This is a genomic window from Rhodococcus sp. NCIMB 12038, from assembly GCF_002165735.1.
In the GTDB taxonomy this organism is placed as follows: Bacteria; Actinomycetota; Actinomycetes; order Mycobacteriales; family Mycobacteriaceae; genus Rhodococcus_F.
Genome location: NZ_NHML01000046.1, coordinates 1 through 47333, shown reverse-complemented (window position 1 = coordinate 47333; position 47333 = coordinate 1). Strand labels below are relative to the sequence as shown.

General features: G+C 65.8%; 38 protein-coding genes and 4 pseudogenes. 25 read left to right on the top strand and 17 right to left on the bottom strand.

Going from position 1 to position 47333, the window contains the following annotated elements; genetic code table 11:
- Nucleotides 1–240 (top strand): annotated as a pseudogene (locus tag CA951_RS39280) (alpha/beta hydrolase); the annotation flags it as partial.
- A 180-nt stretch (nt 241–420) separates the two neighbouring features.
- Nucleotides 421–705: a DUF1905 domain-containing protein gene (locus CA951_RS39275; protein WP_087562003.1), complete on the top strand. Its 285-nt coding sequence runs from the start codon at nt 421–423 to the stop codon at nt 703–705.
- 12 nt (nt 706–717) lie between these two features.
- Here the strand turns inward: CA951_RS39275 and CA951_RS39270 are convergent, their stop codons facing one another.
- From CA951_RS39270 to CA951_RS39250, 5 genes are all read right to left on the bottom strand, one after another.
- Nucleotides 718–978, bottom strand: coding sequence for a hypothetical protein (locus CA951_RS39270; protein ID WP_179220493.1), 261 nt, complete (start codon nt 976–978; stop codon nt 718–720).
- Between the two features lie 170 nt (nt 979–1148).
- Entirely contained in the window at nt 1149–1439 is a 291-nt protein-coding gene (locus tag CA951_RS39265; protein WP_087562000.1) for a BMC domain-containing protein, read from the bottom strand.
- Nucleotides 1440–1530: 91 nt separating this feature from the next.
- A complete protein-coding gene (surE, locus tag CA951_RS39260; protein WP_179220492.1) occupies nt 1531–2334 on the bottom strand; it encodes a 5'/3'-nucleotidase SurE in 804 nt (267 codons plus the stop codon).
- Nucleotides 2331–3290 carry an HAD family hydrolase gene (locus tag CA951_RS39255; protein ID WP_160099693.1) on the bottom strand — a complete coding sequence of 320 codons (960 nt, stop codon included), beginning with the start codon at nt 3288–3290 and terminating at the stop codon, nt 2331–2333. Before CA951_RS39255 ends, surE begins: the two co-directional genes overlap by 4 nt.
- 2 nt (nt 3291–3292) lie before the next feature.
- The gene (locus CA951_RS39250) at nt 3293–4288 is read right to left on the bottom strand and encodes a hypothetical protein (protein WP_087561997.1); all 996 of its coding nucleotides are present in this window, start codon (nt 4286–4288) and stop codon (nt 3293–3295) included.
- A gap of 264 nt (nt 4289–4552) precedes the next feature.
- Between CA951_RS39250 and CA951_RS39245 the strand changes: the two genes are divergently transcribed.
- The 8 genes from CA951_RS39245 to CA951_RS39210 all read left to right on the top strand — a co-directional run bounded on the left by CA951_RS39245 (nt 4553) and on the right by CA951_RS39210 (nt 12723).
- Nucleotides 4553–4843: a EutN/CcmL family microcompartment protein gene (locus CA951_RS39245; RefSeq protein WP_087561996.1), complete on the top strand. Its 291-nt coding sequence runs from the start codon at nt 4553–4555 to the stop codon at nt 4841–4843.
- Between the two features lie 71 nt (nt 4844–4914).
- The gene (locus CA951_RS39240; RefSeq protein WP_087561995.1) at nt 4915–5238 is read left to right on the top strand and encodes a BMC domain-containing protein; all 324 of its coding nucleotides are present in this window, start codon (nt 4915–4917) and stop codon (nt 5236–5238) included.
- Between the two features lie 71 nt (nt 5239–5309).
- Complete coding sequence (locus CA951_RS39235) at nt 5310–6686, top strand: aldehyde dehydrogenase family protein (protein WP_087561994.1); 1377 nt, start codon at nt 5310–5312, stop codon at nt 6684–6686.
- On the top strand, nt 6686–7495 hold the full coding sequence (eutJ, locus tag CA951_RS39230; RefSeq protein ID WP_087561993.1) for an ethanolamine utilization protein EutJ: 810 nt from the start codon (nt 6686–6688) through the stop codon (nt 7493–7495). The genes CA951_RS39235 and eutJ overlap by 1 nt, the downstream gene beginning before the upstream one ends.
- The gene (locus CA951_RS39225; protein WP_073366703.1) at nt 7492–8127 is read left to right on the top strand and encodes a hypothetical protein; all 636 of its coding nucleotides are present in this window, start codon (nt 7492–7494) and stop codon (nt 8125–8127) included. Before eutJ ends, CA951_RS39225 begins: the two co-directional genes overlap by 4 nt.
- Entirely contained in the window at nt 8124–9434 is a 1311-nt protein-coding gene (locus tag CA951_RS39220) for a malate dehydrogenase (protein WP_087561992.1), read from the top strand. Before CA951_RS39225 ends, CA951_RS39220 begins: the two co-directional genes overlap by 4 nt.
- Complete coding sequence (locus CA951_RS39215) at nt 9431–10468, top strand: alcohol dehydrogenase catalytic domain-containing protein (protein ID WP_087561991.1); 1038 nt, start codon at nt 9431–9433, stop codon at nt 10466–10468. Before CA951_RS39220 ends, CA951_RS39215 begins: the two co-directional genes overlap by 4 nt.
- Nucleotides 10469–10491: 23 nt before the next feature.
- Nucleotides 10492–12723, top strand: coding sequence for a helix-turn-helix domain-containing protein (locus tag CA951_RS39210; protein ID WP_087561990.1), 2232 nt, complete (start codon nt 10492–10494; stop codon nt 12721–12723).
- 181 nt (nt 12724–12904) lie between these two features.
- On the opposite strand, the gene CA951_RS39205 is transcribed toward CA951_RS39210, so the two are convergent.
- The 7 genes from CA951_RS39205 to CA951_RS39175 all read right to left on the bottom strand — a co-directional run bounded on the left by CA951_RS39205 (nt 12905) and on the right by CA951_RS39175 (nt 22395).
- On the bottom strand, nt 12905–15415 hold the full coding sequence (locus tag CA951_RS39205) for a pyruvate, phosphate dikinase (protein ID WP_087562002.1): 2511 nt from the start codon (nt 15413–15415) through the stop codon (nt 12905–12907).
- A gap of 14 nt (nt 15416–15429) precedes the next feature.
- Entirely contained in the window at nt 15430–16050 is a 621-nt protein-coding gene (locus CA951_RS39200; protein WP_087561989.1) for a hypothetical protein, read from the bottom strand.
- 96 nt (nt 16051–16146) lie between these two features.
- The gene (locus tag CA951_RS39195; RefSeq protein WP_087561988.1) at nt 16147–17583 is read right to left on the bottom strand and encodes a hypothetical protein; all 1437 of its coding nucleotides are present in this window, start codon (nt 17581–17583) and stop codon (nt 16147–16149) included.
- Between the two features lie 44 nt (nt 17584–17627).
- Complete coding sequence (locus CA951_RS39190) at nt 17628–18044, bottom strand: PEP-utilizing enzyme (RefSeq protein ID WP_087561987.1); 417 nt, start codon at nt 18042–18044, stop codon at nt 17628–17630.
- Between the two features lie 128 nt (nt 18045–18172).
- On the bottom strand, nt 18173–19768 hold the full coding sequence (locus CA951_RS39185; protein ID WP_256974271.1) for a class I adenylate-forming enzyme family protein: 1596 nt from the start codon (nt 19766–19768) through the stop codon (nt 18173–18175).
- Nucleotides 19761–20891 (bottom strand): NAD(P)-dependent alcohol dehydrogenase, encoded by a 1131-nt coding sequence (locus CA951_RS39180; protein WP_087561985.1) that lies wholly within the window; start codon nt 20889–20891, stop codon nt 19761–19763. The genes CA951_RS39185 and CA951_RS39180 overlap by 8 nt, the downstream gene beginning before the upstream one ends.
- Nucleotides 20892–20934: 43 nt before the next feature.
- The gene (locus CA951_RS39175) at nt 20935–22395 is read right to left on the bottom strand and encodes an aldehyde dehydrogenase family protein (RefSeq protein ID WP_179220491.1); all 1461 of its coding nucleotides are present in this window, start codon (nt 22393–22395) and stop codon (nt 20935–20937) included.
- 293 nt (nt 22396–22688) lie between these two features.
- Here CA951_RS39175 and CA951_RS39170 point away from each other — a divergent pair, with 293 nt between their 5' ends.
- Nucleotides 22689–26087 carry a protein kinase gene (locus tag CA951_RS39170; protein ID WP_087561983.1) on the top strand — a complete coding sequence of 1133 codons (3399 nt, stop codon included), beginning with the start codon at nt 22689–22691 and terminating at the stop codon, nt 26085–26087.
- 695 nt (nt 26088–26782) lie between these two features.
- On the opposite strand, the gene CA951_RS39165 is transcribed toward CA951_RS39170, so the two are convergent.
- Nucleotides 26783–27313 (bottom strand): DUF1772 domain-containing protein, encoded by a 531-nt coding sequence (locus CA951_RS39165; protein ID WP_087561982.1) that lies wholly within the window; start codon nt 27311–27313, stop codon nt 26783–26785.
- Nucleotides 27314–27550: 237 nt separating this feature from the next.
- Between CA951_RS39165 and CA951_RS39160 the strand changes: the two genes are divergently transcribed.
- The 6 genes and pseudogenes from CA951_RS39160 (at nt 27551) to CA951_RS39135 (ending at nt 30638) form a co-directional block, all read left to right on the top strand.
- Nucleotides 27551–28057, top strand: coding sequence for a cupin domain-containing protein (locus tag CA951_RS39160; protein ID WP_087561981.1), 507 nt, complete (start codon nt 27551–27553; stop codon nt 28055–28057).
- Nucleotides 28058–28127: 70 nt separating this feature from the next.
- A complete protein-coding gene (locus CA951_RS39155) occupies nt 28128–28745 on the top strand; it encodes a maleylpyruvate isomerase N-terminal domain-containing protein (protein WP_087561980.1) in 618 nt (205 codons plus the stop codon).
- 114 nt (nt 28746–28859) lie between these two features.
- Nucleotides 28860–29120 (top strand): hypothetical protein, encoded by a 261-nt coding sequence (locus tag CA951_RS39150; RefSeq protein ID WP_256974270.1) that lies wholly within the window; start codon nt 28860–28862, stop codon nt 29118–29120.
- Between the two features lie 230 nt (nt 29121–29350).
- The gene (locus tag CA951_RS39145; protein ID WP_087561979.1) at nt 29351–29758 is read left to right on the top strand and encodes a VOC family protein; all 408 of its coding nucleotides are present in this window, start codon (nt 29351–29353) and stop codon (nt 29756–29758) included.
- A 54-nt stretch (nt 29759–29812) separates the two neighbouring features.
- Nucleotides 29813–30083: pseudogene (locus CA951_RS44990) on the top strand (Rho termination factor N-terminal domain-containing protein).
- Between the two features lie 189 nt (nt 30084–30272).
- The gene (locus CA951_RS39135) at nt 30273–30638 is read left to right on the top strand and encodes a YtxH domain-containing protein (RefSeq protein WP_087561978.1); all 366 of its coding nucleotides are present in this window, start codon (nt 30273–30275) and stop codon (nt 30636–30638) included.
- Between the two features lie 16 nt (nt 30639–30654).
- On the opposite strand, the pseudogene CA951_RS39130 reads toward CA951_RS39135, so the two are convergent.
- The 3 genes and pseudogenes from CA951_RS39130 to CA951_RS39120 form a co-directional block, all read right to left on the bottom strand.
- Nucleotides 30655–31352, bottom strand: a pseudogene (locus CA951_RS39130) (hypothetical protein).
- A gap of 82 nt (nt 31353–31434) precedes the next feature.
- Nucleotides 31435–32724 carry a wax ester/triacylglycerol synthase domain-containing protein gene (locus CA951_RS39125; RefSeq protein ID WP_087561977.1) on the bottom strand — a complete coding sequence of 430 codons (1290 nt, stop codon included), beginning with the start codon at nt 32722–32724 and terminating at the stop codon, nt 31435–31437.
- 56 nt (nt 32725–32780) lie between these two features.
- The gene (locus tag CA951_RS39120; RefSeq protein WP_087561976.1) at nt 32781–33407 is read right to left on the bottom strand and encodes a TetR/AcrR family transcriptional regulator; all 627 of its coding nucleotides are present in this window, start codon (nt 33405–33407) and stop codon (nt 32781–32783) included.
- Between the two features lie 244 nt (nt 33408–33651).
- Between CA951_RS39120 and CA951_RS39115 the strand changes: the two genes are divergently transcribed.
- The 8 genes and pseudogenes from CA951_RS39115 to CA951_RS39080 all read left to right on the top strand — a co-directional run bounded on the left by CA951_RS39115 (nt 33652) and on the right by CA951_RS39080 (nt 42180).
- Nucleotides 33652–34602 (top strand): metal-dependent hydrolase, encoded by a 951-nt coding sequence (locus CA951_RS39115; protein ID WP_087561975.1) that lies wholly within the window; start codon nt 33652–33654, stop codon nt 34600–34602.
- Nucleotides 34602–35759 (top strand): hypothetical protein, encoded by a 1158-nt coding sequence (locus tag CA951_RS39110; protein WP_087561974.1) that lies wholly within the window; start codon nt 34602–34604, stop codon nt 35757–35759. The genes CA951_RS39115 and CA951_RS39110 overlap by 1 nt, the downstream gene beginning before the upstream one ends.
- A 15-nt stretch (nt 35760–35774) precedes the next feature.
- Complete coding sequence (locus CA951_RS43705; protein ID WP_179220490.1) at nt 35775–36176, top strand: hypothetical protein; 402 nt, start codon at nt 35775–35777, stop codon at nt 36174–36176.
- An 18-nt stretch (nt 36177–36194) separates the two neighbouring features.
- Nucleotides 36195–36344, top strand: a complete 150-nt coding sequence (locus CA951_RS43700) for a hypothetical protein (RefSeq protein WP_179220489.1) — start codon at nt 36195–36197, stop codon at nt 36342–36344.
- Between the two features lie 199 nt (nt 36345–36543).
- Nucleotides 36544–37722, top strand: a complete 1179-nt coding sequence (locus CA951_RS39100) for a CdaR family transcriptional regulator (RefSeq protein WP_087561973.1) — start codon at nt 36544–36546, stop codon at nt 37720–37722.
- A 302-nt stretch (nt 37723–38024) separates the two neighbouring features.
- On the top strand, nt 38025–39413 hold the full coding sequence (locus tag CA951_RS39095) for an MFS transporter (RefSeq protein ID WP_179220488.1): 1389 nt from the start codon (nt 38025–38027) through the stop codon (nt 39411–39413).
- A 49-nt stretch (nt 39414–39462) separates the two neighbouring features.
- On the top strand, nt 39463–40893 hold the full coding sequence (locus tag CA951_RS39090) for an aromatic amino acid lyase (protein WP_087561972.1): 1431 nt from the start codon (nt 39463–39465) through the stop codon (nt 40891–40893).
- Nucleotides 40894–40929: 36 nt separating this feature from the next.
- A pseudogene (locus tag CA951_RS39080) lies at nt 40930–42180 on the top strand (NAD(P)/FAD-dependent oxidoreductase).
- Between the two features lie 33 nt (nt 42181–42213).
- Here CA951_RS39080 and CA951_RS39075 read toward each other — a convergent pair.
- Nucleotides 42214–47325 (bottom strand): non-ribosomal peptide synthetase, encoded by a 5112-nt coding sequence (locus CA951_RS39075; protein WP_087561969.1) that lies wholly within the window; start codon nt 47323–47325, stop codon nt 42214–42216.
- Nucleotides 47326–47333: the final 8 nt, after the last annotated feature.

Sequence of the window (47333 nt, the reverse complement as noted above, 5' to 3'; positions counted from 1 at the left end):
CTCCTGTTCGCCGGGAGTTTCGTGCCCCGCAGCATGTTCGAGGAGGCCCGGCAGGTCGCCATTCCGCTGCAGGTCCTACTGCAATGGGACGACGAAGGGAACGACCGGCAACAGGCTCTGGACCTGTTCGACGCCTTCGGCTCGAAGGTGAAGACGCTGCACGCCAATATGGGCGGGCATACCGGCGTCCCCCAGTTCGAGGGTGACGACGGGAACCGGTTCCTCGCCCGGCACCTCAAGCGGGACAGACCCGAGATGCCGGCAGCACACGATCGGAGCTGCCGGTCAGGATGTGCAGCTGAGATACGCGGTGGCGTGCGCAGTATGCGTCATTGGCGGGATGGTCGCTTCTGGACCCTTCACAATGAGGAGTTGATCCGGATGGATTCACCCGGTCCAGCACCGCGAAGGAGCAAGACCATGGCAGATCCCCGACCCCTGGACATCACCTTCACCGCCCGGCTTGGCAAGGTCCGTCCCGGGGACACTTGGACATGCGTGCAGCTACCCGACTCAGCACGGATCTTCGGTACCCGTGGTCTGGTCAAAGTCGCTGGGACCATCGACGCGCACCCGTTCACCGGAGCGTTCATGGCACTGGGAGATGGCACCCACAAGCTGCCCGTAGCTGCTGCCATCCGCAAGGCGATCGGCAAGAACGACGGTGACAACGTCGAGGTTCACCTCACCGAGCGACTGAACTGAACTCACCAAAGGCTAGACGTCCGGTACGGGATCCGCTTTCGGGAGGACTCCTGCCCACCGTGTCCAGTGCGGCGTGCGGATGCCAGGGCTTCGCTGTGGTGGTGGGTACACATATCGGGCGATGGTCGCTGACGTCCACCCCGCCAACCATCCGGCAAAGAACAGCAGAACCGGGGAGCGGGCTTCTGGTCGCGTGGTGCCGATGATCGACCACACGATGACCCAGGCGACGCCGCATCCGATGCTGTAAGTCGTGTAGGTGTGAGGCTTCATGCTCTCATTGTCCTTCAGCCGGGGATCTCCATTCGATAGCCGGATGAGGATGGTGATGCGATGACGACAGCCCGCTATCGGTGTCTCTGCGTGAGCGACGCTCGGCCCATCGCGACGCAATTTCAGTCGGCGTCGTGCAGCCGACAACAGTGGTGCCGGAGCCGGTTCCGTTACCAGATTGTGGGAATCGCGGCTGCCAACACGTCCTCGGTCTCGTTGTGGGGGCGCGCGATCACGTGCGATGTCGCCAACTCTCCTGTATTTCGTGCCGCCGCCATCCCTGCGTCGACCGCGGCCTGGACCGCGCCGACATCGCCGCGGACCAGCACGGTTACCTGTCCGTTGCGCAGAGTCCTGTATCCGACAAGAGCGACGTTGGCCGCTTTGACCATGGCGTCAGCAGCCTCGATGGCTCCGACCAAACCCACCGTTTCGATCAATCCAACTGCACCGGAACTCATTGTCCAACCTCCATATTCATCAGATGGCCTGTGCCACGTGCCTTGGCGACCGGGACTCCACATGACAGTTTGTGACGCTATTTCGCTCGTGTCACGAGCGGACCTGACAGATCCAGTCGATGGACGAGTCTCCGTTCAGGTGGAGCAGCGACAGCGTGGGGTGTCCCATCCGCACCCTTTCGATGTCGGAGCCTTCGACGATGTCGATCGTGGGTTCGAGTAACTCCGCCACCGGCAGCGCATCGGCATGCCGATCGAACTCGGCGATGAACGGCAGCAGGGTCGGCGCGGTGCCGGCGAGGGTCCACGACGCGGCGACCAGGGGTCGAACCTCCGCACTGGGTAGGTTGGGCACGTTGAGGTTGAATACCGATCCGGCGTCCGCGGTCATGATATTCGGCAGGATGTCGCCGACCACCGCGGCGGCGGTGCTCCAGTGCCGGGCAAGGCTGCGCTCCATCGATTGGTCGATTTCGAAGTCCAGGTGCAGCGATGCTGCCAATGCGGTCACGCCGTGCGCCCCGGCGACCATGGCCGCACCGGCAGTGCCCGAATGCAACACCGCTGCACCAAGGTTCGAACCCTCGTTGATGCCGGAGAGAATAAGGTCGGGGACCGGGCCGAAGCGGCCGAGGACTGCGGCGAGTGCGATCATGCCCGGATGCGCGGCCACGGAGTAGGCCTCGACTCCCGGTAGCCCGGGTAGCCGACGGTGGCTCACTTCGAGTCGGTCTTCGACAAGAAACATCGTCAGGCCACCGGCGCTGCCGCTGGCTTGCCGGTGAGGTGCGGCGACCGTGACGTCGTACCCTTGCTCGCACGCAGTGTGAGCAAGGGCCGCCAGCCCTGGCGCGTCGATCCCGTCGTCGTTGGTGACCAGGACGTGGGGCGTCATGGCATCGCCAATCGCACTGCGAGCAGCAACTCGTTGTCCGCCGCGGATGGGGTGCCGTTCGCAATTGGCTCCCCTCGGGGTGGCGGGGCCGAGGTGGCGGGCTGGGTGTTCGGCGTCGGTGACACTCGGTGGGGGGTGATCCGCTCCTGTAGTGCCTTCGCTCCGGACACTCTGCGCTGCACCCGGGCCGGGATAGCCGAGGGTCGCGGTAACGCTGCGACTGGTGACGGCGGGCACGCACATGCCGCCGTCGCGGTGGCACTTGCAAATAGGTGCGCGAGAATCTCTTGCGGCCAGATCGCGACGAACTCCGCGCCGGCGGCGAGCAGTTGCTCTTCGGTGTGCATGCCCCAGGCGACCCCGACCGCGCGGATCCCGGCTCTCATTGCCGCTTCGACATCCCCGACTGTGTCGGTGATGATGGCGGTCGCCCCGGCCGGGACAGCACCTCCGATTGCTGATTCGTCGTAGAACGCTTGGCAGCGCCGACCGGAACCTTGCGCGGCGTCGTCGAGGAACCGCTGGATTCCCTTGGCCTTGTCGGGTTCGACATCGCCGCCGAACACGTGCCCGAAGCAGTATTCGAGCGTGTTCGTGCGCAGAACTCTGCGGATGACTTCAGTGGAGTTCGACGACAGAACGGCCAGGGTCGCGTGCGGCACCAGCGCTTTCACCACGTCCACCATGCCGGGAATCATGAGTGGGGCGTAGTCGGCTCCGAGGCTGCGCATGAAGTCGTCCTCGACAAGGCGCACATGCTCGGCGTCGCGGCAGAGACCGCGCAGGGAGACGAAGAAGTTGTTGGCGAACATCTCGTAGAACTGTTCAGCTGTTGTGATCCCGAGATGATGAGTGGCACTGATCTTCTCGAAGACCCGCCAGGATGCTTCGCGGGTCTGCACGAGTGTGCCGTCGAGGTCGAAGATCACCGCCTGCGGCGGCTCAGGTCGGCACATGGTCAGCTGCCGGCCGTGTCGGAGGCGCTGTAGATCTTGCACAACTGCTGGGGGCCGATGAAGTCCTGGATCTCGCCCCATCCACGTTCGGTGCCCGAACGCCATTCGGCGAGGACGTTGTATCCGACCGTGCCAGGCCCGGCCTGCCAGGGGAAACTCGTCCGGCCGAGGCCCTGGAGCTCATACTCCCGGCCTTCGCTGTCGGTAAGCTCGAGCTCGACCGACTTGGCGAAGAACCCTTCCCGGATGGTGCGGCCCCGGCCCGCGGCCAACCCGAACAGTTCCCCCTTGTCGACGACGTAGCCGTGCTCGAGGGTGAGTTCGGTGGTGGCGTCTGGGCCGCCTCTGGGGTCGAAGTCGAAGATTCCGTGGATCGCGAAGTCCTTGGAGAAGTGGGCGTGCAGCCAGCTCATGGTGTGGCCCTGGTGCTCCGAGCGCAGACCCCAGCTGTGGTCCATCGTCGAGATGCAGTCGACGGCATACTTCTTGCCGCGCAGGTTGACCTCGCCCTCGAAATGACCGGACTGGTCGAAGTGGCCAGCGTAGGCCTCACCCCACGCGAACACGCCGTCGTCGGCCTGCTTGGCCACGATCGGGTCCTGCTGGGGGTCGTGGATGTCGAAGGCATCGGCGATGGCGGTGTACCGGAAGGCCAGCGAGACGTCGTCGCCGTTGTCGAATTCCACATCCCACACCCGGTTGGGTTCGCGGCAGACGACATGTAGGCCATTGTTCAAGCGGTAATCGCGCAGATTCCGCGGTTCCGGGATGGGCAGGTGGTGCTGGGCGTCCCAGTACTCGGCCTGCCAGGGCGCCTGCACGAACTTCGAGTTCATGGCGATCGTGGAAATCGCGACGCCCACGTTCGGGCGGAAGAGCGCATAGACGCCGACGTTGAGGGTGGCTTCCGGGATGTAGAAGCCGAAGAAGTTCGTCTCGGTCCAGGTTGGATCGTCGCTGGTAGGGGTGTGGAAATCAGCGTCGATGTCTTCGATCATGTGGCTCTCCTAGGCTCTGGCGGTTGCCGCCCGGTGTGATTACCCGGCGCGGTCCTCGTCACCGCACACCTTGCCGAATTCGAGATACCCCCGCCACATCCATCGGGGACAACTGACCGGCCCAGAGCTGTCCCCGGGAGATAACGACCAGCGGGGTGTGCCGCCGTAGCGTCCTCCTCGATGCACTCCCGGGTCACTTGGGGTGAGCGGGAGTGCATCGATCCCGTTCGTTTTCGGTGACCTTAAGAGAAGGCGGTCCTCCCGGTGAGACTTGCACGTGTTGTCGGCCAGGTGGTGTCCACCGCCAAGGTTTCCGAACTGTCCGGAAGGACGATCCTGGTCGTCGAGGATATCGACACCGCCCCCGACGGTACGGACCGGCGGTCGTATGCCGCCGTCGACCTCGTCGGTGCCGGACAGGAAGAAATCGTTCTCGTCGTGTCCGGGGGCGCGGCACGAGTGGACCCGGCCACCACCGGTGTCCCGGTCGACCAGGCGATCGTCGCGATCGCGGACACGATCGTCACTCACGGTGAGGTGACCTACTCGAAATGACCACACGAACCGACGCAGTGCGCAAGTCACTCGTTGATCTACCCAGCAATAACGAAAATGGAGGAAAGACCATGGCAACCACTCAGACCACCCTGCCCGCCCGTGGCGCCGGAGCACTCGGCCTGATCGAGACCAAGGGTCTCGTCGGGGCAATCGAAGCCGCCGACGCAATGGTCAAGGCGGCGAACGTACAACTCCTCGGCCATCGGGAGATCGGTGGCGGCCTGGTCACCGTGATGGTCCGCGGCGATGTCGGCGCGGTCAAGGCCGCAACCGACGCCGGCGCCGTCGCCGCCGGCAAAGCCGGAGAGGTCGTCTCCGTGCACGTCATCCCCCGCCCCCACGACGAGACCGAGGGTGTCCTGTCGAACCTGGCCCGCCCCAAGGGCGCCTGAAAGTCGACCGCGATCGGGGCGCAGCACAGAGTCGTCTGCGCCCCGGACCGAGCCATGGAAGGTGAAAGACCGTGACAGCAACGCTCGATGCGGACCTGGCGGCGCTGGTGGACGTCCGCGCACAGGTGTCCGCCACGAAGAAGGCCTTCGACGCGATCGAAGGGGCCGACCAGCAGTGGCTCGACAACATCGTTCGGGCCATGGCGAAGGCCGGGTACGCCGCCTCCGAGGAACTCGCCCGGATGGCGGTCGACGAGACCGGATACGGCGTATACGAAAACAAGATCATCAAGAACCGCTTCAACACCGGCTTCGTGGCCGACTGGATGCTCGAGCGGCGTGCCGTCGGTGTGCTCTGGGCCGACGAGGAGAACAAGGTCACCGCCGTGGGCTCCCCGATGGGCGTGATCGCAGCGATCATCCCGGTCACCAACCCCACGGCCACCGTGTTGTTCAAGTCGCTGGCGGCGGTCAAGGCCGGCAACGCCGTGGTCCACGCACCACACCCACGGGCGGCGCGCTGCTCGGCCCGGGCGGCGGAAATCATGGCGGAGGCAGCGGTGCGGGCCGGCGCCCCGGAGAACCTGGTGTCCTGCCTGCAACAACCCACCCTGGAGGCGACCCGGGAACTGATGCGCCACAACAGTATCCGCCTGGTCCTCGCCACCGGTGGTCCCGCGATGGTCGCCGCCGCGTACTCGAGCGGCAAGCCGACCATTGCGGTCGGCGCGGGCAATGTCCCCGCCTACGTCGACTCGACGGTCACCGATCTCACCGAGACGGCGACGATGATCGTGACCTCCAAGTCGTTCGACAACGGCACCGCCTGCGTCGCCGAGCAATCCGTGGTGGTCGCCGAACCTGTCGCCGACCAATTCGTCGCGGAACTGTCCCGTGCCGGCGCCGCCTGGCTGACCCCGCAGCAGCAGGCCGCATTGACCAGGACCCTGTTCGACGAGCGCGGCGGACTCCGCGCGAACGCGGTGGGCCAGTCCGCGATCCGATTGGCAGAGCTGTCCGGGTTCACCGTCCCGGCGACGACGAAGGTGCTGGCGGCCGAGATGACCGAGGTCGGCGACCACGCACTGCTCTCGCGCGAGATTCTCGGACCGGTCCTGACCATTTATCGGGAGGCGGACTACCAGGCGGGCTGGCGGCGGTGCCGGGAGATCCTGGCACTGGGCGGCGAAGGCCATACCGTGGCCGTGCACAGCGCCGACCCGACGGTGGTGGCCAAGTTCGGCGAACTTCCGGCCGGCCGCATCGTCGTCAACACACCTGCCCTCTTCGGTGGGATGGGGTACTCGACGAACGTCGACCCGTCCTTCCAGATCGGCACCGGGACGTGGAGCGGGTCGATCTGCTCGGACAACGTCACCCCGCTGCACCTGGTGAATATCAAGCGCATCGCGCACGAGGCACGGCCCTGGCGTGGAGTGTTCGACTGATGTCCTTCGAGACGGTAGCGCAGACACTCGAACAGGCGCATCAGCGCATCCGTTCCGCCCGAACGGATCACGACGGTGATCTGCGCACCGGCATCGACCTCGGCACCGCCACCTGCGTGATCACCGTGGTCGATTCCACCGGGGATCCGGTGTGGATCGATTTCGACCGCACCGCCGCCATCCGCGACGGGGTCGTCGTGGACTTCGCGGCCGCGGCCGCGGCAGTCCGGAAGCTGAAAGCGACCGCCGAGGACGAACTCGGCGTCGAGCTGATCAACGCGGCCACCGCCTATCCCCCGTGCATCGGGGAGGCCGACAGTCGGGCCTGCCGCTTCGTCCTCGAGAGCGCGGGCTTCGACGAGGTCGTCCTGATCGACGAGGTCAGCGCCGCCAACAAGACCCTCGACGTGGCCGACGGGGTGGTCATCGACGTCGGTGGCGGGTCGACCGGCGTGGGAGTCTTCGAAGCGGGGCAGCTGACCGCCCTCGACGATCGCCCCGGCGGCGGACACCACCTGGATCTGATCCTTGCCGGCGCTCTCGGCGTCACCATCGCCGAGGCGGAGGAATGCAAACGGGCTGGTAGCGGTGACCACCTCGCGATCCTGCGACCGGGAATCGAGCGCATCGGTTCCTCGATCCGGGATCTGACCCGAGGCGCCGAACACCTCGAACTCCATCTCGCCGGCGGCGCCCTGATGCTTCCGGGCGCCGATACGACCATCAGTAAATACCTGGGCCGGCGTGTGCGGGGTTATCCGCACGCGCTGCTCATCACTCCATTGGGAATCGCGAGGTACGCGTCATGACAGGCACAGCAACACTCCGGACGTACGCATTCATCGATCGAATGCAGCCGCAGTGTGCGGCGCACATCGCCGCCACCAGCCCCGGCGACCCGCCGTTGGCCGGGATGGCGGAACTGTTCGTCGAGATGGCCCCGGGCAACGAGGTGTTCCGCGCGGCGGACATCGCGCTGAAATCTTCCGGGGTACGTCCCGCCCTGCAGATCATCGAACGCGAATTCGGTTTACTGGAAATCCATTCCGAGCACCAGGCGGAAGTCCTCGCGGCCGGGGAGGCTCTGCTCGATGCGCTCGGGATGAAGGAAACCGACCGCATCAAGCCGGTGGTCGCGTCGACCCAATTCATCACCAACGTGCACGGGTATCAGGCGCAGCTACTGAACAAGTGGCGCAAGGGCACCCTACTGATGCCCGGCTCGAGCCTGTTCGTAATGGAAGTCGCCCCGGCGGCGTATGTGTCGTTGGCCGCGAACGAAGCGGAGAAGGCCGCGGACATCGACGTCATCGAGATCCGCGCCGTGGGCCGGTTCGGTCGACTGTTCCTGGCCGGCAGTGAAAGCGAGGTCGCCACCGCCCGCGATGCCGCGGTCGCCGCGCTCGAATCACTCGAAGGGACCGAGGAGGCCCGGCGATGACGGTCTTCGGTGTCGACGCGGTCCCATCGGCCGGGGCCGGTGAGCTGGTTGTCGGCGCGAAAGACATCGTCACCCCGCTCGCACGGGAACTGGCCCGCGAACGCGGCATCACGATCGTCGTTGCCAGCGCCGGACCGCCCAGCATCCCCGCCACCGCGAACCAGTCGCCGCCCCCGGCACCCGCTGCGGTGGCCCCGATGTTTGCCCGCCCGTCCTCGAACGGGTCACACACAGCGCCGCCCCCGCTCGAGCCGCCGGCCCCGGCGCTGTACCGGCGCGGGGCGCCGCTGCATCCCGCCGTCGCTCCCGCCGCCCTGCACCAGCCCCGCATACCGCGACCCGAGCTGACGAGTGCTGCGAAATCCGTCGGCCGGGTGGTCGTAGTCGGCGCCGGGCACGTCGGAATGATCACCGCGATGAAGCTCGCCGAGGCGAACATCATCGCGGAAGTCGTCCTCGTCGACATCGCCGAAGGACTGGCGGCGGGAATCGCGTTGGACCTGACCCATTCGACCGCGCTGCTCGGCTTCGGCACCACCATCCGCGGCGTCACCAGTCTCGCAGAGGCCGGGCCCGCCGACTACGTGGTCATCACCGCCGGGCGGGCCCGCCAGCCCGGGATGAGCCGGACCGATCTCGTGGAGGTGAACGCCGGCATCGTCGGCGCACTCGCCCGCGAGGCCGCCGCAATCTCCCCCCAGACGGTGTTGCTGGTGGTGACCAATCCGCTCGACGAGATGACCCACCACGCGTGGCAGGCCTCGGGGCTGCCCGCCGAGCGGGTGATCGGCATGGCCGGGGTGCTCGACAGCTCGCGCTTCCAGGCCTTGGCCGGGTTGGCCGCGGACTCCCCCGCGTCCACGGTGAACGCGCTCGCCTTGGGCAGCCACGGCGACGAGATGGTCATCCCGCTGTCGCAGGCGCGAGTAGCGGGCACTGCGATCACCCAGGCGCTGCCGAACGCACAGGTCACTGCGCTTGTCGACCGGGCCCGCAACTCCGGCGCCGAGATCGTCGGGCTCCTCAAGTCCGGTAGCGCATTCTTCGCCCCAGGTGCCTCCGCCGCCCGCATGGTGTTGGCAATGGCCACCGATTCCGACCAGATCCTCCCGGCCACCGTGCGTGCCCGAGGCCAGTACGGCATCACGGATGGGTATGTCGGACTTCCGGCCCGGTTGGGTCGCAACGGGTTACGCGAGATCGTGGAGATGCCACTGACCCCCGATGAGCTGACCGCGGTGCGCACCGCAGCTACCCGGATCTCCGAGCGGGTGGCCGACCTCGAGCGAGTGACGGCCGCGTCATGAGGGCGGTGGTGTTCGCCGGGGTCGGTGCCGTCGAGGTCTCGAGCGTCCCTGATCCGGCTCTGATCGACCCGACCGACGCACTGGTCAAGGTGCATCGGGCAGCGATCTGCGGAACCGATCTGCACACGATCACCCACCCCGACGGTCTGTCCCGCGGAGCGGTGCTCGGCCACGAGTTCACCGGCACCGTGGTGGCGGTCGGTTCGGCGGTGCGGACCTTCGCCACCGGTGATCGGGTCAGCGGCGCCGACTTCACCGCGTGCGGGCACTGCTGGTGGTGCCGCAGCGGGAATCACTGGGAATGCGGTCAGCGCCAGTTCTTCGGCACCGGTGAGGCGTTCGGTCCCGCGCTGGCCGGAGCCCAGGCGGAGATCGTCCGAGTACCACATGCCGATGTGGTCCTGCACGCCATCGCCGACGGAGTCTCGGACGAGGCCACCCTGTTCTTCGGGGACGTCCTGGCGACCGGGTACGCGGCGGTGCAACGCTGCGACATCCGGCCCGGCGATACCGTCGCGATCATCGGTGGCGGGCCTGTCGGGCAGCTGACCAGCCTCGCCGCGCAGGCCTGCTCGGCCGGCCCGGTCGTGCTGATCGAACCGGTCGCGGAGCGGCGGGCCACCGCCCACGCACACGGGGCGCTCGCCGCGACCCCGGAGGAGGCGCGACCGCTCGTCGACGCGCTCACCGACGGTCGCGGCGCGGACGCCGTCATCGAGGCGGTCGGTGGCCCACGCGGACTCGACGCCGCGTTCGGGCTGGTTCGCCGCCGTGGCACCGTCGTCTCGGTCGGGGTGCATCAACAACCGACCTGGCCGCTGCCCGTCGCGCAGGCGTTCGCCGGCGAATTGACACTCCGCTTCGCGATCGGCAATGCAATCCGCGACCGGGACCGGTTGTCCGGATTGGTGGCCTCCGGGGCGATCGACCCGACCATCATCATCGACCACCGAGTCGACCTCCACGACGCACCGTCCGCATACGAGGCGATGACCTCGCGCCGTACGCTGAAGGCAGTCATCGAAGTGTCCTAGACACACGAACCGACGAGGCGGGTATGGACCACACGGAGAGCTCGATCGGGGTGCGAGCCACCCCGATCGGCACGGTACCCGGAGGGGCCGTGCCAGTGGAGCGGATCCAGGCGCTGCTGGCGACGATCCCGCAGAACGCCGTCGCCGCGGCAGCGGATGTTGTCACGACCTTCAGCAGCAGCATCCCCGTCAGCGTTTTCCATCGACACGACCTCGACTGGATCGTGCTCGCCGGCGCGCAGGACTCCGCCGACCAAACTCAGCTGGCCGCCCTCGAGTGCGGTGCCGGTCCCCTGGTAGACCGCGCAGCCACCGTCGGCAGCGTCGCCATCGTCGTCGATCTGTCCGTCCCGGTCCAGTTGGTCTCGTCGCACCGCACTCTTCTCGCCCAGCTCTGCGTGTGGATCGAACTGACAGCCCACGCCCATGCCTCCACCGAAGATCTCGCCGCGCTCGACGACGAGGCCGAGGTCATGCGCGCCGTAACGCACCAGATCCTCAGCGCGCAAGACCTCGACCAGGTTCTGCTCAACATCACCACCCAGACCTTGCGGATGTCCGAATCAGACATCTGTGGGGTGTTCCTGCGGGAGGACGACGAGTTGCGCATGCGCAGCTGCACCGGGCATCGGGTGATCGACACCGCCCGTTTGCGGATGAAAAAGGGCCAGGGGGTGGCCGGGCTCGTCTTCGAAACCGGGAAGGTCGCCAAGATCGACAGCTACCTCCAGGATTCGACGATCAGCACGGATTTCATGTCCCTCGCCGAGCAGGAGGCGACTCGTTCGGCGCTGGCGGTGCCCCTGATCGTGCACGGAGACATGATCGGTGTCCTGGAGGTGTGGCGGCGCCGCTACTCCTCGTTCACCGAGCGCGACGTCCGCCGCTTGGTGGCGCTGGCCGACCTCGCCACCATCGCCATCGAAAATGGTCGCCTCTACGACACCCAGCGGGCCACCGTCGTCGAACTCGACCGGACCCGCATTTCCCTCGAGCGCCAACTGACCCTGCTCAATCGGTCTGCAACACTGCAGCATTCGCTGATCGAGATCGTGCTCGCCAATTCCGCCGTCACCAGTTCGGTGGCCCGCACCGTGGGCACCGAACTGGGCTGCGATGTCGTGATCCTCTCCGCCACCGGAGAGATCGAGGCAACCTTCCCGCGCACCCTCGACACCACACCCCTGCTCGACGAAGTGATCGGCCGGCACGGTGTGTTGCCGCAACGCGCCACCCGGATCGTGGCCCGTGACGCCCGCACGATCTGGGCTCACCCGGTCATCGCCGCCGAGAACCAGTACGGGGCGGTCTGCCTCGTCGGTGGCAGCGAGGATGCAGAGATCATGGAGGTGGCATGCGGGCAGGCCGCGATGGTCTGTTCCCTCACCCAGCTGCAGCAGCGCGCCGCCAGCGCCGCCCGGGCCGAGGCCCTCGACCAGATCCTGTGGGACCTGATGGAAGGCACCGCCGAGCAGCGGTCCGCCGCGCGCAGCCGCACCCACCAGATGGGAATCCGGCTCAAAGGTTTTCACCGGGTCGTCTACGGCGTTCTCGAAAACACCGACGCCATCTCCGCGCAGGAGGGGTGGACCACATCCTCCGCAGATACGTTGCGGCGCAACGTCCTCAACGGTCTCCGCAGCTGCACCCATCCCGCGCCGTTGACGCTCACCAGTGTGCGCGGCAACTGGATCGTCGCCCTCGCCCCGATCAAGGACCGCGAACGAGCCCGGGCTCTGCTCGATGAGCTGGACAAGACCGCCGCCCAGTGTCATCCGGACCTGCGGATCACGTGGGGTGTGAGTTCGGCACGCAGCGACCCGGCGGACTATCCGGCGGCCTTCGGCGAAGCGAAGACCGCACACGCCGCCTCCCGTCGCCTCGGCACGGTGTCCCTGTATGACGAACTCGGTATCGTGCGGCTCCTGCTCGGCAGCAGCGACAATCCCGACCTGCAGGGATTCATCAAGGAGGTCACCGAGCCACTGCTCGAGTACGACCAGCAGTCGGACGGATCCCTGCTCAAGACGCTGCGCACCTTCTTCGATGCCAATTGCTCGCAGAAGGATGCCGCCGAACGGCTGTTCGTCCATCCCAAGACCCTCGCCTATCGGCTGGATCTGATCCGCAAACTCACCAATCTGGACCTGTCCCGACATTCCGACCGGATGCGCGCCGACCTGGCGCTGCGGCTATTGCAGGTCACCCAGGCGGTCAATGACCTGGACGGCGATTCGACGCTACCCACCAACTGAGAGTGGTGTGTGGTGACCCCCGACCGGGTTCTCACCCCACACCACCCGTCGTCGGTTGGACCTTCCTCGTGTCGACTTCGGGCGGAATAGACGCGGCCGCACGGCCGGTCGACGACGACTGAGGGTGGCGCAGGACGGCGTTTGATTCACGCCACCCATACCCCACCCTCAGGTCACCGACCTACTCGCTCTGGCGGTCTCGTTGTCCCAACGCCAGGATTGATGGGCGCACCTCATCGGCGTCGACGCCGAAGCGGGTGAACCCGCGCTGCTGCAGTGCCTGCACCAGTTCCGCGGTGACCGGTCCACTCAACCGGATCCCCACCCGGCGATTCCGATCTCGGGCGATCACAGCGGCGACGGTGTCGACCAAGTGGCCGACCTGATCGTCGATCTCGACGCGAGGGTCGACGGTGATCAGGCCCCGACGCAGATACGAATCGAGCGGTTCACTGGTCAGCAGGTGCCGCGCCGAGATACCGGCCACCGCGGCCTGCAGGACCCGCAGTTCGATCCACACGACGTCACTGTGTTCGGTGATGGCGTCGATGGAGGCGACACCGCGGGGGCTGGTCAGATACCCACCGATCTCCACCTGCTCGGCGCCGGGCAGGTGGTCCCGCAGCGCGACCAGCGCGGCGACCTCACCGCTGTCGGCGATCTTGCGGACCGTGAAGTGCACACGCAACTCGGCATCCGCGTTCTGCAGGGCAGCGGTGATACCGCGCAACTGCGCAGACAGAATTTCCTCCGAGCCGAGCGGCAACGCCAATTCCGGGTGCGCAATGAACAGCTCGGCCGTGCGGAGCAACTCGCTTGATTCGTCGGCGTGAAAATCGATCGCCCGCACCCCGAACTCGGACACGCTCGCATCGGCGAACAACTTCGAAAACTCGGTGGCCACAGCGGCCTCGAGCGCCGCGCTGGCATCGCTGATCTCGCCCTTGCGCAGCGTGGTGATGATTCCGTCGAGGTGCCCGGTGGTGGCCAGGACGTCGTCGATACCCGCCACCAATCCGGTGGCACCGCGTGCGAGCGCCTGACGCACCTGATCCGGTGTGGTCGCCCGCGCGAAGACCTGCGCGCCGGCACGTTCGCGGGCGAGTTCGAGCAGACCCGAGAGACGGTCGTCCTCGGCCGCCGGCTCACTGAGCTCGATCTCCCCGGCAATCACCTCACCCGACGAGCCGTCGAGGGAGACGATATCTCCGGTGGTCAGAGTCCTGCCGGCCACGTGCATGGTGCCCGCCGCGGGGTCGATGTCCACCGCGGCGCATCCGACGACGCAGGTGGTGCCCAGTGCGCGGGCCACCACGGCGGCGTGGCTGGTCGAACCGCCCGTGGCGGTGAGGATGCCGTCGGCGGCGATCATGCCGTGCAAGTCGGTCGGGCTGGTCACCGGCCGCGCCAGGATGACTGTCTTGCCCTCCTTGACCGCCTGCTGCGCCGCGTCGGAGTCGAAGTACAGCTCACCGACCACGTGCCCTGGGGACGCGCCGACGCCGGTGGCCAGCAATCGCCCGTCCTCGTGGGCGCGGGCGTAGGCATCCGGGTCGAACCCGGGCCGCTGCACCTGGCGGATCTGCTCCAGGGTCAGCGTCGCGAGCGCACCGGAGGTGCTCACGACCTGCTCGGCGAGCAGGTCGGCCGCGATCCGGATCGCGGCCTGGGCGGTGCGCTTGGCGCTGCGGACCTGAAGCATGTACAGAATGCCGCGTTCAACGGTGAACTCGATGTCGAGGACGTCGCCTCGGCGGCGTTCGAGCTCGACGCAGGTGCTCTCGAGTTCGGTGTAGACGTGCGGGAGTCGGTCGCGTAGCGCGGTGACGGGGTCCGGGGTGCGGATACCGGCGACGACGTCTTCCCCCTGACTGGCGGCAAGGAACTCCCCGAACAGTCCTGGCTCGCCGGTGACGGGGTTGCGGGTGAACACCACGCCCGATCCGGAGTCCTCATCGAGGTTGCCGAAGACCATCGACTGCACGACCACGGCGGTCCCGAGGTCGTTCGGGATCTTGTGCACCTCACGGTATTTCACGGCACGTCGGGTGTTCCAGGACCGGAAGACCGCCTCCACGGCGCCGATGAGCTGAGCGCGTGGGTCGCTGGGAACTTCGTCGTCGAGTTCGTCGCGCACCAGGGTCTGGCAGTGCTCCCACACCCGGTCGTAGACGGGTCCGGGCTGGCTGTCGGTCTCCACGTCGTCGATCAGCGCGGCGAGATCCTCGCGGTCGGGTGTCTCGAGAGCCCCCATCACCGTTTCGGCGTACATCCCGTGGAACCGGAACAGCACGTCCGCCATGAAGCGGGTGTCGCCGGTGACGTCGGCCAGCGCGATCGCCGCATCGCGGCCGAGACCGAGGTTGAGGACGGTGTCCATCATCCCCGGCATGGACACCGGCGCCCCTGAGCGAACGGACAGCAGCAGCGGGAAGGGGCCGCCACCGAATGTCTTGCCTGTCGCCTGTTCGAGCTCGTTCAGGCGGCCGTGGATTTCCTCGATCAGGTCCTCGGTCATGGACCCGTGCTCGAGGTAGTCGTGACAGGCCGACGTGGAAATGACGTACCCGCCGGGCACGTTCAGGCCTTCCTGGGTCATCTCGACCAGGCCGTAGCCCTTGCCGCCGAGCACATTCCGGTCGATCTCACCTGGTTCACTGAACGCGCGGGTCAGTCCGGTCGTAACAGTCACAGAGCTCACCTTGTTCACTCCTTACGTGCGCGACCGAGGGTGCGCAGCAAGTCTTCGTGGAATTCGAACCACACGTTGTGCACCGAGTCCTTCGTTGGATCGGAGACGAACGCGATGTCGCCGCTGTCGACCTTTTCCAAGGAGCGTTCGAATCGTCCGATGTAGGTGCGGAACCGCTGGTCCTTTTCGCCGAGCGCTTCGAGCAGCCCCTCGAGCCGGGACACCAGGCGCTCGATGGTGGAGATCACCTTCGCGTCGTAGGCAGAATCGCTGTGGTCGTTGGCGAGTTTGCGTCCGCCCACCTCGATCTGCTGCCAAGAGGACATGGTCTTGAGGAAACGGGAATTGACGTCCTCGAACTTGTCGGCGACTTGCAGCACCGAGGGATCGTTGCGGATCGGCCCGTAGATCGCGGCCGCGGAATCGACCAGCACCGGACCCGAGGCGTCGGTGGGCAGTGCCGTCTCGCCCATCAGGGCGAGGTAGTCACTGTCGGCGAGTTCGGCGAAGATCTCCCGAACCTGATCGGTGCCCAGATCCACGATCTCCGAAACGGCGGCCGCGGTGGCCATCTTCTTGAGCGCCACGGCATTGAGGACGTCGTAGAGACGTTTGTCGAGCAGTGTTTGTGTCATATGGTCATTCCCAACGATCGAACGGGGGCGACGGAACGCAGATGCCCACGCGACAGGCCGGTTCGCTCCGTCGCCCCCGAATCTGTGAACGGGTGGTTAAAGCCAGCGGTACTTCGACCGGCGCAGATCCGCACCCTCCCCGAAGGGCAGATAGCCCTGGCCGGAGAAGATCTTCTGCGGAACGACTTCCTGCGCGAAGCCGCGCTTGCCGATGTCGTAGTAGTAGTTCGACACGCGCTGGTCAATTTCCCAGAGCTGGTATTCGTCGCATGCCTTCTCGTACGTTCCGGCCTTACGCAGGTAGGGCAGGATCATGTCTACGTAGTAGACGTATTGGCCGGCCCAGATCAGGTCGCGGCGGCACATCCGCGAGATCTTGCCGTACATCTTGAGCGTGGCGTCCTGAATCTTCGGAAGCTCGCTACCCAGATCGTCGATCTTGATGGTGCGCACGTCCGCCATCGGGGTGTCCCACTGCTCGCGGGCGAAGACGGCGCCGCCGACGATGGCGGGAATGTAGTTCTTCGGCCGGGTGAAGGTGGTGGAGATGTCGTTGACGCGAATTTCTTGCAGTCCCAGTATTTCCGGGTCGATCTCGAGTGCGATGGTGTAGGCGTGCGGCAGGCCGGCGTCGTCGCACACATCGGACCAGTGGAAGACGGGCTCGTTGACGAACAGATCCCGAAGAATGAGGATGTTGCCGTTGGGCAGTTCATACGGTCCGGTATCACCGAGACCGAGCCGGCAATCCATGTGATCGAGGAACGAGAGCAGTTCGGCGGCGGCGTTGAAGCGGGTGAAGGATTCGTGCTTGGGGCTTCCCGGTTCGAGCGTTTCGAGCTGGTTGACGATGCCCGCGAGGAAGTCCGGCTCGTGGATCTGGCAGCGGTAGCGGTCCTGCGAGTTGAGGATGTACCCGTCCTGGCGCTTGCCGAACTCGATCCGCTGCATGAACTTGAGGAGCTCGTTGCTCTCCTCGATGTAGTCGTCGGGTCCGATCGCTTCGAGTGCGAGCAGTCCGCAACGGCCCATCCCGAAGCCGACAGCTCCGATCGACCAGTCGTGCACCGCGTTGACCTTGGTGCCGATTTCCCGCCGTGCCGAGGCCCCGATGTCCAAGATGCCCTGGGCTCCGACCTCGTCGGTGGTCATGCGCAGGATCTCCGGCCATCGGTAGAACTCGTGCATGAACGCGAGGATCTCGTATTCCTGGCGGGGGATCATGCCCGAGACGCCTTCGGTGGCGCGCATGACGAGCACGTCCCAGATGTTCCACGCCAGGTAGTTGTTGAGGTCGTTGAGCTCGTCCAGGGTGAACTGGTCGGCCAGGACGTCCTCCTTGCTGACCTTCTCGAGGACCTTGCTCTTGGCGCGCTGCTTCTGCACCTTGTCGCCGAGGATGCCGTCGCGCATGGGTTCCTGGCCGACGAAGTTGCCTTCGAAGACCAGGTCCTGGAACCGCAGACCGTCATCGTCGGGTTCGTAGCGCTGCTTGTATGTCGAGCGGAGGCCGGGTGTCATTTCGATGCTCATTGGGGGGTGTTCCTCTCTGCCCATGGATGTGTGGTCGAAGACGGTCAGCTGACGATGCTGACGCGCGCGACCTCCGCGTCGTCACAGTGCAGTTGGACGGTTTTGCCGATCAGGGTTTCGGCGATCTCCTCGAAGTGCGCATCGTCGGTGTTGCCCACGACGTAGCGCGAATCGCTGGCGGTCAGGTGCGCGGTCATCACACACGGGATCTGGAACTCACGAGAGAGGATGCCGAGGTGCGACTCGGGAGCGCCCGACATCGTGATGACGCCGGAAGCACCCATGCTCAACGCCGGAGTCAGGAAGGTCGTCGTGCCGCCGCGAACGAGCAGGATGTAGTCCTGCAACTTTCCGGACCGCACAACCTCGATCACGTCCTTGGGGGAGCCCAGGAACTTGACCTCACCCTTCGGGCTCTTCTGTGTCTCGAAGGCGTTGAACCCTTCGGCTACAACCTGCATTGGTACTCCTTTGATCGAATCGAGGAAGGTGGCCTCGACCACATCCAACTTGTTATGTTGCGCCAGTCACAATGCCCGCTGATGTGTGACCACCGCATGGGCGCCGCGGATAGCGTTCCGTGTGACCATTATCTCGCGCGGACAACGTCTTGATCACTGTCGGCGACCTCGAGTTCCGCCAACTTGCGGCGCATGAGCTTGCCCGACGAGGTGGTCGGCAGGGCATCGACGAACACCACCTCACGCGGCCGTTTGTAGGCGGCCAAATGGGCTCGGCAATGCTCGATGATCTCCTGTGGGAGCAGCTGGGCGGCCGGGGCCGGAACGACGTAGGCGACGGCGATCTCCCCTTTGACCGGATCCGGCCGGCCTCCGACGGCGACCAGCGCGACGTGGGGATGCGCGCCGATGACGCGTTCGATTTCGGCGGGATACACGTTGTAGCCGGCGGTGACGATCATGTCCTTGAGCCGGTCCACGATGAAGAAGTGTCCGGTGTCATCGACGTAGGCGACATCGCCGGTGCGCAGCCACCCGTCTTCGGTGAGCGCCTCGGCGGTGGCGTCCGGGCGGCCGTAGTACCCGAGCATCACCAAGGGGCCACGGACGAGCAACTCACCGTGCTCACCCCTCGGGATGTCGCCTGTTGTGCCGTCGATCGCGCCGATCTTGATCTCGAGCCCGGGGAGAGAGACTCCGATCGACCCGGCTACCGGTGGGGCGTGGACCGCGTGGGTGGTGCCCAGCCCGGACAGCTCGGTCATCCCCCACAGTTCCAGCACCGGGCCCGGGGCCCTGGTCTGCCAGCGATCGAGTAGTTCCGGGGCGAATGTCTGACCACCGATGGTGCTTGCGCGCAGGGTGGTCAGGTCCGCGGTCTCGAACGCCGGGTGTGCGAGCATCATCGAATACATCGCCGGCACGCCCTCGAACAGGGTGGCACGGGCTCCTTCGAGCAGCGCCAGGGCTTCCCCGGCGTCGAACCGCTCCATCAGCACTACCGTGCCGCCGGCGAGGAAGGTGCTGTTGATGGCGACGTTGCCGTACACGTGCGCCGAGGGCAACGCGGTGACGACGATGTCGTCGGCGTTGCGCCCGTGCATCGTGGCCGTCAACGCGCAATTGAGCAGCACCGATCGCTGCGACTGCATCGCGCCCTTCGGGTGGCCGGTGGTCCCGGAGGTGTAGCCGATGCTGCACAGGTCGGTGGGACCGGGCGCCGGATGCGCGGCCGGCGCACCGTCGACCGGGGCGGTGAGCAGCTCGGTGAAGGGCACCGCACTGATTCCGTCGCCGATGTCACCGTCGAGCTGGCACACCAGTTCGACGGCGGACATCCCCCCCAGAACGCTCGCGACCGTATCGGCTTGGGATGCCCCGAAGAAGAGGGCTTCGGCCTCGCAGTCGGAGAGGACGAACGCCAGCTCCGGACCGGTGAGCATGACATTGACCGGATTGACGGTCGCACCCGCTTTGAGGATGCCGTGATACGCGACGATCCATTCCCAGCAGTTCTGTGCGTAGAGCGAGCACACGTCTCTCGTGCCGATCCCCCGCGCGCGCAGTGAGGCCGCGACCGCGTCCGACAGGTGGTGGAGTTCCCGGTACGTCAGGCACGTGTCACCGACGACGAGGGCGATCTTGTCCGGGTGGCGGGCTGCGGAGAAGGGAAGGATCTCTCCCGGTCCCACCGCGGGCGGAACGCCACCGGAGCGGTTATTCACCTGTCGCCCTGTTCGCCGAGGTGGGCTCGTCGAAGGTCAGAACCGCCTTGGTGACCTTGCCCAGGTGAACAGCCTCGATCGCCTCGTTGATCTGGTCGAACTCGAAGGTGTCGATCAGCTCGGTGAAGGGGAACTTGCCGGCCTGGTAGAGATCGATCATGCGGGTGACGAATTCCTGCGGAATGGCGTCGCCCTCGATGACGCCGATCAGGCTGCGGCCGAACAACAGGTGCCCCTGGTCGACGGAGATCTCGTTCGGGACGCCTTGGAAACCGACGGTGGCACACACCCCCGGCGACTGCAGACATTCGAGTGCGCTGCGCACGACGTCCGCCAGGCCGATGCAGTCGACCGAATAGTGCACTCCTCCTCCGGTGATCTCGCGGATTCGTTCGACCACGTCTTCCTCGGCCGAGTTGATGGTGTGGGTGGCGCCGAGGTCGGTCGCCTTCGCCAGGCGTGCGGGCTGGATGTCGACGGCGATGATGGTTCCGCAGCCGGCGACCACCGCGCCCAGCAGGGCGGCGAGCCCGACCGAGCCGGTCCCGAAGATCGCGATCGACGATCCTTCGTCCGGGTGGAGGGTGTTCAGCACCGCGCCGGCACCGGTTTGGATGCCGCAACCGAGGGGAGCGAGCAGCTCGAGCGGCAGATTGCGGGCGACGCGGACACAGTTCTGCTCGTTGGCCACGGCGTAGGTCGCCCACGCGGATTGGCCGAAGAAGTGTCCGCGTACCTGTTCGCCGCTGGAGCTGAGGGCGCTCGAACCGTCCAGGCGTGCGCCGACCAAATTGAGTGGGACGAAGTTCCGGCAGTGCATCGGGAGTGAGCGTGCGCAGTTGTCGCACTCGGCGCAGAAGTTGTAGGAGAGCACCACGTGGTCGCCGGGCTCGATGCGCTCGACCTCCGGTCCGACCGCGGTGACGACTCCTGATCCCTCGTGGCCGAGCACGATTGGGGCGGCGTCGGTTTCCGCGGTCGCGATCATCCCGAGGTCGGTGTGGCAGATACCGGATCCGACGATCCGCACCAGGACCTCGCGGGGGCGTAACTCGTCGATGTCGAGTTCCTCGAGCGACAACGGCTCCTGCGCTGCTCGCAGGACGGCTGCTGTGGTCTTCATAGTTGCACTGTCCTCTTCGAAAGATATTCGGGTGCTGGTGGTCTCACGAGACCGTGTCGGGGACCTTGTTCAGCGTGATCGTCTGATGGTTGGTGTATTCGGCGAGCCCGTGCAGGGAGTTCTCGGCGCCGATGCCGGACTGCTTGTGTCCGCCGAAAACCTGATGCGGCGAGTATTGGTGCACCTCGTTGAGCCACACCGTTCCGGCTTCGAGCTGACGGCCGATCCGCTCGATCGCCACGAGATCGTCGCCCCACACGGTGGCGCCCAGGCCCCAGACGGTGTCGTTGGCCCGGGCGATGACATCGCTTTCGTCGCTCCAGCGCAGCAGCGGCAGGATGGGCCCGAAGGGTTCCTCGGCGACCAGGCGGGAGTCCTCCGGCGGGTTGTCGACGAGTGTGACCGGGACGAACCAGCCGCCGGCCTCCGGGGCGATCTGTCCGCCGAGGGCGAAGGTGTAGCCGTTGGCCGTGCAGTCGTCGAAGTACTCCTGCACCTTCTGCAGCTGGGGCAGGTTCTGGATCGGACCCAACTGGGTCTCGGCGGCAGCCCCGTCGCCGACCACCACGGTCCGTGCGTACGCGACCAACTCGTCCCGCACGGCCTCGTAGACGTCGTCGTGGATGTAGATGCGCTTGGCGGCGTTGCAGAACTGGGCGTTGTTCTGGAATGCGGCCCAGAAGATCTGCGGGGCGACCTTCGCCGGGTCGACGTCCGGGAGGACGATCGCCGGATCGTTTCCGCCGAGCTCGAGGGTGACCCGCTTGAGCGTGCCGGCCGCGGACCGCATCACGTGCTTGCCCGTTTCGGTACTGCCGGTGAACGCGATCTTCGCGATACCGGGGTGCGCTGTGATCCACTTGCCGAGTTCGTCGTCACCGCTGACCGCGCTCAATACGCCGGCGGGAAGCAGGTCCTGCACGAGTTCGACGAGCTTGAGGTCGCACAGGGGGGTGAAGGGGGACGGCTTGACGATGATGGTGTTGCCCGCCACCAGGGCAGGCGCAATCTTCCAGACCGCCAGCAGGATCGGGAAGTTCCACGGCACGATGGCACCGACGACCCCCAGCGGCGTGTGCCGGCTGATCACGCTGCGCTCGACAGTGTCTTCGAGAACCTCCTCAGGCAGGGACTGCTTGGCGATCTCCCGGAACCACGCCACCGACCCATAGACCTCCCATTCGGCCATCGGACGCGGCTTGCCCTGCTCGGCGGTCAGCAGTGCCAGAAACTCTTCGGCGTGGGCTTCGAGCCGATCGCCGATCGCCGAGACGATGGCCTGCCGCTCGGCCAGTGGTGTCGCCGACCAGCCGGGGAAGGCGGCCCGCGCGGCCGCGACAGCCTCGTCGAGTTGGTCCGAGGTCGCAACAGGGACTTCGGCGATCACCTCGGTGGTCGCCGGGTTGTACACCGGCGCCGTGTCCTGTGCGGTCACGGACCGCCCACCGATCGTCATCGGAAACTCAGTGGGGAGGACGAGAGTAGTGGCTTCGGTAGACAACATTCATCTCCTTCAGGTGCGCAGTTCCACCGGTTGTGAGACTGCATCCGTGCCGCCCGCGTGTGGCGCATATGTCCCGCATGGGTCACCGGGCGGCGTGAGGGGTTGGTATCTTCGCCAGCGAGTGGGGTGGCGATCACAGTTCTACTGACCGAGCGTGATGGGGGCGTCATCTCTCAGGGAGCAAACCCTTGCCGCCTTCTATCCCCGGGGGAATAGCCGGTCGCCGGGAACCGGGGCATTGTGGCTGGTGAACGCTCGATTTTTCGACGATCCTGCAGAAGCTGGTCAAGCGCATGACAACCTGCATCCGAGTCACGCCGGGGTGGCTGTCCACGGACAGCCACCCGCACCGCACGGACAGCCACGGCCCGCGTGGAAAACCTCCGCATTCCGTTGCGGCGACCGCGAGGTTTCAGATCGCACCGCCATCGCTGCCGGACGAACTGGCGGTCGCTGGGTTCGACGACGCCGAAGAGATCGGACGGGGCGGCTTCGGAGTCGTCTACCGGTGCACCCAGGCAGCCCTGGAGCGAGCCGTGGCCATCAAGGTCATGACCTCGCGGCTCGAGGCGTCGAATCTCGACCGATTCCTCCGGGAGCAGCGTGCGATGGGCCGACTGTCCGGCCACCCGAACATCGTCAGCGTCTTCCAATGCGGGAGCACCGCCACCGGTCTGCCCTACATGGCGATGCAATTCCATCGTCGCGGGTCCCTCCAACATCGGATTGACAACCGAGGCGCGCTCACCTGGAACGACTCATTACGTCTCGGGGTTCGCATCGCCGGCGCCCTCGCCGCCGCGCACAACGCCGGCATCCTTCATCGCGACGTCAAACCGGCAAACATCTTGCTCACCGACTATGGCGAACCGCAGCTCGCAGACTTCGGTATTGCTCACGTGGTCGGCGGTTTCGAAACCGCCGACCACGCCGTCACCGGCACGCTCGCCTACACCGCCCCGGAGGTCCTCCAAGGTGCGTGCCCGACTCCCGCGGCGGATGTCTACGCGCTCGCCTCGACGATGTTCTGCGCGATGACCGGTCACGCCGCGTACGAGCGACACGTCGGCGAACCGATCGTCGCCCAATTCCTCCGAGTCACTACCCAACCGATCCCCGATCTCCGGAAGGTCGGCGTCCCCGACAACGTCTGCGTCGAGATTGAACGAGCCATGTCACCGAAACCCGAGGACCGCCCCTCCACCGCCGCCGAGTTCGGAAACCATCTTCGGCGGGTGCAACGCCTCAACGGTTGCCCGGTAGACGAGATGGCTGTGATCAAAACCTGCGAACCTCACCCGACCGCCGATTCGCCACGGCCCGACACCATTCGGTCTCAGCCGGCGGCACCCGCTCTCACCGTCGTGCCTGCCGTGCCGGACCGAGACTTACGCCCCTCCCCCGGTGCCCGCGGGAATCTCCCCGCAGACCTGACCACTTTCGTCGGACGCCGACACGACGTGGCCACCACGAAGAAGTTACTCGCCCAATCACGCCTCGTGACCCTGATCGGGACCGGAGGAGTCGGAAAGACCCGGCTCGCATCAAAGGTGGCCGCCGAATCCCATCGCGCGTTCACCGACGGTGTATGGCTGGTGGAGCTCAGCGAGGTGACCGACGGAGACTTCCTCGTCGACACCGTTTCGTCCACGCTCAGGATTCAAGAACTACCCGACCAGCACCGGCTCCACAGCCTCATCGAGCACCTCCGGTCCCGCCGATGCCTGCTCGTACTGGACAACTGCGAGCACCTCATCGACCCCACCGCCGCCCTCGCTGAAACGCTCCTCCAGTCCTGCCCCGAGCTGCGAATCCTGGCTACCAGCCGCGAACCACTGGGTCTGGGCGGCGAGTCACTCCAGCGAGTACAACCGCTGGCCACCCCAGACTCGCGAACACGGTCGATGCAGGCGATCGGCCGGTACGACGCCGTGCGGTTGTTCCTCGACCGCGCCACCACCGCCCTCCCTGAATTCGAACTCACAGAGGAGAACTGGCCAAAGGTAGCCCGCGTCTGCGAACACCTCGACGGCCTTCCACTCGCGATCGAGCTGGCCGCGGTTCGCCTCCGCGCGATCTCGATCGACCAGATCTACGACAAACTCTCCGACAGGTACCGGCTGCTCTCATGCGGTCGGCGCCGCGCGCCGGCACGCCAGCAATCACTGCGGCTGTGCATCGACTGGAGCCACGACCTCTGCACACCGCAGGAACGCACGCTGTGGTCACGACTGTCGGTGTTCGCCGGCAACTTCGAACTGGATGCAGCCGAGGCGATCTGCGGCGACGACCTAGCCCCACACAGCGTCCTCGACATCATCGCCTCATTGGTCGACAAGTCGATCTTGGTCCGAGAAGAGGAAGGCTTCACTGTCCGCTACCGCATGCTCGAAACGCTGCGCGACTACGGCCGCGAGCAACTCGGCGCCACAGAGGACCTGATGCCACTGAGGCGCCGCCACAGCGACTGGTACCGGCAGATGGCACACGACGCAGAAGCCGAGTGGATCAGCGCGAACCAGCTGATGTGGATCCTTCGATTGGATCGCGAACAACCGAACCTTCGTGACGCACTCCAGTTCCGCATCTCCCAGCAGAACCCCGATTCGATCGATTTCGCCACCGCACTCTATCCCTTCTGGTTCTCCCGTGGGCTTCTCCGCGAGGGGCGACGATGGCTGGAAAGCGCACTGTCCACTGACAACGGTCGACATCGGGTAGACACAGTGAGAGCGCTGTGCGCCCAGAGCGTCCTCGCCGGGCGACAGGGCGACCTCCCGGCCGGGGCGCAACTACTCTCCATGGCCCGCACCGCGACCGATCACATCGACGATGAGGTCGCTCAGGCTCATCTGCACCACGCCGAAGGAATGCATGAGCTCTACTCCGGCTACATACAACGAGCCGCGACGTCCTTCGCCGCAGCTCTCGCCGCACTCCACACCCACCCCATACCGTTCCTGCGGATCTCCACACTCCAAGGACTCGGACTGGCCAGCGGACTCCTCGGTGACACCGAGCAGGCGATCATCCGCAACGAAGAGGCCATCACCCTCAGCTCCGACCTGGGCGAATCGGTCTACCGAGCCCGCTCCTTCTGGGTCCTCGGCCTGCAGGTGTGGCAACTCGGCAACCACGACCGAGCTACCGGGCTCCTCGGTCAAGGGCTACGGATGGCACGGATGGTCGACGACCCGCTCAGCGCCGCATGGTGCTTGGAGGCACTGGCATGGATCCATGCAAAGTCCGATCGAGCCGAAGACGCCGCGCAGCTGATGGGCGCTGCCGAAGGACTCTGGGAAAGCGTCGGCAGCACACCAGTTCACATACCCGGCCTCCACATTCATCACGACGAATGTGCACGCCAAGCACATAACACGCTGAGCAGCAAACACTTCGACGACGCCTTTCAAGCCGGCCGACACATGACGCTGGCGGAAGCCGTCGCCTTCGCACTTGACGAAGACACGCCGGTCCCCTCAGCGCACGCCGACTCGGGCACCTGCCTTCTGACCAAACGCGAGCACCAAGTTGCCGGGCTCGTAGCGGAAGGCCTGACCAACAGAGCGATCGCCACAAGGCTGGTCATCGCCAATCGCACAGCACAAGGACACGTGGAACACATCCTCACAAAACTGGGTTTCACCTCACGTACCCAAATCGCATCATGGGTGGCCGCCGGAAAACAGTGACTCCTGATGTGGCGCATTCCTCATCTTTCGTGGAGTGAACTGCGCCGTCAGGCTATACCTCGGAGTAGTGCGTTCACGTTGCCCGCAGTTCTATCGTGTGTCCTGCAGGCACTCCTGACGGAGACCGCGCTCAGATACAGCTAAAGGCATGGCTCTATGGGTGTCGTAGGAGGGCAGAAATGACAAACAGACCAGAAGATCACGCGAACACTCGTGACGATGACTTCATGGTTCAGTTCTTCCGACGTTGGTCCGCGTTCGGCGGAGGACCCGCAGAAGACATCATGGTCAACTTCGGAATCTCCAAGCGTGAATATGAAGATCGCCTCTACGATCTCGCCTGCAGCAATCGCATTCGCAGGTATCCCCCCGAAGTGAAGGACCTGATCCTCACGTTCTGTTCGTCGCGCCAGATCCGACGACATCGAAGCGCCCCACAACCGCTGCTAGTCGCCTTTACGGCACCCGAGCCATCCCACGAAATGTCCGCATTACTAACCTCATCGTAAGATTCTCGAGATGTCGACCCCATCCAGCGGTGCGGATATTGTCCCGCTTTCTTGGAGGCCAAGTCACCAAGGTACGCCCGGAGTGGCGACAAGTCGTTCGCCGAAATACGCACAGTGCCGGCGCCCCGAGATGACCGAAGGCACGTTCGGTCAAGCCTTCTCGCAGGAACGTTGCTGCCCTCGGCGTCACCTCGATGTCGTGCCGATCTCACGTCGGCCGGCAGTGAGTGCAATGCAGGAGAGGGCGGCCGCGACAAGGCCCAGTCCCGTGCGTATCCAGTTCCAGCGATACCACGCGGTCAGCTCGGCGTGCACGGCCTGGGGTGGGAAGGCGGGGTCGAGCAGGGCGAGGTTCGCGTCCAGGAAGTAGATCGGGAGCAGTAAGAATGTCCCGACCATGCACGTCGTCGCCAGAGCCCACGCGAGGCGGCCTGGTCGGCGACTCTTGACGGTCGAGTACGTCGTCATGCTCAGCAGCACGACCGAAGCGACCTCGAACGGGAAGACCGTCGCTCCGGTGGCAGGTCCGGCTCTCGCGAATTCCGACAGGAATTCGGCCGGATCCATTTCCCGCCAGTGCGGAACAATTACGGTCTGGGTGAGCAGGGCTCCCCCGGCGAAGGCCGAGGTAACGGCAACTGCGGTGGTGTCGATAATGCGGGCTGCGCGCCTGGCCGCGAGTACGCGAGGAGACGAGGCACTCGGGGGCTGAGCCATTGGGCCACTCCGGATCTCTCGCTCGATCGGTTTCGGTCGGTGGCGTCTGCGTCGGCCACAATTCCCCACAATTCCATAGTCGCCACCTCGACGCCTTTCGTCGACAAGCAAGGGTCTGTCTGCCAAGATCTTCAAACGGCTGTGCCCCGAGACCGTTGACAATATCTGCGCCGTCGGCGAAGAGTTGAGCAGAGAACGTGTTACCCGATCTGTCGACGTCGTGAGTAGGTGAGACGCGTGGGAGCAACCGATCCCCCGCCGTTGGTCGTCCTGCCGCCGGGGACCGGGCAGACCGGCGACCTGGGCCCGATCGGGGTCGAATTCAAGCTCTGGGGCCGTGACACCGGTGGGGTGTTGTCGGTCGTGGAGCACCCATTCCCGGTCGGTGCGCTGGTGCCGCCACATCTGCATACGCGGGAGGACGAATTCTCGATAGTTACTCAGGGTGTGATCGGATTCCGCTCCGGCGATCGGGAGGCCGTTCTCGAATCCGGCGGATACATCACCAAGCCCCGAGGCGAGATGCACGCCATGTGGAACGCCGGCACCGAACCGGCTCGCATGATCGAGATCATCAGTCCAGCCGGCTTCGAACATTGCTTCCTGGAAATGTCCGAACTGATCGCCACCGGCGCACCGGATGTCACCCAGCTCGCCGCGATTGCCGAGCGTTACGGTCTGCAATTCGGCGAACCCGACTGGTTGCCCGACGTAATCGCCCGATTCGCCCTGACACCGCCATGAGCCATGCCGGCACCGTCGAACAGTTGAATTCGGCGGGCGGTGGATACTGGTCGGCTGCGATAATGAGCCGATGGACGGTCCAACTGCTGATGCCTTCGACAGTGCCGCCCGACGGTTCCTCGAAGTCAGCGCCTCCGCGACAGGTCACTATGACGACCCGGGCCTCGGTGAGTGGTCCGTGCGCGACCTGCTGGGGCACACCAGCAGGTCGCTGACGACGGTGGAGACCTACCTCGACGTCGCCGGTGACGATTCCGACCCGGCAGACCTGGACGATGCCGTCGCGTACTACCTGGCCATCGCCGGTGCCCTGGCTGACACCGCAGCAGTGGCACAGCGGGGACGCGCCGCCGGCGCCGCGCTCGGGGAGGACCCGATGCCCGCGCTGACCGCGCTGGTTGCCCGGGTACCCGAGCGCGTCCGTGCCACTCCAGCCACCGCCCTGGTGCGCACACCATTCGGGACGATGACCTTGCAGGGCTACCTTCCAACCCGAACCCTCGAGCTGACAGTGCATACCTGCGATTTGGCAGCCGCCCTCGGCGTCAACGCGGATGTCCCTCACGATGCAATAGCCGAGACATTCGCCGTGATCGGTGGCCTGGCCGCGGCACAGGGAACAGCATCCGCGGCGCTGCTGGCGTTGACCGGCCGCCTTCCCCTGCCAGCCGGCTACTCGGTCCTCTGACGCGTCACCGGTCGGGTCCATTCCTTGAAACCACCGCGGTCGTCCACGGGGGAAGTGGCGCCGTCGGCTCGGCGGTCGCGCGAGCGTATGCGAGCGATCACGTCGAGCTGCACGGTGGCGACAGCCGCGGCGCGCCACATGGTGGTACGCGGCACCGCCCGGCTGCTGTCGCCGGGCTCCCCGGAACCGGGCGAGCCCGATCCGGACGCCACCCGTCTGCTGCTGCCGCGTCGCCCGAGCTACGCCGATGCCGCGAACGCTGCCGTCCGCGTCCGACTGGTCCTCGACGATGACTGCGACCGAGATCAACCTCCCCGGGGGCGCCGTCGTCGACTGACGCGGGTCGCCCCGGCCAACCATCGACATTTGTTCTGAACAACACTGTTGCTCAGCATTTTTCGGGGCGGCCCTCCGGCCCGAACAAGGGGGAATTCAGGCCGGAAGACCTGGCTGGCGCGCTGCCATCGCATGCTGCGCGCGCAGCGTCCAGACGGAGTACCCGCGACGGTGCGGTTCATGCCTCGGCATCACCCTGATTCGCGCAGCAGAATATGCGACGGTTGACCCACGAGATCTCCAGTGCCGAATGTTAAGCGGAGGACATCATGTTGCTCGACGGGGTCAACCATATTGCCTGGATCTCCAAGGACGCCGCCCGCCTGGGCAGGTTCTATGCCGACGTGTTCGACGCCGACGTCGGGCCGACGCGACCGCACGGCCGCGAAGAGGGCGAAACGATGACCGTCATCCGGATCGGCCCGCACACCGCGTTGAACATCTTCGTCATCGACGGCAACACCGAAGCCGAGCGTCAGACACCGATGTGGGGGCGAGGTCGCATCGACCACGTCGGTCTGCAGGCGGCCTCACCGGAAGCCTTCGCAGTGATCCGGCAGCGGCTGATCGACGCGGCCGCCAGCGATGGAACCATCAACGACTTCGGTTCTGCACAGAGCATCTTCTTCCGGGACCCCGATGGTCTCGAGGGGGAAGTGCTGATCGCCGTCGTTTGAGGCGCCGAGTCCCCGGGTAGGCGGGGAGCACGAATTCGACGGGAGGAGCGCCGGATGGCAACCAAGGACTCGCAACCTCACACCCGAGGACCAGGAACTATACGAGGAACTACGGAAGAAGGGTAATTCGAAGGAGAAGGCGGCGCGCATCTCCAACGCGGCTGCCGACCGCGGGCGCGAGAACGTCGGAAAGTCGGGCGGGAAGTCGCAGTCCTACGACGACTGGACGGTCGACGAGCTCGCGAAGCGAGCCAAAGAACTCGGCTTGACCGGCTATTCGAAGCTGAACAAGAAGGAACTCGTCGACGAGCTCCGCAATCACTGAGGCGGCCGCCGTGCCGGCTTCGGTTCACCAGTGGCACCGACACCTGCCGACCGATCCGATCCCGACATTCATTCGAATCGAACACCTTTCGCGTGGTTTGGGGTTTTCAGCTGGGGGCAAGCTGTGCAGAGGGCGTTCGGACGACGGTTCGGCTGACCTGCTCGTGCCACACAACAGTCAGGACATGTCATGCAGAAATTGTTGACCTTCGCAGCGGGCGCGGCCGTGGGCTTCGTCCTGGGCACCCGATCCGGCCGGCAAACCTACGAGAAGATGAGACATCAGTCCCTCGAACTCTGGCACAACCCCACCGTCCAGGAAAAGGTGAGCGGCGCGACGGAAACGGTGAAGGACAAGGCGCCGCAGGTGCAGCACAAGGTCGGCGAACTGGCGAAGAAGGCGACTCACCACCACACCGACTCGAGTACGGCGACGGCCCCCACCAACGGAGCGTCGCTGGGTGACGCTGCGACCCCGGCGCCGGCGGCCCCAACTCCGACCGACGCGCAAACCACGACAGGTGTGCCGCCGACGCGCAGCGAATCTGCGGGGTGAGCCGCCTCGCCGGCTATCAGCGCGGCGGCACCATACCGGCGGGCGGAGTAGGTTCGGTGCCGAATGCGCCGAGGACGTCGCCGGTGTGTTGTTCGGCGGTGCCGTAGGTATTGGCGGCGACGGAGAAGTCGGGTCGAAGGATGCGGAGGCGACGACGCTGGAGCCGTCGTCGGACCATCCCCATTTCGTTCCGGTGACCGACGGCAATGTGCCGGTGCCCCAATTCTGGTAGGTGCCGTCGACGGCGACGGGAGCGGCGGTGGCCATCCATCCGAGAACGGGGCTGTTCGGGTCGGTGGTCTTCTTCGCCTCGAGGAAGGTGACCGTGTCAGCCGTGCTGGTCACCGAGTTGCCCCAGAAGGCGGCGCCGCGGGTGCCGGTGAGCCGGTACTCGGCGGCGACGACGTCGATGGCTTGCGGATACTTTGCGTACGCCTGCGAGGCGGCGGCGTCGTCGCTGTCCCGGATCATTCGTTGCCCGGGTTCGAGGTCTTCGGGCGAGCCGTCACCGTGCCGGATCATGTAATCGGCGACATACAGTTTCACGATCGACAGACCGGGTCGCGCCTCGCCCTGATTCGCGGTTCCCATTCTCGTTCCGCTGGGTGTGTGTGCAAACGACAGCGCGGTCCGAGGGGGAACGTCCGCGATTCCACTGGGGGTCGGGGCGGCCTGTGCCTGCCCGATGGCTACGCAGACAACTCCCCCTGCCATCAGCACTGTGACGACCGCGGACCGCATTCTGCGTGATGCGGATCTGGATGCCATGGTGTCCGTGTACCCATCCCGGCAGACTTCAAGGCGTCGATGCGGCGTCACGCAATTCGGCGTACGAATCTTCCATCGCCACCGCCAGCCGGGCAACATCGGGCAGCGCTTCGGGGTCGGTGCAGAGCCCGATTCCGACGATCCCGGCGCAGGAGATCGCCGAGATCCGCAACGCGTGGTGAACGGCGGGCTCCGAGGACGAGAAGAGCCGCTCCACCCGGCGTCCGGACACACTCACCGGCACGCGCGGGCCGGGAACGTTCGAGATCGCGAGACTGAACTCGCGCGCGCTGCCCGCGAGTCTTTGCACAGCCGCCCCGACGCGCTTCACGCGTCCGAGAGCGTGGAAGAGATCGAAAAGCTCGTCTGCGTCGTCGAGGTGTTTGCGCTTGCTGGTCTCGGCGCTGATCCGGTCGAGTCGGATGAGCGGATCGGCCTCGGCGAGCGGCAGATCGATGTTCAGGAAGGAATCGCGGTTTCCGACCTCCGCTCCCTCGTTCCGGTGGTGAAGGCTGACCGGAACCTGAGCACGCAGACGCGGCAGCGCAGCGTCGCCGGCCGAGAGCCAGCTGCGCAGGCCGCCTGCGACGATCCCCAGAAGTACGTCGTTGACGGTTGCGCGGGTGGGGCGCGAGGCGCCTATTGCTTTCAGCTCGGAGAGCGGGGCGACGGTGAACGCGAGTTCGCGAGCGGCACTGATCGGACGGTCGAACGGCGAGCGTGAGCCGCGATGGCCCAGTTCACGATGCACGGCCGCGGGCAACCGCAGCACCTCGTCGACTCGCGAACGCTGCCCCGAATCGGCGCGAACACCCGGACGCGACCCGTGCGGGGCCGGTTCGACGTGTCGATCCCAGAGCACGTCGTGCAGGAAGCGCACCGCGCCGATCCCGTCGGCCATCGCGTGATGGATCCGGACGGCGATCGCCTCGCGCCCGTCGTCGAGTGGGCCGAGCAAATCGAACGTCCACAGTGGTCGCTCGTGATCGAGGTGCTCGGACATCAGCGTGCTGACGGCCCGCCACAGATCGGCCCGCGTCGCACACGGCTCTTCCCGGCGCCGGATGTGATCGCTGATGTCGAAGGCGGTGGCCGCGGTCCAGCGCGGCTCCGGACCCGAGGCGTCGATCCGCTGCGTCGCGCGCGGCTCGCTCGAAAGGCGCTCCGCCACCGCAGTTCGCAGGGCCTCCAGATCCAGCGGGCCGGGGCTCGGTTCGAGAACCACCAGCTTCAGGGTGTGGCCGGATATCACCGCCGATTCGAGCCCCAGAATATGGGCATCGTCGGCGGAGAGCCGATCGGGATCCTCGCGGGTCACCTCGGCAAGTCTATTCGGTCTGCACGTCGTCGGACCAGAAACGTCGAACCAGCCGATTAAGTCGCTCCACCGGCAGGGCCCACCGGACTCCCCGTGACGGCGACCGCGGATCCCACCCATCGGCGCAGGTACTCACGCAGTTCGTCCTGGCTACGCGGCGGGTTTCCCGGCGAGATGAAGAACGACTGCATCGTCCGCAACTGATACTCGACGAGCTCACGGAGGGCGTGCTCCCCGTAGCCGTGCCGCTCCCAGTCGACGTCGAAGCGCCTGATCATCGTCATTCCGAAGGCGAGGGCTTCCTCGGACGTGATGCCCTCGGTATGGGAATGGGAACCGGACAGCATGATGCCGAGCTGCGGAACGCGGGGCGCTTCGTTGAGCGTGTAGATCACGGCCTCGACCACAGCTTCTGCTGGATCCTCGAGGCCGGCAACGTGTTGCGTCAGTCGGTCGAGGAATCCGTCGACCGCGGCGATGGCTGCGGCTCGGAGGAGGGAGTCGGTGCTGGGAAAGTACCGGTAGACCGTCTGACGGATGACGCCGAGGGATTCCGCAACGTCGGCGATGCTGATCGCCGTGCCGTTCCGGCTGATGAGCTCGACTGCGGCGATGACGATTCGACGGGACGCTTCCTCGTCACTTCCGGGTGGGCTGCCACCCCACCCACGCCTGCCTGCCATTGCCCGTTCCTTACCTCTCGCAATGCGTCGTCGGCCCGAACGTACTGCACGGACGACGGCACATTGCCCGACCTGGACTCAGAGGTTACCGCGCGCGGGTTTCACTTCCGGCCATAGCAGTTCTCCCCGAATCCGCCGAAAAGTAATCATACAGAGTTTATGGTGTGTGTATGTTGTTGAGCTTGGGTCTCCACCTGCCCACAGACTTCAGCCCACTCAGGCCGCACGAGACGAGGAATTGCACATGTCCGACCTGCATCCCAGAAAGATGGATTTCGCGTTCGACGAACAGGACGTCCCGTTCCTCTGGAACCCCGACAACCCCGCCTGGTCGAGCATGTCGAACGCGATCTCGTTCCTGGCCATCGGTTTCGAGAAGATGATCGTCAAGGCGATCATGCAGGCGAAACCGTTGATGGCCGATCCCGATGTCGCAGACGAGGCCGTGGCGTTCATGCGTCAGGAGGGCCACCATTCCACCGCGCATCGTCAGCACGTCAAGGCCCTGATCAGGCGGTATCCAGGACTCCAGAACACCCTCGACGCGGTGATCGGCGAGTTCGACCTCCTCACCGAGGCGACCAGCCTGAACTACCGCCTCGCGTACACCGCCGATCTGGAGGCGACGTTCACGCCGGTGTTCAAGCTGATGCTCGACAACGACGCGACCCTCTTCCGGCCGGGCGACGACCGGGTTGCGTCCCTGTTCATCTGGCACTTCGTCGAGGAGGTCGAACACCGAAGCTCAGCGCTGGTGATCTTCAATTCCCTTGTCGGAGATGAGCTGTACCGGATGAGGATGGCGCCGTCGATCTTCACGCATGTGATGAAGGTTGTCCGGATCGCCTGCGCCGGGTTCAACCAGCACGTCCCACTGAGGGAGCGGAAGGTCGATTCGATGTCGATGTTCGCGACGCACCGCACCAAGCAGAAGCTGCTCACCGCGTTCGCGCCCTACCTGAGCAAAGGGATCATGCCGCGCGCGTTCGACGACCTCCCCCGCGGGGAACAACTCACCGCCCTCGCCGGCGTCGTCCGTAGTCAGATGCCGAAACACAACCCGACGCACGAGAAGCTGCCCGCGCTCGCCGACGAGTGGTTCACCCGATACGACGCCGGCTACGACTGCACCCGCTGGTACACCGCCGAGTCGGGTGAACATCGGACCGAGTCCGCGGCGGCGGTGGTCAACTGATGACCGATCTCTGCTCCCCCACCTTCGACCAGCTGTCGACGGCGCTCGGCTTCTCGTGCGCCGAGGCCGGTGGACTCGTCGAGGTCCGTAATCCGTTTGCCCTGGAGAACTGGACGCTGCCGGTTCTCGAGTTCACGATCGTGCTCGGGTCGGTGCTCGCGCTCGTGTTCGCGATCCTGCGCTGGCGCCGCAACGGCGATCCGACCACCCTGGCGCTCTGGTTCGGCGCCACCGCGTATCTATTCGTCATCGAACCGCCGCTGTACTTTCCGGCGGCGTTCGGGATCGAGGAACACGTGGACACGATGTTCGCGCACAACGTGTTCACGGTGGAATTCCTGTGGGGCCGGCTCCCCCTGTACATCATTGCGATCTATCCGCTGATGGCCACGCTGGCCTTCGAGCTCGTCCGAATGCTCGGCGTCTTCCGAAAGTACGGCGTGCTCGTCGGCGCGGTCTGCGTGGGCTTCGTGCACCATGCGTTCTACGAGATATTCGATCAACTGGGGCCGCAGCTGAGGTGGTGGGAATGGTCGACCACCAACCCGGTCAACCAGCCGATGTTCGACGCGGTCCCGCTGCCGAGCGTCGTGGTGTTCGCCGCACTGTGGCCGATGTCGCTGGCGCTGTGCGTCCAGTTCTTCGTGGGTCGCCACGCCGACCGGGGCCGGGACTTCACAGGACTCGAACTGGCTTGGCGCACAATCGTAATCGGCCTCCTGGCGTCGGCGGGCACGTTCATCCTGCCGATCCCCGCGACCATCCTCGGGATGGAGAGCACCACGGTGCGAGGATTCCTCTACGCGGCGGAACTCGTCGTCGTCACGCTCGTCGCGTTCCCGGTCCTGGTGCGGCAGTGGTCGCGGCTGCGCGGGGGGGCGTCGGACGTTTCCGCCTACTCGAACGACTTCGTGCGTGTCTACAGCGTGGTGTACCTCGGCGTGATGGGTCTGTTGTGGGTGACCGCGTTACCGGACTACTTCGCTGCCGTCGACGGTGTCACGAGCAACGGCGATCCCATCGGAAATATCTGGTACACGATCGTCTGCTTCGCGATCGCAGTTCTGTGCGTCGCCGCCGCCTTCACGGTGCCGCGGAATTCCGTGGACGGACACGGCCCGGTCTCCGGCGAAAGGACGTCGAACGCTGTCCGATAGCTGCCGCGCATTCTCGTGATCGACAACCGCATCCTGCCAGTCCCGGTCGGTGACCGGGCTGCCGCCCGCGGTCGGAGCGGTCACACCGAGCCGAGTGCCGATCAGCTCCCACGACAGGCCACCGGCGAGCGCGTCGATCACCGACCGGGCGAGGAGTTCTTCGTCCTCTTCGCCCGGTACACGGATCGGGGATTGCACCAGCCGGAGCTGTCGACGGTTCGGGGCCGTCTCCTCATCCATTCGGGCGACTGTACCGGGGCCGGATTTCCTGTCCATTCGCCGAACGGCACGGCTGCGACAACCCGGGCACTTGGCTACCGGGCCGAGTGGCACGCGACCGGGTATGTGGTGTACAACATAGTCGGCCACGATGTGAACCAGATCACAGACGTGACCGTGAGGCACACATATAAGTAACCGACGAAAGCAGGACGCATGGCGACAGTCTCGATCACCCCGGCAACTCCCACCGTGTCGCGGACGCCCCGCCACGGCGGCTCCATGAGCACCGCGGAGATCAAGTCGAGGATCGAGGCAATGTTCGCCGACGACCGCACGCCCGCCCGTCGCAAGGTCACAAGCTGACGATAGCGTTTCTCACCATGAGGGCGGTCAACGTGGCGCCGCGCGGCAAGCTGTCGTCGCGAGTTCCCGCCGACCACCACATACGGGGCTGAGGATCCTTGGCGCTCGGTCATTTTCGGGAAATCGGAGACCGAGGCGCCTCGGTCTCGATGTTTCCCTCACGTGCGGCCCACTCAGGGAGACGACCGGTAGGTTACGGATGAACGATGTCCAGCAGTACGCAGACAGTCTCGCGGATCAGCTGAACCGCTCGATCGAAATCGATGACTGCGGTCTCAAACCGCTGGCGTTGACCGAGCAGCACGGTGACCTCGACGACGTCCGTGTCCGGTCGATCCTCCAGCGACACTCCTCCCCGGAGGTGTTCGAATACGCCTTCTCGCTCGATATCGCCCACGCCACCGGCCCCGTCCGGTTTCCCGCGAATCCGGCGTTGCAGACGTTGCCTCGGGTCTGCATACCGATGCGAGCCTACGGGGAACTCCATGGATATCTATGGCTGATCGACAGCCCTCCGCTCACAGATCCCGACATCACCGCAGCGACCAGCACAGCAGGCACGATCGCAGAACTGCTTCACCAGCAGTCGGAGTCGACGGCCACTGCGCTGGATCGGGAAGCTCGGCTCGTCAGCGCCCTCCTGGCGCCACCGCGTGAGGGCAGACCGTCGGCGGAGCTCCTGGGTAATGAACCTCTCCTCGAATTCGCCGAGCCCGCGAGTGTGTTCACCACGCGGTTGGCACCAATCGGTGACAGCGGCGAGACACTGGACACCCGAGCACTGCGCGGCGCTACCCAGGAAGTGGCGTATGCGCGACCGATGGGTCATTCCCTCCTCGGGCATGGCGACGACACAATCCACCTGATCGTCAGTGCAGAGGTCCACGACGACCGACTTCGTCCGTTTCGCCACGCACTGACGAAGGCGGCCCGGCGACGCGGGTGGATGCTGCGCGGAACCGGCGTCGGAGCGGCTGCATCCGATCTCGATGAACTGCGACGATCGGGAATGCAATCCAGCTACGCGGCATCCATTGCACATGCACGGAAAGTCGAGCAGTTGAGCTGGAACGAGCTCGGAGCCGACCTCGTGTTCTATGGACTGCCGTGGACCACTGACACCCTGGAGGTTCTTTTTCCGGGCGCATCTCGTCTGTTCGACGCGGACAACTCACTGATTCGCGAAAGTCTGGATGCGTATTTCGACTGCGGCGGTGACACCCGCCGCGCAGCCGCCCAGCTAGCGGTGCACCGCACCACCCTCTACTACCGCCTCGACCGTGCTCAGCAGCTCCTCGGAGAGGATTGGGCGCAGGGCGAGCGTCGGGCCGGACTTCAGCTCGCCCTCAGATTGGCGATGCTGATCCGCAACACCTGATGCGTGTTCGCCGTTCAGTTTCACCCGTTCACCTGGGGATTTCGACAATTACAGGAACAGGCCGCGCGATTACTCGAACACATACGGAAGACGCCCCCACGCGTCGCTCGTAGTGTTCGGAATCACAGTCGAGAACGTCGCGGCGGTGCCAACCACGCACCGACAGACCATCACCGACCACACCGACGTATCGGTTCTCTCCAACACTCGAACGGAACTTCCGGCGGGTGTGCGGGCAGTATTCGGCGCGCTCGGGGGTCACGACTGATGAATTTCACAGCCTCTTTCCTGAAGGAGCCCCCGTGGCCACACACGCTCTCGACGACGCGAAGCTATCGCGGTTTCATCTGAAAACGACGCTCTACGGAAATGGCGGACACCTCTGCGACGGCTACATCCTCGGCGCCATCGTTCCCGCACTCCCCCTCTTCGCCCAGTCTCATCCAGTCAGTTCATTGATGAGCGGCCTGATCGGTGCCTCCGCACTGATCGGCGTGTTCCTGGGGAGCGTGCTGTTCGGCTGGGTCACCGACAGGATCGGACGCCGCCGCATGTTCGTTATCGACTTGGCACTGTTCGTCGTCCTCTCTCTCGCGCAAATCGCGGTCACCGGCGCCGTGATGTTGCTCGTTCTCCGCGTTCTGCTGGGGATTGCGGTCGGTGCCGACTACACGATTGCCACGACCTTGGTGGCCGAGTTCGCACCACGCAAGTACCGCGCCACCCTGCTCGCAGTGGGGCCGGCGATGTGGACTATCGGGTACGTCCTCGCAATTGTCGTCGGAACGGCGATTGCCGGGTTCGGTGGTGATGGCGCCTGGCGCTGGATCCTCGCAACCAGCGCAGTTCCTGCGCTCATACTGCTGGTCCTGCGCCGGAACACACCCGAATCGCCGCGCTGGCTCGCTCGGAACGGACGTGCGGACGAAGGCCTGGCAATTCTGCGGAAGCATGTCTCCCCCGCCGCAACCCTCGCCGACCTCGCCGACGAGGAAGAAGAGGACGAATCGACTGGATCGCTGCGCGAGGTGTTCGCCGAACAGCACCGCAAGCGACTGGCATTCGCATGCTTGTTCTGGTTCTGCCAGGTCGTGCCCTATTTCGCGGTCTTCACCTTCCTGCCCACAATCCTCGAGTCACTCGACATCGAATCCGGCTTCTGGCAGACCACGAGCGTCAACCTCTTCCTTCTGATCGGCGGCGCCGTCGGCATCGTCACAATAGGCAAGATCGGTCGACGCCCCTACACCCTGGTCTCCTTCGCACTGCTGACCGCATCGACACTCGCAATCGGCCTGTGGCAGAGCGCCCCCGCAGGCTATGTCATCGCCCTTTTTGCCCTCTTCGCCCTCATTTCTTCGGCGATGGCCGCGCTCGACACCGTCTATCCCAGCGAACTGTTCCCCACCAGCATCCGCGCATCTGCAACCGGAATCTGCGTGTCCTTCAGCCGAATCGGCGCAGCGATCGGCACGCTTCTACTGCCGATGGGAATCGATCACTTCGGGGCACACGGCGTCACGCTGATGACCGGTGTGGTTGCAGGCCTCGGACTCCTCATCAGCATCGCGTGGGCACCGGAAACCGCGGGCCTACCCCTCGCCCAGGCCGCAGGTGACACCAAGGAAGGACCCGGAAAGTCACCCACAGGCAACCCGGACCGCAGCTCATCGTTCGTGTCTCAGCAGTAACTCGACCAACCGCCACAACAGCAGCCCAACTCCACGCAGGAGGACTTTCATGACTGTAGTCATCGACACCAGTGACGACCTGACCCTCGACAATGTCGCGCGGGTGGCCTGGATGGGCGAGCAGTGCAGAATCAGTGACCGCGCACTGGCCGCCATCCGTTCCCGCCGAGACGAGTTCGTCGAGTTCGTCGAACAGAACGCAAATCGTCATCTCTACGGGATCACGACCAAGCATCATGTCGGCGCGAAATCCGTGCTCGGCGCCGACAGCCGCGCGGAGTTCGCAACCCGGCTGCCGTCGACTCCCGCCACTGTCGGCCCTCGACTGCCTGAACGCCTCGCTCGCGCAATCGTCCTTGCACGGCTTGCTGATGTGCTGAACGGGACAGCGTGCCTGCGGGTGGAAACAGTGCACCGACTGATCGAACTACTCGACTCGAATCTTCCACCGGTTCCGGCCCGCGGAAACGGCGAGCCGGGCGACATCATCGCTTTGGGACACCTGCTCAGGACTCGGTTCGACGGAACTCTCGAGATCGGTGAGGGGATGGCCCTCATCAACGGTTCACCGGTAGCTGCGGCGGCCTTGGGGGACGCCGCGCTGGCCGGGCGGCACCGAATCACCGTGATGGAACAGGTGATGGCGCTGGCCGCGGTCGCGATCAATGCCCCGGCAGCGCACTACGCCCCCGAACTCGAGGCCGCATGGCGCGACGAACACCAGGCCGAAGCCTTACACAACATCCGCCGGCTCATGGAGACCGACGACCACTCGTCCGAGCTCCCGTATCAAGCACCGGTGTCCTTCCGCAGTGGGCCCCGCGTCATCGGATGGGCACGGAGAGCGCAGGCCGCCGCCGAGGAATGCGCCGAGATCGCGCTCTCAGCCTCATCGAACAATCCCATCTTTGTCGGGCCGACAGTCCATCCGCCCCTCGGCGCGATCTTGTCGAACGGCGGCTACCACAACCCCCTCGTCGCTCCGACACTCGATTCTCTCGCTCGCGCCTGGGCCGATACCTGCCAGCTGATCACCGCTCAGGTCAATCGCATCGTCGAAGACCCGAGTGGACTCGTCGCCACCGAACCCGAATCCCAGGTCAGCTTGCTTTACATGACATCAGCAGGGTGGGCCGAGGAGGCCCGCGTCGCCGCCACGCCATCACTGATCGGACTGGGGGGAGCCGGTCAAACCGACACCGGAACACCCGACCTGCTCGCCTGGCGGAAGGCGCGCGATGCCGGTGCAGCACTCGACAACAACCTCGCCGTCCTCGGCATCGTGTCCAGCCACGCACTCGCCCGCAAGGGACAGGCCGTGCCGCATCGGCTCGCACTGCTCAGCCGGCAGATCCTTCAGCGATTTCCGGTTGGAAGCGCGCCCGTCGACTACGGCGCTCACCTCGAGTCGGTCGTCGACCTGCTCGCACGATCCCGAGACGCCGCGGCCGCACCCGCTTCCGAGTTCGCCAATACCTGAACATATTTCACAGAATCTGCAGGAAAGGAGACGGATGTGGCTGTCGCAGTGATCGGCGGCGGGATCGTCGGAATGAGTACAGCGTGGAGCCTTCGCCGACGCGGCGAGGAGGTCATCGTCATCGAACGCGGTTCGATCGGCGAGTCGGCCTCGGGCGTCAATGCCGGTTGGGTCACCCCGTCACTGTCGACCCCCCTCGCCTCACCCGGCGTCGTCGGACTCGGACTCACACACGCCCTCGACCCCAATGGCGCCCTGTCCATCCGGCCGCGTCTGGACACCGACTAAATCCGTTGGCTGTGGAAGTTCGCCCGCGCAGCCCGACCTTCGGCGTACGAGAGCGGGGTCCGTGCACTGCTGCACCTCAACCGCCACACACTCGACTTGTTCGACGAATTCCACGACGACGGTGTCGATTTCGAGATGCACTCGGCCGGCCTGCTCGCACTGGCACAATCCGCCGACGGCCTGAAATGGTTCAGCCAGTTGTTCGACCAACTGGTCCCGATGGGCTTCCCCGGTCGCGTCGAATACCTGTCCGGCGACGAAGCACGTCAACGCGACGCCGCCGTCGGCCTCGGAGTGCAGGCCGCCGCCCACACCTCGATCGACCGACACGTCAACCCGGAATCCCTGCTCCAAGGTCTGCACAAGAGAGTCACGGAAATGGGCGTCACCGTCCTCCAGCACACAGCCGTGGAGGCCGTCACCCCCGCAGGTACGGGCTGGTCGATACGACTTCCGGACACCTCCTTGGATGTCGACCAGGTAGTGGTAGCGCTCGGTGTCGCGACAAACACCATTCTCGCTCCTCTCGGCTTCACGTTGCCGATCATCGGAGCCAAGGGGTACTCGATCGACATCCGGGGCGCCGGTACGTCCCCACGCCACGCGTTGTACCTGATGGAACCCAAACTGGGCCTGAGCCCGTATCACGACGCCATCCGCATCGCCGGCGCCTTCGAACTGCCCGCCCGCGATGAACGCATCCCCGAACAGCGGATCCGGAACCTCGTGGACCAGGTACACCCGTACCTGGCCGGGTGGGCCCCGGATGCACGAGTCGATGCCCGTGCCGGCCGGGCAGGATTACGGCCTGCCACACCGGACAGCTTGCCGTTCATCGGCCCGGTTCCCGGTCACCACGGCCTCTACATTGCTGCCGGACACGGCATGCTGGGCGTCACCCTGGCACCCGCCACAGCCGAGGGAATCGCCGACATGATCACCACCCGCCGCATCCCCGAATCGATGCTCCCCTTCCAGTTGGCAGGACGCACCCGATGACAAGTCTGAACCCCGTCGAACGCACACCGGCGGCTATCCGACGCGCATCGCCTGGTCGGCGAGCGTCACGTGGTGTGCGAGGACAGGTCCGATGCCGGCGAGGGCTTCCGGACTCGTCATCTGCTGGTGGGACGCGGGAACGTTGTGGACGAAAATCTCGCCGCTGATGCGCTGCCGCCACGCGGAGACACCGGTGGGGGCGTCGAAGGAATCTGCCGCTCCGAAGTACAGCAGATCGACGCCGTTCGGTGTCGATGGGCGGTGCGCGAGCGCGAGGTCGACCGTCTGCGTGAAAACCCGGTGGACGGCTTCGAGGTCGCCCGCGGTCACGGCCGCGAACGGTCCACCGGTGCGACGCAGCACCTCCACGGCACGATCGGTGGTCGTCGCGTCATCTCCGCCATCCGGGACCACCGCGCCGAACTCCGCCAGAAGTGCTGCCACGGTGGGCTTCTCGGTCGTGCGATCGAGACCTGCGGCCAGATGGGTGTCGAGCATCGTGAGGGTAGCCACCTCGTCGCCGGCACTTGTGAGCTGCACCGCCATCTCGTGAGCGATCTGGCCGCCGACCGAATAGCCCACCAGGTGGTACGGGCCGTGCGGCTGCACCGAACGGATCCGGTCGACATACCGGGCCGCGAGTTCCGTCAGGGAGTCGACGCGCAGGTCCGGGTCGGTCAGCGCCGGGGACTGCAGCCCGTACACCGGACGGTCGCCGAGATACTGCACCAGTCCGGTGAAGCACCACGCCAACCCGATCGCGGGATGGATGCAGAACACCGGGCTGCCGGTTCCGGTGGTGCGCAGCGGCAGCAGTACATCCAGTGACCGGTCGGCCTCATCCTCCGACCCGGGATCCCCCGGTGCCGTGACGATCATGTGCGCCAGCGTTTCCGGTGTCGGATGGGTGAAGATCCACTGCACCGGCACGGTCCGCGCGGAGGACTCGGCGATCCGCGCGATCACGCTCGTCGCGGTGAGTGACGTGCCACCGAGGGTGAAGTAGTTGTCGTCCAGCCCGACCCGGTCCAGACCGAGTCCCGCGGCGAACGCGGCGACTACCATCTCCTCGATCGCGTTGCGTGGCGCCCGGTACTCGGCGCGCCCTGCGGCGAAGTCCGGTTCCGGCAGAGCTGCGCGGTCGAGTTTCCCATTCGCGGTCACCGGTACGGCGTCGAGCACCGTCACGGTCGCCGGCACCATGTGCGGCGCCAGGCGCGCTCGGGCGTGCGCGAGGACCGCGGACGTGTCGAGTTCCGATCCCGCTACGGGGACGACGTAGCCGGCCAACCGGTCGCCGCTGGTGTGCACGACGGCGTGGTCGATACCGGGGTATCCGAGGAGGGCTGATTCGATTTCGCCGAGTTCGACGCGGAAGCCACGGATCTTCACCTGAAAATCCGAACGCCCCACATACTCGAGCACCGGCGAACCGCCCGGACGCTCCCGCCACCGCACCACATCCCCCGTCCGATACATCCGCTGCCCCGCACCACCGAACGGATCCGCAACAAACCGTGCCGCCGTCAACCCGATCCGATTCCGATACCCCCGCGCCAACGCCGGACCCGACAAATACAACTCCCCCGCCGCCCCGAACGGCACCGGCCGCAACCGCCCGTCGAGGACCAGTTCACCGAACCCACGAACCGGACCACCGATCGTCACCGGTTCTCCCACCACCAACGGACCGCTGACATTCGACATCACCGTCGCCTCCGTCGGCCCGTACGCGTTGACCATCCGCCGACCCGGCGCCCACCGCGCCACCAACTCCGGCGGACACGCCTCACCCGCAACCACCAACGTCCCCAACGCCTCCAACCCGGACGGCTCCAACGACGACAACGCCGTCGGCGTCAACACCGCATGCGTCACACCCTCACGAACGAGAATCTCCGCCAACTCCACCCCGCCGTACACCGTCGGCGGAACCACCACCAACCGGCCACCCATCCCCACCGCCCACACCAACTCGAACACCGACGCATCGAAACTCGGCGACGCACACTGCAACACCCGAGCACCGGTGACAGATCCGAACTCGGAACGCTGCGACGCCACCAGATTCGCCAACCCCCGATGAGTCACCACCACACCCTTCGGCAGACCCGTCGACCCCGACGTATAAATCACATACGCCGCCTGACCCACCCGCACCGGCCCACCCCGATCCGCATCCGACACCGACCCCGCCGACACCGACGACAACAGCGAGACCGTCTCGGCATCATCGAGCANNACCCACCGCACCTCCCCCGGCAACCGATCCACCGAACCCGACACCGTCACCCCCACAANCACACCCGCATCAGCAACCATGTGCTCGATCCGACCCACCGGATACTGCGGGTCCACCGGCACAAACGCCGCACCCGTCTTCGCCACCGCCCACACCGACACCACCGACTCCACCGACCGCGCCACCGCCACCGCCACCACCGACTCGGAACCCACCCCCGCCGCGAGCAGCACCCGCGCCAACCGATTCGACGCCGCATCCAACTCCCGATACGACAGCCGACGGCCCTCGCACACCACCGCCACCGCATCCGGATCCACCCCCACCGACACCGCCAATAACCCCGGCAACGACACCTCCGGGGCCGACCGCCCACCCACCACCGGCGTCAACCGATCCAAATCGTGCGCGCCGATGACGTCGATGTCGCCGATCGGGCGCTCCGGCGACGCAGTGACCGCATCGAGGATTCGAACGAACTGATCCGCGAAACCGCGGACGGTGCCCGCGTCCAGGACGTCGGTCGCGAAGCCGAAAGCCGCGGACATCCCTGCGGGCGCACCGGTTTCGTCGACGTTCTCACTCAGGGTCAGGAGCAGATCGCATTTGGCGACCTCGACGCCGACGTCGACGACCTCGACGGTCAGTCCGGGCAGTTCGAGGCGGCTCTCCTCGGTGTTCTGGAATTCGAGCAGCACCTGGACCAGCGGGGCGTGCGCCGTCGACCGCACCGGGTCGACCGCCTGCACGACCCGATCGAATGGCACCTCTGTGTGCCCGAATGCGCCGAGATCGGTGTCGCGGACGTGCGCCATCAGATCGGTGAAGGAGTGTTCGGGTACGACGCGGGTTCGCAGCACCACGGTGTTGACGAACATACCGACCATCTCGTCGAGGGCCGCGTCGCCGCGGCCGGCGACCGGTGTGCCCACCGCGAGGTCCGTCGCATCGCTCAGCCGGCCGAGCAGGACGACGAGTGCGGCGTGCGCGACCATGAACAGCGTCGAATCATGACTCCGGGCCAGGTCGGACAGCTTCCTGTGCAGGTCCGCGCCGATCGCGAACGGCACGGTGGCGCCGTGCGAGGACCGCTGCAGGGGTCGCCGGCGGTCGAGCGGCAGCTCGAGCAGCTCGGGCATGCCGTCGAGGGTCCGGCGCCAGTAGTCCAGTTGCGCCGAGATCGGAGAGTCCGGGTCGGTGTCGCTGCCGAGGGTGCGGCGCTGCCACAGCACGAAGTCGGCGTACTGCACCGGCATCGGCGCCCACCCGGGCGGGCGTCCGTGTGTACGCGCTGTGTAGGCCACCATCACGTCGTGGGCCAGCGGCGCCATCGATGATCCGTCCGCCGCGATATGGTGCAGAACCAGGGCCAGCACATGTTCGTCGGGACTGATTCGCAGGAGCGCGGTGCGCATCGGGACCTCGCTGCGCACGTTGAATTCGGCCGACGCCAGAGACACCAACTCGGTGCGCAGCGCCGCCTCGTCGGACACGATGACCGGAGTGAGGTCGAGGGTCACCTGGTCCACGGGCAGCACCACTTGGTGCGGGCCGTCCGCGGAGCCGGGGTAGACGGTGCGAAGGGGTTCGTGCCGTTCGACGACGTCGACGAAAGCCGCACGCATGGCCTCGATGTCGAGTTTGCCGGACAGGCGCAGCGCGATCGGGATGTTGTAGGCGGGCGAAGCCATGTCGACCTGGTTGACGATCCACATCCGCTGCTGCGCCAGCGACAGCGGCACACGGTCGGGGCGCGGACCCGCGGTGAGGTCGGCACGCGCCGCGCCGCGGCGATCCGATGCATCGGCGCGGGCAGCGAACCCCGCCACCGTGGGTGCCTCGAACAGCTCCCGCACCCCCAGACCGATACCCAGAGCCGAGTTGACGCGGGCGACGACGCGGGTCGCGCTCAGTGAATTACCGCTCAGGTCGAAGAAGTTGTCGTCGAGCCCGGCTCGGTCGAGTCCGAGCACCTCGGCGAAGGCATCTGCCACGGTCTGCTCGGTCGCGCTGCCCGACGCACGGAACACGGTGCGTACCACCGCGAAATCCGGTGTAGGCAATGCCTGCCGGTCCAGTTTGCCCACCGGGGTGAGCGGCAGCTCGTCGAGGATCACGATTGTCGCGGGCACCATGTGCGCGGGCACGCGGCCGCGCACATGGTCGGTGACCTCGGCGACGTCGGGTTCGCCGTCACCGGACGGTAGGACGTAGGACACCAAGACGGTGTCCCCGGACGGGACGGTGCGACCGAGGGTCACCGCGAACGCAATACGGGGATGCTGTGTCAGCACCACGTCGATTTCGCCGAGTTCGACGCGGAAGCCACGAATCTTCACCTGAAAATCCGAACGCCCCACATACTCGAGCACCGGCGAACCGCCCGGACGCTCCCGCCACCGCACCACATCCCCCGTCCGATACATCCGCTGCCCCGCACCACCGAACGGATCCGCAACAAACCGTGCCGCCGTCAACCCGATCCGATTCCGATACCCCCGCGCCAACGCCGGACCCGACAAATACAACTCCCCCGCCGCCCCGAACGGCACCGGCCGCAACCGCCCGTCGAGGACCAGTTCACCGAACCCACGAACCGGACCACCGATCGTCACCGGTTCTCCCACCACCAACGGACCGCTGACATTCGACATCACCGTCGCCTCCGTCGGCCCGTACGCGTTGACCATCCGCCGACCCGGCGCCCACCGCGCCACCAACTCCGGCGGACACGCCTCACCCGCAACCACCAACGTCCCCAACGCCTCCAACCCGGACGGCTCCAACGACGACAACGCCGTCGGCGTCAACACCGCATGCGTCACACCCTCACGAACGAGAATCTCCGCCAACTCCACCCCGCCGTACACCGTCGGCGGAACCACCACCAACCGGCCACCCATCCCCACCG

Excerpts from the sequence above, each read along its gene's own strand:
- CA951_RS39275 (WP_087562003.1), top strand. The coding sequence starts at position 421 with ATGGCAGATCCCCGACCCCTGGACATCACCTTCACCGCCCGGCTTGGC.
- CA951_RS39270 (WP_179220493.1), bottom strand. The coding sequence starts at position 978 with ATGAAGCCTCACACCTACACGACTTACAGCATCGGATGCGGCGTCGCC.
- CA951_RS39265 (WP_087562000.1), bottom strand. The coding sequence starts at position 1,439 with ATGAGTTCCGGTGCAGTTGGATTGATCGAAACGGTGGGTTTGGTCGGA.
- surE (WP_179220492.1), bottom strand. The coding sequence starts at position 2,334 with ATGACGCCCCACGTCCTGGTCACCAACGACGACGGGATCGACGCGCCA.
- CA951_RS39255 (WP_160099693.1), bottom strand. The coding sequence starts at position 3,290 with ATGTGCCGACCTGAGCCGCCGCAGGCGGTGATCTTCGACCTCGACGGC.
- CA951_RS39250 (WP_087561997.1), bottom strand. The coding sequence starts at position 4,288 with ATGATCGAAGACATCGACGCTGATTTCCACACCCCTACCAGCGACGAT.
- CA951_RS39240 (WP_087561995.1), top strand. The coding sequence starts at position 4,915 with ATGGCAACCACTCAGACCACCCTGCCCGCCCGTGGCGCCGGAGCACTC.
- eutJ (WP_087561993.1), top strand. The coding sequence starts at position 6,686 with ATGTCCTTCGAGACGGTAGCGCAGACACTCGAACAGGCGCATCAGCGC.
- CA951_RS39225 (WP_073366703.1), top strand. The coding sequence starts at position 7,492 with ATGACAGGCACAGCAACACTCCGGACGTACGCATTCATCGATCGAATG.
- CA951_RS39220 (WP_087561992.1), top strand. The coding sequence starts at position 8,124 with ATGACGGTCTTCGGTGTCGACGCGGTCCCATCGGCCGGGGCCGGTGAG.
- CA951_RS39215 (WP_087561991.1), top strand. The coding sequence starts at position 9,431 with ATGAGGGCGGTGGTGTTCGCCGGGGTCGGTGCCGTCGAGGTCTCGAGC.
- CA951_RS39210 (WP_087561990.1), top strand. The coding sequence starts at position 10,492 with ATGGACCACACGGAGAGCTCGATCGGGGTGCGAGCCACCCCGATCGGC.
- CA951_RS39200 (WP_087561989.1), bottom strand. The coding sequence starts at position 16,050 with ATGACACAAACACTGCTCGACAAACGTCTCTACGACGTCCTCAATGCC.
- CA951_RS39195 (WP_087561988.1), bottom strand. The coding sequence starts at position 17,583 with ATGAGCATCGAAATGACACCCGGCCTCCGCTCGACATACAAGCAGCGC.
- CA951_RS39190 (WP_087561987.1), bottom strand. The coding sequence starts at position 18,044 with ATGCAGGTTGTAGCCGAAGGGTTCAACGCCTTCGAGACACAGAAGAGC.
- CA951_RS39180 (WP_087561985.1), bottom strand. The coding sequence starts at position 20,891 with ATGAAGACCACAGCAGCCGTCCTGCGAGCAGCGCAGGAGCCGTTGTCG.
- CA951_RS39175 (WP_179220491.1), bottom strand. The coding sequence starts at position 22,395 with ATGTTGTCTACCGAAGCCACTACTCTCGTCCTCCCCACTGAGTTTCCG.
- CA951_RS39170 (WP_087561983.1), top strand. The coding sequence starts at position 22,689 with ATGACAACCTGCATCCGAGTCACGCCGGGGTGGCTGTCCACGGACAGC.
- CA951_RS39165 (WP_087561982.1), bottom strand. The coding sequence starts at position 27,313 with ATGGCTCAGCCCCCGAGTGCCTCGTCTCCTCGCGTACTCGCGGCCAGG.
- CA951_RS39155 (WP_087561980.1), top strand. The coding sequence starts at position 28,128 with ATGGACGGTCCAACTGCTGATGCCTTCGACAGTGCCGCCCGACGGTTC.
- CA951_RS39145 (WP_087561979.1), top strand. The coding sequence starts at position 29,351 with ATGTTGCTCGACGGGGTCAACCATATTGCCTGGATCTCCAAGGACGCC.
- CA951_RS39135 (WP_087561978.1), top strand. The coding sequence starts at position 30,273 with ATGCAGAAATTGTTGACCTTCGCAGCGGGCGCGGCCGTGGGCTTCGTC.
- CA951_RS39120 (WP_087561976.1), bottom strand. The coding sequence starts at position 33,407 with ATGGCAGGCAGGCGTGGGTGGGGTGGCAGCCCACCCGGAAGTGACGAG.
- CA951_RS39115 (WP_087561975.1), top strand. The coding sequence starts at position 33,652 with ATGTCCGACCTGCATCCCAGAAAGATGGATTTCGCGTTCGACGAACAG.
- CA951_RS39110 (WP_087561974.1), top strand. The coding sequence starts at position 34,602 with ATGACCGATCTCTGCTCCCCCACCTTCGACCAGCTGTCGACGGCGCTC.
- CA951_RS43700 (WP_179220489.1), top strand. The coding sequence starts at position 36,195 with ATGGCGACAGTCTCGATCACCCCGGCAACTCCCACCGTGTCGCGGACG.
- CA951_RS39100 (WP_087561973.1), top strand. The coding sequence starts at position 36,544 with ATGAACGATGTCCAGCAGTACGCAGACAGTCTCGCGGATCAGCTGAAC.
- CA951_RS39090 (WP_087561972.1), top strand. The coding sequence starts at position 39,463 with ATGACTGTAGTCATCGACACCAGTGACGACCTGACCCTCGACAATGTC.